The organism is Acinetobacter sp. 148, assembly GCF_031196675.1.
Lineage (GTDB): Bacteria > Pseudomonadota > Gammaproteobacteria > Pseudomonadales > Moraxellaceae > Acinetobacter > Acinetobacter baumannii.
Genome location: NZ_JAVIMT010000005.1, coordinates 1 through 57,671 on the forward strand (window position 1 = coordinate 1; position 57,671 = coordinate 57,671).

The 57,671-nt window shown below is 39.4% G+C and carries 50 protein-coding genes, 1 tRNA gene and 1 riboswitch (1 of these 52 running past the window's edge); of the genes, 27 read left to right on the forward strand and 24 right to left on the reverse strand.

Going from position 1 to position 57,671, the window contains the following annotated elements:
- From RFX69_RS00050 to queA, 3 genes are all read right to left on the reverse strand, one after another.
- Nucleotides 1-1,038: hypothetical protein (locus RFX69_RS00050; RefSeq protein WP_309168450.1), on the reverse strand; the 1,038-nt coding region annotated here is incomplete at its 3' end.
- A 92-nt stretch (nt 1,039-1,130) separates the two neighbouring features.
- On the reverse strand, nt 1,131-2,132 hold the full coding sequence (locus RFX69_RS00055) for a hypothetical protein (protein WP_289332757.1): 1,002 nt from the start codon (nt 2,130-2,132) through the stop codon (nt 1,131-1,133).
- Between the two features lie 85 nt (nt 2,133-2,217).
- The gene (gene queA, locus RFX69_RS00060; RefSeq protein ID WP_289332758.1) at nt 2,218-3,255 is read right to left on the reverse strand and encodes a tRNA preQ1(34) S-adenosylmethionine ribosyltransferase-isomerase QueA; all 1,038 of its coding nucleotides are present in this window, start codon (nt 3,253-3,255) and stop codon (nt 2,218-2,220) included.
- Between the two features lie 181 nt (nt 3,256-3,436).
- Here queA and RFX69_RS00065 point away from each other — a divergent pair.
- The 8 genes from RFX69_RS00065 to RFX69_RS00100 all read left to right on the forward strand — a co-directional run bounded on the left by RFX69_RS00065 (nt 3,437) and on the right by RFX69_RS00100 (nt 12,946).
- Nucleotides 3,437-3,523: transfer RNA gene (locus tag RFX69_RS00065), tRNA-Leu, on the forward strand.
- Nucleotides 3,524-4,057: 534 nt separating this feature from the next.
- On the forward strand, nt 4,058-5,326 hold the full coding sequence (locus RFX69_RS00070) for a sensor histidine kinase KdpD (protein ID WP_271056140.1): 1,269 nt from the start codon (nt 4,058-4,060) through the stop codon (nt 5,324-5,326).
- Nucleotides 5,327-5,394: 68 nt separating this feature from the next.
- A complete protein-coding gene (glnE, locus tag RFX69_RS00075) occupies nt 5,395-8,145 on the forward strand; it encodes a bifunctional [glutamate--ammonia ligase]-adenylyl-L-tyrosine phosphorylase/[glutamate--ammonia-ligase] adenylyltransferase (protein ID WP_000990834.1) in 2,751 nt (916 codons plus the stop codon).
- A gap of 24 nt (nt 8,146-8,169) precedes the next feature.
- Nucleotides 8,170-9,096 carry a branched-chain amino acid transaminase gene (locus tag RFX69_RS00080; RefSeq protein WP_001046506.1) on the forward strand — a complete coding sequence of 309 codons (927 nt, stop codon included), beginning with the start codon at nt 8,170-8,172 and terminating at the stop codon, nt 9,094-9,096.
- 67 nt (nt 9,097-9,163) lie between these two features.
- Nucleotides 9,164-10,051: a mitochondrial fission ELM1 family protein gene (locus tag RFX69_RS00085; RefSeq protein ID WP_125267909.1), complete on the forward strand. Its 888-nt coding sequence runs from the start codon at nt 9,164-9,166 to the stop codon at nt 10,049-10,051.
- A gap of 13 nt (nt 10,052-10,064) precedes the next feature.
- Nucleotides 10,065-10,874: a polysaccharide deacetylase family protein gene (locus RFX69_RS00090; protein WP_000499406.1), complete on the forward strand. Its 810-nt coding sequence runs from the start codon at nt 10,065-10,067 to the stop codon at nt 10,872-10,874.
- A gap of 2 nt (nt 10,875-10,876) precedes the next feature.
- The gene (locus RFX69_RS00095) at nt 10,877-11,860 is read left to right on the forward strand and encodes a glycosyltransferase (RefSeq protein WP_125267908.1); all 984 of its coding nucleotides are present in this window, start codon (nt 10,877-10,879) and stop codon (nt 11,858-11,860) included.
- Between the two features lie 12 nt (nt 11,861-11,872).
- Entirely contained in the window at nt 11,873-12,946 is a 1,074-nt protein-coding gene (locus RFX69_RS00100) for an ELM1/GtrOC1 family putative glycosyltransferase (protein WP_289332759.1), read from the forward strand.
- A gap of 503 nt (nt 12,947-13,449) precedes the next feature.
- On the opposite strand, the gene RFX69_RS00105 is transcribed toward RFX69_RS00100, so the two are convergent.
- The 5 genes from RFX69_RS00105 to RFX69_RS00125 form a co-directional block, all read right to left on the reverse strand.
- Nucleotides 13,450-14,469 (reverse strand): glycosyltransferase, encoded by a 1,020-nt coding sequence (locus RFX69_RS00105; protein WP_125267906.1) that lies wholly within the window; start codon nt 14,467-14,469, stop codon nt 13,450-13,452.
- Nucleotides 14,470-14,504: 35 nt separating this feature from the next.
- Complete coding sequence (locus RFX69_RS00110) at nt 14,505-15,443, reverse strand: glycosyltransferase (protein WP_270900927.1); 939 nt, start codon at nt 15,441-15,443, stop codon at nt 14,505-14,507.
- A complete protein-coding gene (locus tag RFX69_RS00115; RefSeq protein ID WP_001251491.1) occupies nt 15,443-15,661 on the reverse strand; it encodes a hypothetical protein in 219 nt (72 codons plus the stop codon). Before RFX69_RS00115 ends, RFX69_RS00110 begins: the two co-directional genes overlap by 1 nt.
- A 141-nt stretch (nt 15,662-15,802) precedes the next feature.
- Nucleotides 15,803-17,581, reverse strand: coding sequence for an aspartate--tRNA ligase (gene aspS, locus RFX69_RS00120; RefSeq protein ID WP_000986451.1), 1,779 nt, complete (start codon nt 17,579-17,581; stop codon nt 15,803-15,805).
- Nucleotides 17,582-17,751: 170 nt separating this feature from the next.
- Entirely contained in the window at nt 17,752-18,516 is a 765-nt protein-coding gene (locus RFX69_RS00125) for a DUF4184 family protein (RefSeq protein WP_001116939.1), read from the reverse strand.
- A gap of 135 nt (nt 18,517-18,651) precedes the next feature.
- Between RFX69_RS00125 and znuD the strand changes: the two genes are divergently transcribed.
- The 3 genes from znuD to RFX69_RS00140 all read left to right on the forward strand — a co-directional run bounded on the left by znuD (nt 18,652) and on the right by RFX69_RS00140 (nt 23,674).
- Entirely contained in the window at nt 18,652-20,733 is a 2,082-nt protein-coding gene (gene znuD / locus RFX69_RS00130; RefSeq protein ID WP_289332760.1) for a zinc piracy TonB-dependent receptor ZnuD, read from the forward strand.
- Nucleotides 20,734-20,808: 75 nt separating this feature from the next.
- A complete protein-coding gene (locus tag RFX69_RS00135) occupies nt 20,809-22,272 on the forward strand; it encodes a phospholipase D family protein (protein ID WP_199970712.1) in 1,464 nt (487 codons plus the stop codon).
- A gap of 37 nt (nt 22,273-22,309) precedes the next feature.
- A complete protein-coding gene (locus tag RFX69_RS00140) occupies nt 22,310-23,674 on the forward strand; it encodes a hypothetical protein (protein WP_000230456.1) in 1,365 nt (454 codons plus the stop codon).
- A gap of 65 nt (nt 23,675-23,739) precedes the next feature.
- Here the strand turns inward: RFX69_RS00140 and RFX69_RS00145 are convergent, their stop codons facing one another.
- Nucleotides 23,740-24,186 (reverse strand): hypothetical protein, encoded by a 447-nt coding sequence (locus tag RFX69_RS00145; protein ID WP_001290059.1) that lies wholly within the window; start codon nt 24,184-24,186, stop codon nt 23,740-23,742.
- 164 nt (nt 24,187-24,350) lie between these two features.
- Between RFX69_RS00145 and RFX69_RS00150 the strand changes: the two genes are divergently transcribed.
- Complete coding sequence (locus tag RFX69_RS00150; RefSeq protein WP_000743010.1) at nt 24,351-24,734, forward strand: RcnB family protein; 384 nt, start codon at nt 24,351-24,353, stop codon at nt 24,732-24,734.
- A gap of 37 nt (nt 24,735-24,771) precedes the next feature.
- On the opposite strand, the gene RFX69_RS00155 is transcribed toward RFX69_RS00150, so the two are convergent.
- The 4 genes from RFX69_RS00155 to RFX69_RS00170 form a co-directional block, all read right to left on the reverse strand.
- Nucleotides 24,772-25,254 carry a phosphate-starvation-inducible protein PsiE gene (locus RFX69_RS00155; RefSeq protein ID WP_001113293.1) on the reverse strand — a complete coding sequence of 161 codons (483 nt, stop codon included), beginning with the start codon at nt 25,252-25,254 and terminating at the stop codon, nt 24,772-24,774.
- 119 nt (nt 25,255-25,373) lie between these two features.
- The gene (locus RFX69_RS00160) at nt 25,374-27,155 is read right to left on the reverse strand and encodes an acyl-CoA dehydrogenase C-terminal domain-containing protein (protein WP_001123422.1); all 1,782 of its coding nucleotides are present in this window, start codon (nt 27,153-27,155) and stop codon (nt 25,374-25,376) included.
- Between the two features lie 167 nt (nt 27,156-27,322).
- The gene (locus RFX69_RS00165) at nt 27,323-29,125 is read right to left on the reverse strand and encodes an acyl-CoA dehydrogenase C-terminal domain-containing protein (protein ID WP_271056142.1); all 1,803 of its coding nucleotides are present in this window, start codon (nt 29,123-29,125) and stop codon (nt 27,323-27,325) included.
- 289 nt (nt 29,126-29,414) lie between these two features.
- Complete coding sequence (locus RFX69_RS00170) at nt 29,415-29,795, reverse strand: hypothetical protein (RefSeq protein ID WP_271056143.1); 381 nt, start codon at nt 29,793-29,795, stop codon at nt 29,415-29,417.
- A gap of 131 nt (nt 29,796-29,926) precedes the next feature.
- Here RFX69_RS00170 and baeS point away from each other — a divergent pair, with 131 nt between their 5' ends.
- A complete protein-coding gene (gene baeS, locus RFX69_RS00175) occupies nt 29,927-31,585 on the forward strand; it encodes a sensor histidine kinase efflux regulator BaeS (protein WP_005119692.1) in 1,659 nt (552 codons plus the stop codon).
- A 19-nt stretch (nt 31,586-31,604) separates the two neighbouring features.
- The gene (locus RFX69_RS00180; protein WP_000680577.1) at nt 31,605-32,291 is read left to right on the forward strand and encodes a response regulator; all 687 of its coding nucleotides are present in this window, start codon (nt 31,605-31,607) and stop codon (nt 32,289-32,291) included.
- A gap of 63 nt (nt 32,292-32,354) precedes the next feature.
- On the opposite strand, the gene RFX69_RS00185 is transcribed toward RFX69_RS00180, so the two are convergent.
- Nucleotides 32,355-33,797: a YdiU family protein gene (locus RFX69_RS00185; protein WP_001160211.1), complete on the reverse strand. Its 1,443-nt coding sequence runs from the start codon at nt 33,795-33,797 to the stop codon at nt 32,355-32,357.
- A gap of 113 nt (nt 33,798-33,910) precedes the next feature.
- Nucleotides 33,911-35,083, reverse strand: a complete 1,173-nt coding sequence (locus tag RFX69_RS00190) for an acyl-CoA desaturase (RefSeq protein ID WP_000199593.1) — start codon at nt 35,081-35,083, stop codon at nt 33,911-33,913.
- Nucleotides 35,084-35,291: 208 nt separating this feature from the next.
- Between RFX69_RS00190 and RFX69_RS00195 the strand changes: the two genes are divergently transcribed.
- A complete protein-coding gene (locus RFX69_RS00195; RefSeq protein WP_289332761.1) occupies nt 35,292-35,822 on the forward strand; it encodes an META domain-containing protein in 531 nt (176 codons plus the stop codon).
- A 28-nt stretch (nt 35,823-35,850) separates the two neighbouring features.
- Here RFX69_RS00195 and RFX69_RS00200 read toward each other — a convergent pair whose 3' ends face one another.
- The 3 genes from RFX69_RS00200 to RFX69_RS00210 form a co-directional block, all read right to left on the reverse strand.
- Nucleotides 35,851-36,564, reverse strand: a complete 714-nt coding sequence (locus tag RFX69_RS00200; RefSeq protein ID WP_031379422.1) for a glycerophosphodiester phosphodiesterase — start codon at nt 36,562-36,564, stop codon at nt 35,851-35,853.
- A gap of 72 nt (nt 36,565-36,636) precedes the next feature.
- Nucleotides 36,637-37,215 carry a cob(I)yrinic acid a,c-diamide adenosyltransferase gene (locus RFX69_RS00205; RefSeq protein ID WP_000509974.1) on the reverse strand — a complete coding sequence of 193 codons (579 nt, stop codon included), beginning with the start codon at nt 37,213-37,215 and terminating at the stop codon, nt 36,637-36,639.
- A gap of 95 nt (nt 37,216-37,310) precedes the next feature.
- Nucleotides 37,311-39,173: a TonB-dependent siderophore receptor gene (locus tag RFX69_RS00210; RefSeq protein WP_289332762.1), complete on the reverse strand. Its 1,863-nt coding sequence runs from the start codon at nt 39,171-39,173 to the stop codon at nt 37,311-37,313.
- 35 nt (nt 39,174-39,208) lie between these two features.
- Nucleotides 39,209-39,416, reverse strand: a riboswitch (cobalamin riboswitch).
- A 126-nt stretch (nt 39,417-39,542) separates the two neighbouring features.
- Between RFX69_RS00210 and RFX69_RS00215 the strand changes: the two genes are divergently transcribed.
- Genes RFX69_RS00215 through RFX69_RS00230 form a run of 4 tightly spaced genes read left to right on the forward strand, consistent with a single transcriptional unit; the run spans nt 39,543 to nt 42,970 of the window.
- Complete coding sequence (locus tag RFX69_RS00215; protein ID WP_000083551.1) at nt 39,543-40,202, forward strand: phosphoribosylanthranilate isomerase; 660 nt, start codon at nt 39,543-39,545, stop codon at nt 40,200-40,202.
- Nucleotides 40,186-41,415, forward strand: coding sequence for a tryptophan synthase subunit beta (gene trpB / locus RFX69_RS00220; protein WP_289332763.1), 1,230 nt, complete (start codon nt 40,186-40,188; stop codon nt 41,413-41,415). The genes RFX69_RS00215 and trpB overlap by 17 nt, the downstream gene beginning before the upstream one ends.
- A 9-nt stretch (nt 41,416-41,424) precedes the next feature.
- Nucleotides 41,425-41,937: a DUF1543 domain-containing protein gene (locus RFX69_RS00225; protein ID WP_017816317.1), complete on the forward strand. Its 513-nt coding sequence runs from the start codon at nt 41,425-41,427 to the stop codon at nt 41,935-41,937.
- Between the two features lie 37 nt (nt 41,938-41,974).
- Nucleotides 41,975-42,970, forward strand: coding sequence for a DUF2804 domain-containing protein (locus tag RFX69_RS00230; protein ID WP_086377258.1), 996 nt, complete (start codon nt 41,975-41,977; stop codon nt 42,968-42,970).
- Nucleotides 42,971-42,978: 8 nt separating this feature from the next.
- On the opposite strand, the gene RFX69_RS00235 is transcribed toward RFX69_RS00230, so the two are convergent.
- Nucleotides 42,979-43,854, reverse strand: coding sequence for a metal-dependent hydrolase (locus RFX69_RS00235; protein WP_000991230.1), 876 nt, complete (start codon nt 43,852-43,854; stop codon nt 42,979-42,981).
- 120 nt (nt 43,855-43,974) lie between these two features.
- Here RFX69_RS00235 and RFX69_RS00240 point away from each other — a divergent pair, with 120 nt between their 5' ends.
- From RFX69_RS00240 to RFX69_RS00260, 5 genes are all read left to right on the forward strand, one after another.
- Entirely contained in the window at nt 43,975-45,024 is a 1,050-nt protein-coding gene (locus RFX69_RS00240) for an AraC family transcriptional regulator (RefSeq protein WP_001155162.1), read from the forward strand.
- Nucleotides 45,025-45,268: 244 nt separating this feature from the next.
- Nucleotides 45,269-46,072 (forward strand): tryptophan synthase subunit alpha, encoded by an 804-nt coding sequence (gene trpA, locus RFX69_RS00245; RefSeq protein ID WP_000088559.1) that lies wholly within the window; start codon nt 45,269-45,271, stop codon nt 46,070-46,072.
- Nucleotides 46,069-46,965 carry an acetyl-CoA carboxylase, carboxyltransferase subunit beta gene (gene accD, locus RFX69_RS00250; RefSeq protein WP_001071168.1) on the forward strand — a complete coding sequence of 299 codons (897 nt, stop codon included), beginning with the start codon at nt 46,069-46,071 and terminating at the stop codon, nt 46,963-46,965. The genes trpA and accD overlap by 4 nt, the downstream gene beginning before the upstream one ends.
- The gene (folC, locus tag RFX69_RS00255) at nt 46,962-48,248 is read left to right on the forward strand and encodes a bifunctional tetrahydrofolate synthase/dihydrofolate synthase (RefSeq protein WP_114172737.1); all 1,287 of its coding nucleotides are present in this window, start codon (nt 46,962-46,964) and stop codon (nt 48,246-48,248) included. Before accD ends, folC begins: the two co-directional genes overlap by 4 nt.
- Complete coding sequence (locus RFX69_RS00260) at nt 48,239-49,231, forward strand: SPOR domain-containing protein (protein ID WP_289332897.1); 993 nt, start codon at nt 48,239-48,241, stop codon at nt 49,229-49,231. The genes folC and RFX69_RS00260 overlap by 10 nt, the downstream gene beginning before the upstream one ends.
- 18 nt (nt 49,232-49,249) lie before the next feature.
- Here RFX69_RS00260 and RFX69_RS00265 read toward each other — a convergent pair whose 3' ends face one another.
- From RFX69_RS00265 to RFX69_RS00275, 3 genes are all read right to left on the reverse strand, one after another.
- A complete protein-coding gene (locus RFX69_RS00265) occupies nt 49,250-49,828 on the reverse strand; it encodes a dual specificity protein phosphatase family protein (RefSeq protein ID WP_213066901.1) in 579 nt (192 codons plus the stop codon).
- Entirely contained in the window at nt 49,825-50,637 is an 813-nt protein-coding gene (locus tag RFX69_RS00270; protein ID WP_213067420.1) for an MBL fold metallo-hydrolase, read from the reverse strand. The genes RFX69_RS00265 and RFX69_RS00270 overlap by 4 nt, the downstream gene beginning before the upstream one ends.
- Nucleotides 50,638-50,940: 303 nt before the next feature.
- Entirely contained in the window at nt 50,941-51,582 is a 642-nt protein-coding gene (locus RFX69_RS00275) for a peroxiredoxin (protein ID WP_000175334.1), read from the reverse strand.
- 407 nt (nt 51,583-51,989) lie between these two features.
- Here RFX69_RS00275 and secA point away from each other — a divergent pair, with 407 nt between their 5' ends.
- Together secA and RFX69_RS00285 are read left to right on the forward strand one after the other, a co-directional pair.
- Nucleotides 51,990-54,713 (forward strand): preprotein translocase subunit SecA, encoded by a 2,724-nt coding sequence (gene secA / locus RFX69_RS00280; RefSeq protein ID WP_000881343.1) that lies wholly within the window; start codon nt 51,990-51,992, stop codon nt 54,711-54,713.
- Nucleotides 54,714-54,843: 130 nt separating this feature from the next.
- The gene (locus tag RFX69_RS00285) at nt 54,844-55,287 is read left to right on the forward strand and encodes a hypothetical protein (RefSeq protein ID WP_000757175.1); all 444 of its coding nucleotides are present in this window, start codon (nt 54,844-54,846) and stop codon (nt 55,285-55,287) included.
- A gap of 67 nt (nt 55,288-55,354) precedes the next feature.
- On the opposite strand, the gene RFX69_RS00290 is transcribed toward RFX69_RS00285, so the two are convergent.
- Complete coding sequence (locus RFX69_RS00290; protein ID WP_289332898.1) at nt 55,355-56,665, reverse strand: MFS transporter; 1,311 nt, start codon at nt 56,663-56,665, stop codon at nt 55,355-55,357.
- Between the two features lie 134 nt (nt 56,666-56,799).
- Nucleotides 56,800-57,441 carry a hemolysin III family protein gene (locus RFX69_RS00295; protein WP_010590631.1) on the reverse strand — a complete coding sequence of 214 codons (642 nt, stop codon included), beginning with the start codon at nt 57,439-57,441 and terminating at the stop codon, nt 56,800-56,802.
- 126 nt (nt 57,442-57,567) lie between these two features.
- Here RFX69_RS00295 and RFX69_RS00300 point away from each other — a divergent pair, with 126 nt between their 5' ends.
- Nucleotides 57,568-57,671, forward strand: the start of a protein-coding gene (locus RFX69_RS00300) for an SAM-dependent methyltransferase (protein WP_086300377.1). The gene runs 1,108 nt beyond the window's last position; the window shows 104 of its 1,212 coding nt (coding positions 1-104); the start codon lies at nt 57,568-57,570; the stop codon falls past the right edge of the window.

Genomic DNA, 57,671 nt, shown 5'->3' on the forward strand with positions numbered 1-57,671 from the left:
AAAAGTGTCAACACACCCTAAATTAAGCATGAATTGCTGAAATTTTTCATATTGCGGCATAGTCATGGTACGTAAGTGACCACGTAATGCGGGAATATCATGAATTTCACTACGTTTACTGATGGTTTGAAAAAGATCTTGCTCACCGAGATAACATAATATTTGCTCTTCATGATGATAAATTAAATCCCCGCTAAAATGTTGAAAAAAATCATGAAGTTTTAACGTTAGACTTGGACTCATTTCTTTAGCTAACTGGTGCTGGTCGGTTCCGAAAATACTCAGTTCTTGGTTAATGAGAATGTCGCTACTTTGCCATTCGCTTAAGTATGGTTCAAAAAAGCGAGAACGTTGATTACTTACAGCAATACCTAAGGCTGGTATTTGAAAAATAAAAGCGCCCCATAAGTCTTTATGAATCTCTTTTACTATTTTTTTATCGCTGTTCTGGTCTTGAAGAATAGGTAAATTATTTACATAGTGGTATTTAAATAGCAGCACTTGATGATCTGTAATGCCGTCATTCCATGTTACTGAAGCAAACTCGGTAATTTCATTCGCTTCATTGCCTCGGTTAAAAAGTGGAAAGTGTTGTTTTAATTTGCTTAAGACTAAAATGGGTTGGGCTTGTATTGGAAGATAAGCTGGTAACTGCTGAAACTTTAGGCCATAACGTAAAGCAGTCATACGCTGTTCTAAATAATGAATAACTTCAGTTAAAGGTTTTTGCGGTTCATAGAGCAAATAGGCGAGGAAACCAGTTAAAAATGCCCATAATAGACTCCAAATATATTGAATATGAGGATGAAAAAAATATCCAAACAATAGCGTCGTAATACTGCAAATACTTAATAAATACGACAGGGTATTCACAAAACGAAGGTTATGATCTTCACGCCATGGATGTAACGCATTTAAGAGTTCTTGATCTGTTTGTGACTTTTGTCCAGCATCCCAAAGTCGGGCAATATTACGAAAGACCTGTGTATTTTTTTTACGTCTTATATGAAGTGCTTGTTGTGCGGTATCAATTGGCATGAAAGTAATGAGTTGATTATCATAAAGTGCTAACTCTAGATTATCTTTTAAATTGAAAGAGATAAATAGAAATAAGTCTTAAATAATTACTTTTATGACTTCAGTATTTGAGTTTCATCAATGAAATGCTGCAATATATTTGCAAACTGCTCAAATTCTGGCATTGAAAGAGTTTCAAGGCATTCAGCAAGCTCACGTACACTAGTGCCATATAAACTTTGCTGGCGTAAAAGATTTACATTACAGAGCCAACATAATGCAGATGTTTCAGGGTGTATATAGAAATCCCCTGGGAACCCTTCCAACATTTTTTCTAATAATAACAATCGATCAGGGCTTAGAAATTTTACTAAGTCCAATTCATTAATTCCGCTTTGTTGGTATTTTTGATTAAAACGAATATCACTTGATTCCCAAGCTACTCCTAAGCGACAAGCCTTTTTCTGTTGACTTGAAATGCTGACGCCGCGAACTGGAAAATTCTCTAAAATGATGCCGTATAAATTGTAGCTAACATCTTTTAGTTCCCATTTACCTTTTGAATTATAGGCCATCTCTCGATTGAGATAATGGTATCTAAATATTTTATAGGGGTGAGTTGTTTCTCTTACTTGCCACTTGCCGTGTATTGCAGTTAAAACTGAATTTTGTTGATTGCCTAACTTAAACAAAGGAAAGTCTGAAGCAGATGTTCCTTCTTTTGGTAGGTTATCTTCAGTTGCAAATTTGAAATTATATTTATGTTCATAATAATAAGTTTGGATATCTTGAAGTAGGCAAATCAGTTCGGCCGTCGATGCTCTATGATAAAAACCATAAAAAATCGCAAGAATGGCAAAAGGGAAGAAGTAAATCGAGATTAAAAAGCCTAAGGCCATACAAACTAAGGCGAAAATTGTAGCATTCCAAAAAATATAATTTCGAATATCAAGTTGTTGGGGGCCTGTCCAATTCTTTAATGAATAAACAAGAATATCAGGTGGTAATTGCTGATTAAGTAAATTTCTTAATGCCTCAATATTGCTTAAAGTAATTTTGTTATGGGTATTTTGATTGTCAAAAGCACTTTGAATTTTTTGAAAAAGCAGTTTCATAAATTTTATTATTAGTCGAAATTGTAGTTGGGTCAGCTGGGTTAAACCTCGAATTAACTTATAAGATTTAACCCAGCTTTAATCTTTAAACTTCTAATTTATCAATCAGCATTGCATCGCCATAACTAAAGAAGCGATAGCGATCTTTAACGGCATGTTCATAAGCAGCCAAAATATTTTCTCTATTTGACAATGCTGAAACTAACATGAGCAGGGTAGACTCAGGTAAATGGAAGTTAGTAATTAATCGGTCTACGATGCAGAACTCATAACCCGGATAAATAAAGATTTGCGTATCACCAGTCCATGCTGCGATTTTTCCGCCATGCGCTTGAGCTGCACTTTCTAAAGCACGTGTTGCAGTTGTACCGACAGCAATCACTTTATTACCGCGTGCTTTAGTTGCCAAAATTAAATCAATAGTTTCTTGAGGAACATCACACCATTCACTGTGCATGACATGATTCGTAATGTCATCAGTACGTACAGGCATAAAAGTACCTGCACCGACGTGAAGAGTCACAAAGGTTTTCTTAACGCCTTTTTGGTCTAACTTTGCTAACAACTTTTTGTCAAAATGCAAGCTTGCTGTTGGGGCAGCCACACTGGCAATTTTTTCTGGATTATGGAAAACCGTTTGATAGCGTTCAGTATCAATTGCTTCTGCTTCACGATTGAAGTAAGGCGGGATAGGTAAATGACCATATTGCTCAAGTACTGGCAAAATTGGTTGTGAAAACTCAACGACAAATAAGTTTTCGTGACGGCCACGCACAATCACAGGAATATTGTCTTCACCAACAAAAAGCTCAGCCCCTGCTTTAGGTGAGTTGCTCGCTTTAATATGGCAATATGCTGTGGTGTGGTTCAGCATACGCTCAACCAAAATTTCAATCGCCCCACCTGTGGCACGTTTTCCTTTAAGTCGAGCCTTCATGACTTTGGTATCGTTGAGTACCAATAAATCGCCTTCTTCGAACAGATCAATAATATCTGTGAACATATGATCGTGATATTGGCCCTTAGCATCTAAATGCAATAAACGCGAAGCACTACGTGTTTCGAGTGGGTAACGGGCAATAAGTTCATCGGGTAGTTCAAAGGAAAAGTCAGACAGTTGCATATTCAGGAAAAACACCGCAAAAATTGCGCCTAGTATAAACTTTTTCGCTTTTTAATGGCTGTGCTTCTGGTCTAAATCATGAAAAATGTTTAAATGATCTAAAAGTGAACGATAATATTCACTTAGGGTTTGACAAGTTTTGCAAAAGCGCTAATATACGCAACACAAACATACTTCCTCTCCCGAGGTGGTGAAATTGGTAGACGCGGCGGACTCAAAATCCGCTGTCAGAGATGACGTGTCGGTTCGAGTCCGACCCTCGGGACCAAGATTCAGAATCTTATGATTCTACGAAAACCCCTAAGCTAACGGCTTAGGGGTTTTTTGTTGGATATAAAAAAGTTCCTAGACTTTAAGAAATTATGAGCTACTTGCTTTGGTTCCGAGGGTCGGGATCAAATCGCTTATAAATTTAGAGCTATTAAAGTTTTTTTAATTTTTCAATTCAAGCAGACTTTATTTAAATATGAAATGCATTTGATAAAAGCAAAATTTGAGTCGAAGTTAAGGTTTCATATTTATAAGATGATTTAAGCTAATTTTTATCTCTTTTCTAGCTAATTTTGACTTCCTATTTCTTATTACTTACAACTCTTTCTTCCAAAAAAATTGTTGTATTTTTCTAAAGCATACCCACTTTATGTATCTGAAAACCTTTAATTGAAACTTCACATTTCTATTTCGAAAAGAAAGTTGCTCTTTTAATGTACTGTGTTAAAGTTTGTAGTAGATCATAATGATTATAAGTACATTCTTCAAAAGAGCGGTTCCGACCAACAATGACAAAATCTGTGAGGCGGGCATGACACAGCGATTAGAGCTACATCAGGTAGAGCAGTTAACAGCTTGTAAAATATCACTATTACTTGGATTAAATGCCGAGCAGAATTATATTGAGCAATTTTTCCGGTTTAGTCTTCGCCTGTTGAAGTGTCAAAAAGCTTTGCTTACTTTTAATCAGGAACCTTATTTTTGGCATCATTGCCCGGATGGCGTGACTGCAATTTCCTTTAAACCTTCAAGACACCTAAAACAATGTTTTGCTAAACAACAGGTGATTCATCACAATCATCCTTCTTATCAAAATTTAATCAACTATTTAAAAGAGCTAAATATTGAATGTGGGCGTGCCTTAGCTGTCCATTTAGTGCAGCCTGACCAGACATCTATGGGATTTGCAGTTTTCTTCGATGACGATGAAAATTGTTTTGAAGATGATCAAATTCAGTTGCTTCTCGATTACTGTTCTAGTTTTATGCAACAAGTCGAGTTGAAGTTTAATTATGAAGAATTAAATGAACTCTATGAGCAGCAAGTCGCACTGAACTCGAGTAAAACAAAGTTCTTTTCTATTATTTCGCATGACTTGCGGGCGCCGTTTCATGGCTTATTAGGTTTCTCCGAAGTGTTAGCTAAAGAACGTGAAACACTGGATGAATCGAGTATTCAAAACATTGCTGACTATTTATACGACACTTCTCAATCGACCTATAACTTACTTGAAAGTTTGCTGACATGGGCAATGGCCGAAGGTGGTCGCTTTGTTTATCACCCAATTAATTTTAAGCTTAGACAAGTGAGCAATATTGTTTGTGATGTGCTGCATACTTTGGCTTTAAAGAAAAATATTGAATTGGTAAATGCGGTTTCCGAAGATTTAAAAATCTATGCCGATATCAATATGATGACTTCCGTGATCCAAAACTTGGTGTCAAATGCATTGAAATTTACCGATGTTGACGGCTCTGGAAAAGTGTTTATTGAAGCGAAGCAGGTGGGTACAAATGTCGAAATCACTGTACGTGATACAGGGCTTGGCATGACTGAACAGCAAATGGCAAATTTATTCCATCCGCGTATTACAGCAAGCTTTAAAGGCACCGCTGGGGAAAAAGGTGCGGGTTTAGGTTTGAGCTTATGTAAGCGTTTTGTCGAGATTAATCAGGGGAAAATTAGTGTAACTTCCCAAAAAGGAGTGGGAACGACATTTAAAGTTTTATTACCTTCTGCTCAAGAAGTTCCTGAACATCATGTAGAGCAACAAAATACATCTGAAGCAAAATTGGTTTAATCCCTTTTCCTACTACTACTTGAACTGCTATAACTAAAAAGAGAGTCTGAGGAAAAGAGCTTTTTTATATGAATGCGGAGCAGTTACAAAAAACATTGCGTGCCAGCCAATATGCTGAACAAGTTTTAGGGTTACATCAGGCTGTTTTAGAACAAGATTATCAAATAGATCAATTTGCTGCACCGCTCTCAACAGAACAAATTTACCAACTTGTAGACACCACCCTTGACGGAATTGGCGATGAAATAACGTGGATGCGTGCGCTTCGTATACTGCGCAGTCGTTTAATGTTTCGCTGGATCTGGCAAGATGCCAATCAACTGACGGATGTCGTTACACTTACTCGTGAACTTTCAGACTTTGCCGATGCAAGTATTTGTGCCGCAAAGGCTTTTGCTCGTGTTGCATTGGTTGCTAAACATGGCGAACCATTAAGTTATTCAGGCAAAGTTCAAGATTTGATTGTGGTTGCCATGGGTAAGCTTGGGGCACAGGAATTAAATCTATCAAGTGATATCGACCTGATTTTTGCCTTTGATGAGCAAGGCGAAACCAACGGTCGTAAATGTATTGATGTACAGCAGTTCTGTATTTTGTGGGGACAAAAACTTATTTATTTACTTGAACATATCACTGCAGATGGTTTTGTGTTTCGAGTAGACATGCGCTTACGGCCTTGGGGAGATGGCTCAGCATTAGCGATTAGCCATGCAGCTTTAGAAAAATATTTAAGTCAGCATGGCCGTGAATGGGAACGTTACGCATGGATTAAGGCACGCGTAGTTACTGGGGGTAAAGAAGGGCAAGACTTATTAGAAATGACACGTCCTTTTGTATTCCGTCGTTATGTCGATTACACCGCTTTTGCTGCTATGCGCGATATGAAAGCGATGATTGAGCGCGAAGTATTACGTCGGCATATTGAAGATGACATTAAGCTCGGGGCAGGCGGTATACGCGAAATTGAGTTTATTGTTCAGGTGTTCCAGCTTATTTACGGCGGTTCTAAACGTGAGCTGCAAGATCGTCAATGTTTGGTCAGTCTTGAGCATATTGGTGAGGCAGGCTTGTTAGAAAAACAGGCCGTACTAGAGCTTGAAGATGCTTACCTGTTTTTGCGCCGTGTTGAACATGCAATTCAAGCCTTGAATGATCAGCAAACGCAACTATTACCAGAAGAAGCAGATTTACGACAACGCATTATAGATACCTTGGGTTTTACGAGTTGGAATGAATTTATTGATGTTCTTAACGAGAAACGCCAAAAAGTAAAAGTCCAGTTTAAGCAGCTCATTGAAGACACAAGTTCCAATGCAGCTACCGAGAACTTTGGACAGTTAGAGCAGCAGCTAGATGAAGTGTTAGATGATAATGCAAAAAATCTAATTCATGAGTTCTGGCATGGTCATGCACTTAAAAAACTTCCTTCCAATGCGGTGCAGCGTTTAAAAACGTTTTGGCCCCATTTAATTGAAGCCATTTTACAGTCTGAACAACCACAAACTGCATTATTACGTTTAATGCCACTGATTGAATCAGTCATGCGTCGAACCGTCTATTTGGTAATGCTGATTGAAAGTAAAGGGGCATTACAACGCTTAGTAAAAATGGCGACAGTGAGCCCGTGGATTTGTGAAGAGTTAACGCAATATCCGGTATTGCTGGATGAGTTCTTGTCGATGGACTTTGAATTACCAAAACGTAAGGACTTGGAAGACTCATTACGTCAGCAATTACTTCGTATCGAAATTGATCAGGTTGAAGATCAAATGCGGGTACTTCGCCTGTTTAAAAAGAGTAATGTGTTAACGGTCGCTGCAAGTGATGTGTTAGCTGAAAGTCCTCTTATGAAGGTATCTGATGCTTTGACAGATATTGCAGAAGTCAGTGTTAATGCAACTCTTAATTTAGCTTATCAGACCGTAGCAAAGCGTCATGGTTACCCAAAAGATGTCGAAGGAAAACGTTGTTCACTCGATTATAAAGCTTTTGCCGTTATTGGTTATGGCAAGGTGGGTGGTATTGAGCTGGGTTATGGTTCGGACTTAGATCTGGTCTTTATTCACTATCTAGATGAACAAGCCGACACGGATGGTACTAAGTCAATAACTGGTTTTGAGTTTGCTATGCGTGTCGCTCAAAAGTTTATGTCTTTAATGACCACTCAAACGCTTGATGGCCGCGTTTATGAAATTGATACACGTTTAAGACCTTCAGGTGAGGCTGGTTTATTGGTGACAAGCCTGAAAGCCTATGAGCATTATCAGTTGAAAAGTGCATGGCTTTGGGAGCATCAGGCATTAGTTCGTGCACGTTCTATTGCAGGTGATGAAGCGCTTTGCCAAAAATTTGAAATATTTCGCCGCGAGATATTGACTCAATCTAGAGATGAGGCTTATGTTCGTGAGGAAGTGCTGAAAATGCGTCAGAAAATGAAAGACCACTTGGGTTCATCTTCTGAACAAAAAAAACATGGTATTTTTCATTTAAAACAGGACGCAGGTGGTATCGTAGATATCGAATTTATGGCACAGTATGCTGTACTTGCATGGAGCGGGACGAAACCCGATCTCGCCCATTATTCTGATAATGTAAGAATATTAGAAGATGCTGCTAAAGCAGACTGCTTATCCAGTGAAGATGCCACAGCATTAATTCGAGCCTATCTTAGTGAACGTGCCGAAAGCCACCGCTTAGCCCTTGCGAATCAATCCATGCAAGTAAGCGCAGCGGACTGGCGTAGTACCCGTGCGGTCGTTTGCAATTTATGGCAAAGATTAATAGACCCAACCGCCTCGGTTGAGTTGGATAGTGAATGATTTTATAACAATTTGGAGTGTTCCATGAATTTGGCTGATCGTGATGGTTTTATTTGGCAAGATGGACAATTAATTGATTGGCGTGATGCAAAGATTCACGTTTTAACCCATACTTTACACTACAGTATGGGTGTATTTGAGGGTGTTCGTGCTTATGAAACTCCTAAAGGTACTGCAATTTTCCGTCTTCAAGACCACACAAAACGTTTGTTAAATTCAGCAAAAATTTATCAAATGAAAGTGCCGTATGATCAAGCAGCGCTTGAACAGGCACAAATCGATGTTGTTCGTGAAAATAAATTAGCTTCTTGCTATTTACGTCCACTGATCTGGATCGGTTCAGAGAAACTTGGTATTGCAGCAACGAATAACACCATTCATGCCGCTGTTGCAGCATGGGCATGGGGTGCATATCTTGGTGATGAAGCAATGGCGAAAGGTATTCGCGTTAAAACTTCATCATTTACTCACCACCATCCAAACGTGACCATGTGTAAAGCAAAAGCATCTGGTAACTACACGTTGTCAATTCTTGCTCACCAAGAAGTTGCACATTCTGGTTACGATGAAGCAATGCTTATGGACCCACAAGGTTATGTGTGCCAAGGTTCTGGTGAAAACGTATTCTTGATTAAAGATGGCGTTTTACACACTCCAGATATTGCGGGTGGTGCACTTGACGGTATTACACGCCAAACCGTGATGACGATTGCTAAAGATCTTGGTTATGAAGTTGTTGAGCGTCGTATTACGCGTGACGAATTCTATATTGCTGATGAAGCATTCTTCACAGGTACTGCTGCTGAAGTAACACCAATTCGTGAATACGATGACCGTCAAATCGGTGCGGGTTGCCGTGGCCCAATTACCACTGAAATCCAAAAGACTTTCTTTGATGCAGTTCAAGGTAAAAATCCAAAATATGAACACTGGTTAACTTACGTAAAATAAGTTAATCCGTTAACATGAAAAGGCGAACGTTGGTTTCGCCTTTTTATTTTTGGGTTAGGGAGCTTTTATGCATATTGTCTATGTCTCTGATGGTAAAGCAGGGCATCGCTCACAAGCTTTAGGCTTGTTTCAGGCGATGCAAAGACAGCAGGCAAATGCAACTTTTGAAGAAGTCTCTATTAATGACTTGCCTGTTATGTCCTTAATCAAAGCGCTTTTTTCTTCAAAAAAGTCTCTATTTCAACAGACACCCGATTTTATATTTGGTGTTGGAAGTCATACGCATTTTCGTGTCTGGTTGCTCGGTAAAATTTTCAAAAAGGCCAAAACGATTATTTTAATGAAGCCAAATTTACCGACGGTTTGGTTTAATTATGCTGTGATTCCAGAGCACGACGGTATTCCTGCGAATAATCGAGTGATTGTTACGCGTGGGGCATTAAATCCCATTCGTAATGAAAAACGCCATCAAGCTTCTAGAATTTTAATTGCATTAGGTGGTTCGTCAAAACGGCATCAATGGAACCAAGAAAAAGTATTATTAAGCGTGCAAAAGATTGTTGAGAATAATCCGGATGCCGAAATCATTTTAACGACTTCACGTCGAACACCAGCAGAGTTTATTGATATTTTAAGACAACAAAGTTTTGCCCCACATTTACAAATATTTCCGGTTGAGCAAACACCTCAGGGCTGGATTTTTGAAGAAATGCAAAAAGCAGAAGCTGTATGGGTAACAGAAGATAGCGTTTCTATGGTTTTTGAAGCACTTACTGCGGGTTGTCGCGTAGGGGTCATCGCAATCGATCGGTTGAAAGACGATAGAATTACGCACTCGATTGATCAAATGATAGAATCACAACTAATCTCACAGAATACTTGTGTCGTACAGTTACCACAACCTTATGCTTTTAAAGAAGCAGACCGTGTGGCAACATATCTTTTAGCGAAATAATGAGTTTGGCATTGTGTTTTATATCCTGATTTTACTGGTCTTGCTTATTGTGTTATTTAGCTATAAGTATGCGTGGTGGAAGCCAGCAGTGGATTGGAATCGACCACGTGTATTGATGTATCACATGGTACGAGACCATATTAATGGTGCCAAATTTAATAAGCTTCGGGTCAAGCCCGCTGAGTTTGAAAAGCAAGTTGCCTGGATGAAAGCGCAAGGCTTCCATTTTGTAACGATGCACGAATTGCAAGAGAACTGGGGAAAGCACCCTGCCAAAACAGTTGCCATTACCTTTGATGATGGTTATTTAGACAACTTACAAAATGCTTATCCTATTTTAGAAAAATATCAGGCCAAGGCAACCATATATGTGGTGGTTGATCGTCATGATCGTGATTGGTCAACCTATAAAAAAGAACATCATAATAGTGGTGAACTCATGCGTGAAGCTAAGTTGAATGATGCTCAAGTCAAGCAACTGGCAGATAGCGAACTGATTGAAATTGGTTCACATACGTTAACGCATGCTAATTTAAACAAACTGGATGATACGGATTGTTTAAAAGAACTAACTGATTCAAAGCAGTGGCTTGAACAACTGATAGAAAAGCCAGTAACCAGTTTTGCTTACCCATTTGGTATTTACTCAGACCGAGATGTTAAACTGGCGAAACAGTCAGGGTATAGCAATGCAGTGACCACAATCGAAGGCATTGATGATGAACAGCCGGACTTTATGCAACTACAACGTATTAAGATCAGCGGAAAAGATTCATTATTTGCCGTCAAGCTTCGTTTAAAACTTGGTACGCGTGAGGGCTAATCATGAAAATTACGCTTGTGATGGCGAGTGATGAGGAAGGTGGCCTAGAAAAGCATGTACTTGAGCTGGCTGCTGGTTTATCACAAGCACATAAAGTTTCTTTAATTGCACATCAGAAATATCAAAGTCAGGTGGAAAGTTCGGTGAACTTTGTTGCTTTTGATATGAGTGGCAGTCGTTATAACCCGTGGACGAAATATCTGCTTAAAAAAACAATATTGGGGACAGAACCACAAGTGCTACATGCTCATGCTTCTAAAACGGCCAAACTGTTGCAAGGCATGATTGCAGGTTTTAATTTCCCTTGTGTGGTGACTATCCATGGTGCAAAGAAAAAGATTGATTCTTACTTGGCATTTGATCATATCATTTGTGTGAGTAAGCGACTCGCGCAGATTGTGGGGCAGCCGGAAAAACTCAGTGTGGTCTATAATGGTATTTCTTTGAATATGCCTGCTCAATCATTTGTAAAAAATAGAAAATTTATTGCCATTGGACGTTTAAATGAAGTGAAAGGTTTCGATCTTTTACTGGCTGCTTGGCGGAACATTTCACACCAATTAACTATTGTTGGTGATGGTGAAGAACGAGAAAAGTTAGAGCAATTGATTCAAGAGTACCAATTAGCTGATCGGGTTCACTTGTATGGGTATAGTGACAATATTCACCCATTGATTACAGACCATGAGGCTTTGATTGTGTCTTCCTTGCGTGAAGGGGGTCCGTATACACTTGCTGAAAGTTTATTGCTTCAACGTCCTGTGTTAGGGACTGATGTCGGAATGATGGCTGAGTTTATTCCTGTTGAGTTTCTATGTGAACCAAATAATATTGAAGCATTGCAACAAGTGTTTCAAAACTATTTGGATGTGGTAGCCCCTGAAGCAAGTTTTAAAAAGGCTTATGCTCTGGCACAGGAACAACTGACTTTTACAAAAATGATTGATCATACGGTCCAAGTCTATCAATCATTGCTTTCAGCATAGGATGATAGATTAATGGCACAACAAAAACCTTTTATCCTAGCGTTGACCGATGGTAAAGCAGGCCATGAAACTCAAACTCAAGGAATAGTGCAACTACTGAATCAACAGCAAGAGTATCAGGTCGAATGGGTTCAATTAAATCTACCTAAAAAATGGTTGTATCGTGTTCTGAAGTTACTGATCAAGTTTTCAATAAATACAGAGTGGTTACGTTATTTTTTTGATGCCCAAACCCTAAGAGCATTAGAGCAGAAACAGGTTACTTATATTGTATCTGCAGGGGGAAACACTCTACTTGCCAATCTATTACTCAAACAACATTTAGACAAAGATCAGTCTGTGAAAAATTTGGTCGCGAGTTCATTACGGGGGATTCGCGCTAACTTGTTTGATGTGGTATTTACTACTCATGAACAACAAGCTGTTTTGCCTCATTATTTTTACTATCCAATTGCACCGAATAAAATGAGTGCTTTACCTCTAACACGCGAGCAGGCTCGAGAACATTTGAGTATTCAAAATGCTGAGCAAACGATTGCAGTTTTGATTGGTGCTGACACTAAAACAGTAAAAATTGGCGAGGTGGCACAATGGGTAACAGTTTTACAACGGATTCGCCAGCAATATCCTACAGCGCGATTACTACTGACAACATCACGAAGAACATCGGTTACTTTTGAAAAAGAATTGCAGAAACTTGCCGAGCAGTATGGCATTTTTCAGCTCCATGATCAGTTAACATGGGTAGCACAAGGGCAAAGTTGCGATATTAAAGATTATATTAAAGCAGCAGATTGGGTTTTGGTGAGTCCAGATTCTACTTCCATGGTTGCTGAGGCTGTAATGTCAGGAAGCAAATTAGTGGTAGCTTATGATGAATTGGGCTTCCAAGACGGGCATATTGAGGCACAGTTAAGATTCTTAGCTAAACAACACTGGTTGTATTTATTAAATTTAAGACAATACTATAATTTTCCAGAGATTTTAGAAGAATTACAGGTGCAGAATCATACAAAAGAAATAACTAGAAAATTAAAAAATATTTTTGTGCATATCTCGGATTCGGCAGGATTAAAAAATAAATAATTTTCTTTTAATAGATAGTTGTAGACCTCTTTTAATTAGTGATAGCCGTAGTTAGCTTATGGGAATTTTCATTTCACCAAAGTTTTGCTCAGTAGAGTATAGGTCTAATAATTCTTACTGTTGTACATGACAATCTATCATTATTTCAAAGAGCTGTATTGGGAAAATTATATTATATAAGCCATTTTATTTATAAGGTTGAATATTGGGTGTGGCGGTAGATAATTTTAAAGATACAAAAACTTATAGAAAAATAGAGGAAAAAATCTAATTTATAGATTGAAACTATGTTTTGAATCCCAAAAGAATTCTTTTAGGGTATTAGAAAATAATAGCTATTTTTTATAAAACAATTAACTATTACTGATAATAAAGGAAATAATGTTTGTTTATCTAAGATGACCAAGACTTTCACGGGATTAGTCTTTGCAAGAAATTGATCAAATACTATTTTATGATAAAAATCAAATCAATGATAAATTTCAAAAAATAAACTCTTTTTGTTATTTGGATTGTTTGAATAAAGCCTTATATGGAGCAACTAAGCAAATTGATAAAATAAATTGTATAAGTAGTTTTAGAGTATAAATTGGAACAATATACAAAGGTAAAGTCTGAAGCGCTATTATACTAGTTGGAATAATACGTTCATAATAGCGGCGGCGAATAGCCAAAGAAGCATTTTTTCTTAATTCTTTTGATAAACATTTTTGGTTGATTTGATAAGCTTTATTTGCTTTAGGATGCTGTTGAGAATAAATTTTTAAGAAATGTGAAATATTTTGGCGAAATAAAATGACTTGACGTCTAACTTCAAAATGATCTCTTTTCTTTTTTGCTTGAGCAATAACGCTTGTATCATGATAACGAAAATAGTTTAAGCATTCATGAGAAAAGAAAATATCACCTTGAGATACAATTTTCGCCCAGATTTCCCAATCACCGATGAAACGCAATTTTGGATTAGCGCCCCCAACATCAAAATAACTTTGTTTTTTGAAAATAACTCCACTAGCATTAGGAATAGTATTTTGAGCACTTAAAAATCTTTCGATGTACTCAAGGCCAGCCATTTCAAAATCTTTTCCAAATAACTCAGGGTTAACATGGTCTGTAAAATCTTTCCAGGTTCCTGTAACTTCACCGTGTGCATTCATACGGTAAGATTGACTATAGGCAAGAACTAGCTTAGGGTTTTTTTCAAAATGAGGGACTAATTTTTCTAAAAATTGTAAGTCAGCAACATCATCAGACTCTGCAATCCAGATTAGATCGCCCTTTGCTAGATGCATGCCTTTATTCCATTGGCAAAAGGTTGAACCCGAATTTTGTTTATTGATAATGCAATGTGAAACTTTAGGGTGGCTTTTATACTTTTCTAAAATTGCTGCACTATGGTCTGGGGAAAGATCATCTAAAAGAATTAATTCAAATTGCGAATAGCTTTGATTAAGAATGCTCTCAATTCTGTCTTCTAAATATTGCGCGTGGTTATAACTTGGTACAATAACACTAACAAACACGTGAGGGAGACCTATAAAAAGTTAAAATAAAAAATTTAAGTTTGAAACACTAGGTCAACAATAGTCTCTAACCTATTTTTATAAGTATGACTTTGTTGAACTTTATACATGGCTGCTTCAGCGCTGATTATTGGGTCTTTTAACTTCAATTGCAATTCTTGCGGATTCTCAAATGAAATTATTTCATTTTTGATATCAAAAGCATAGTTAAGATCTTCAACATACTCGCTTACCAGAATACAACCACAAGCCGGAGCTTCGAAACAACGCATATTCATACCTTGACGAATGTTTTTCTTGTTAATGACATTCAAGATGTAACGATGCGTTCTGTAGAGTTCGGCAACTTCAGTCAAAGAAATATTGTGAGGGTGAACAATACTGTTTGTTTTGCTGAGTTTATCCCATCCTTTCCCATAGACAGTGATGGGAAGGGGAATCTGTTCAATGAGTTCTTGTCGATCAGGCGACCATGCGCCTACAAATAAAAGACGATCATCCTTTTGTTCATTGCTAGAAAAGAAGACATCTGGGTTATAAGCAAGAGGTAGATAAATGGCGTAATTTAGCCCCATAGCCCTCGCATCTTCGATAAAGCTAGAATCGGTAAAGCAATATAAATCAATGACGTCTTTAGATTTTAATAAGCGTTCATCAAAAAAGTCACCAATCCAATGTGCTTTTTTGCATGGAAAGTCTGCCAAAACTTGCAGTAAATGATCATTAAAATAAAAAAGATCGGCAATGAGAATCAAATCTGGCTGAAACGTTTGCAGTTTCTTTTTGAGTAAATTTGCCGTATATATATCTTTGTTTGGTAATAGCTTTTTTAGAAACCGATCGGTGGTATTGTTATGATTTAAGGCAAAGCCTTGGATTTCATAATCAGGGCTTTGATGGGCAGCAGCAAGAATATTTTCGTACCACTGCAAAATACCGCCGCGTTTACCAATGATGAGCAGTTTCTTTTGCATTACTTTTTATCCGCATTACCTTTGAGCACCATATAAATTAGGGCAACAAAGATAAGTAATGCACCGACTAAACTACTTACACAGAAATAAAGAATACGTTGGTTCGTTGTGAGGTTAAATAGTTCATTCGCAAGGATGTAGCGCATGAAAAACCATTGTGCGAGGGAGAATACAATCACGACTAAAGCATGTCGACGTACATCTGGGCGCATAGCCATAAAGCTGACCTCTTAATTGAAAGCAGCTTATTATGCCACTGACGTGCTTTTTCGCAAAGGATAGCTTATAAAAACCGAATGTTTGTTTGATATTGTTTAATAAAAAACCCTGCAATTGCAGGGTTTTTTATTAAAGAGCAATTAAGCTTCTTTCTTTTGTTGTTCACGTAAGCGGATGCCCAAGTCACGAAGCTGGTTTGCTTCAACAGGAGCCGGTGCTTGAGTAAGTGGACATTCAGCAGTTTTCGTTTTAGGGAACGCAATAACATCACGAATTGAAGTCGCGCCAGTCATAAGCATTACTAAACGGTCAAGACCAAATGCCAAACCACCGTGAGGAGGTGCACCGTAACGAAGCGCATTGAGTAAGAAGCTGAATTTTTCTTCTGCTTCTTCATCGGAAATACCAAGCGCTTCAAAAATCGCTTTTTGCATTTCTAATGTGTAAATACGAAGTGAACCACCACCAACTTCAGTACCGTTCAATACCATGTCGTAAGCAACAGAAAGTGCTTCGCCTGGATTGCTCTTCACGTCTTCTACGCTAGATTTAGGTAATGTGAATGGATGGTGAACAGAAGTCCATTTGCCATCGTCAGTTTCTTCAAACATTGGGAAGTCAACAACCCAAAGTGGAGCCCACTCACAAGTGGCAAGGTTCAAGTCATGACCGATCTTGACACGAAGGGCGCCCATTGCATCATTTACAATTTTAGCTTTGTCCGCACCAAAGAATACGATATCGCCATTTTCAGCACCAACACGTTCAAGCAATTGCATTACGATTGGTTCGATGAATTTAACGATAGGAGATTGAAGGCCTTCAATTCCTTTTTCGATTTCATTGACTTTAATGTACGCTAAGCCTTTTGCACCGTAGATACCGACAAATTTAGTGTATTCGTCAATCTGACTACGTGTTAATGAACCTGCGCCCGGTACACGAAGTGCTGCAATACGGCCTTTAGGGTCTTTAGCTGGACCTGCAAATACTTTGAACTCAACTTCTTGCATTAAGTCTGCAACATCAACGAGTTTTAACGGAATACGCAAGTCTGGTTTGTCAGATGCATAATCACGCATTGCTTCGCTGTATGGCATACGGCGGAATTTTTCAAATTTTACGCCAAGCAAGTCGTTAAATAATTTAACAGTCATGCCTTCCATCAAATCCATAATGTCATCGTCGTTTAAGAACGATGTTTCAATGTCGATTTGAGTAAATTCAGGCTGACGGTCAGCACGTAAGTCTTCATCACGGAAACATTTCGCGATTTGGTAGTAGCGATCAATACCACCAACCATCAACAATTGTTTGAATAATTGTGGTGATTGTGGAAGTGCATAGAAGCTACCATTTTGTACTCGGCTTGGTACTAAATAGTCACGCGCACCTTCAGGGGTTGCACGAGTTAAAATCGGAGTTTCAACGTCTAAGAAACCATGATCGTCTAAATAGTTACGAATCAAGTTGGTTACTTTAGAACGGAAGCGTAAACGCTCTAACATTTCTGGACGACGGATGTCCAAGAAACGATATTTTAAACGGTGTTCTTCAGACACATTAATTGTGTCGTCATTTAATGGGAATGGTGGAGTTTCAGATGCAGCAAGAACTTCGATTTCTTTGCCTAAAACTTCGATTTGACCACTCACCATATTTGGGTTTTCAGTACCTTCATAACGGCGACGAACACGACCTGTAATTTTTAATACATATTCAGAACGTGCTTTATCTGCAGTTGCAAATGCTTCTGGAGTATCTGGGTCAATAACCACTTGAACGAGACCATCACGGTCACGCATATCAAGGAAAATAACACCGCCATGGTCACGGCGACGATGTACCCAACCGCATAATGTAACGGTCTGGTCGATTTGGGCTTCAGTTAAAGAGCCACAGTAATGAGTTCGCATCATGATGAAGATTATCCAAACTATATTGGCTGAAAAGACGGATGCGTAAACCGCGCACCGTCAAAAAAATAAGTTTTCGATTATGCCCTGTTGAATGGCATGCCACAAGAACTAGATCAAAAAACAGCTATAATTTAGCTAAAAATGAGCAATTTGGCAGCAAGTTTAGCTATTTAGCCCATTCTTTGTTGTCGATCTAAAAATAAGAATAATAGACATCCCAAACTAAAAGTACTTAACCAACCTTGCATAAACTCATTAATAGAGCGGCCAGTAAAATAATAGGTATCAGAATGCCAAACCTCATGGGGAATATAACGGGCATAGTCCCAAAATGAAAATAAGCCTAAAAGTGTAGATAAAGCAAATAAACACCAAGCAAAAATTTTAATTTTATAATTTACTTTCCAATGCTGTTTATGGCGCTGATAGTAATGAATACTCATCCAGCCTAAAAAAGGTAATGCCAGAGCAGAAGAACCAAGTTGAAGAAGGCGATGCAATGGATAAGGGCGGCCAAACAAGTGAACAGTTTGCGATAAAAAGTCTTGAAATATAAAAGTTCTAAAGTCTGAGTGGGTAAGCCCATCCCAAATGAGATGTGTTGCTATACCAATGAGTAGAGCAATTATGATTCCAATAAAAAAGCTAAAAAAATGTCTAAAAGAATCTAGTTTTAAATCGTGTTGGATACCAAAAAAACGGTAAACCACAGGTCGGTAAAGTAAATACCAAATGACACAGAATAATAACCCTAATGCAAGATTAGGGTAGAAAAGCCCCTTCCATTGATGAGTCAGCATACCTGATTGCATTGTAAATAAGCGGTAAAGATCGGGCGTCATACTGCCAATTGCTAAGGCGGCAATGGGTAACGTATTTCGGCTCAATTTAGCAAGTGGAGGGGCGATAACTGCATGGGAGATTGTAAAAGGCATTAGAAAAGAAAGCTTCTCACATCATCAAAAAGTTGAGTCTATCGAAACATGTCATTAACGAATGTTTTTTATTGCAAAACAACTGAAATGTTATAATATAACAAAACAAAAGGCGTACGATTAGAGACTCACCTCATGTTGTTCTATAAAAATATTTTGACCTTATCCATTTTGGCTGCCATATCTATACCTGTATTTGCAGCAGAAAATGAAAATATTGAGAAGTTAGAAACTATCCGCATCAAGGCGCACCCCCTTGAGCAAACTTCAAAAGATTTTGCAGTCGCTGATACTGTAGTTGACCAAAAGCATTTGACTGAAGGGGCCGCCACTATTGGGGATGCGCTCAATAGTGAGGTGGGGATTTATGCGAATCAGTTTGGGGCTGGTTCAAGTCGTCCGGTGATTCGTGGCCAAGATGGACCACGTGTTAAAGTTCTTCAAAATTCATCTGAAAATGTGGATGTCTCAACTTTGTCTCCTGATCATGCTGTAACAGTAGATCCAGTTCTCGCAAAACAAGTTGAAGTGATTCGTGGACCCTCTACTTTATTGTTTGGTGCGGGAACTGTTGGTGGTTTAGTCAATGTTATTGATAACAAGATCCCTACACAAATGCCTGAAAATGGTTATGAAGGACAAGTTGGCTTACGTTACAACACTGGAAGTGATGAAAAGCTGGCGAGTGCTGGGATAACTGTAGGGTTGGGAAGCCAAGTTGCATTACGTGTTGAAGGGTTAACACGTGATGCGAATAACTATATTGCACCAAACTATATTCATGAAGGTGAAAAAGAGCGCCGTGTAGACAATACTTTTGCGCAGGGTGACTCGGTTAATGTTGGTTTGTCTTGGATTTATGACCGTGGTTATACGGGTATTTCTTATAGTAATCGTCGAGACCAGTATGGCTTACCCGGGCATAGCCATGAGTACGAAAGTTGTAGCGCTCATCTAGGTGGAAGACCGCATTTGCATTGTGATCCACATGAACATGAGCACGAAGATGGAGAAGAAGCTCACGATCATGAGCATGAAGAACATGAGCATGAACATGGCGGTCCATGGATTGACTTAAAGTCTGAGCGTTATGATTTTAAAACCGAGTTAAACGATCCATTTGCAGGCTTCCAAAAGTTACGTGGCCAAGCGAGCTATACAGATTATCAGCATGATGAGATTGAAGAAGGGGCAATCGCAACTCGATTCCAAAACAAAGGTTATGATGGGCGTATTGAGTTAGTCCATAACCCTATTGCTGATTGGGAAGGGGTAATTGGTACCCAGTTAGGCCAACAAAAACTAAATTTAACTGGTGAAGAAGCATTTATGTCACCAACTACTACCAAAAAGTGGAGTGTTTTTGCTTTAGAACATAAACAATGGAAAGATGTTCATTTTGAACTTTCTGCTCGTGCAGATCAGCAAGAAATCGATGTAGATGATAACTCTAAACAAGATTTTGACGGTTCTGCTTTTTCCTATGCAGGTGCTGCCAACTGGGAGTTTGCGCCAAATTATAAGCTTTCATTTGTAGCATCACACCAAGAGCGTCTGCCTCTTGCTCAAGAGTTGTATGCAAATGGTGCCCATTTTGCTACGAATACTTATGAGTTAGGAAATGATCAACTCAGTAAGGAAAAATCAAATAATGTTGAGTTAGGTTTGCATTTTGATAATGACAAACTCGATTATCATCTTCATGTTTACCATAACTGGTTTGATGACTACATCTATGCGCAAACCCTTGACCGTTATAAAGACTTCCGTTTAGTTCAATACACTCAAGATAAAGCTCGTTTCTATGGTGCAGAGGGTGAAATTGGTTATCAAATTACGCCAATGTACAAGATCAGTGCTTTTGGCGATTACGTGCGCGGTAAGATTGATGCCGAGGGCAATGCTCCACGTATTCCGGCTGGGCGTTTAGGTACTAAAGTTGATGCAGATTTTGGTGACGGTTTTAGTGGTTCTGCTGAGTACTATCATGTCTTTAATCAAGATAAGATTGCGGCTTATGAAACCGAAACAGAAGGCTACAACATGCTCAATTTAGGGGTAGCATACTCTGGACAATATGGTGCAAAAACAGATTATCGCGTTTATTTAAAAGCGAATAATTTGTTAGATGACACGGTTTATCAACATGCGTCGTTCTTATCAAATATCCCGCAAGTTGGACGTAACTTTACCGTCGGTGTAGATTTTAGTTTCTAAGGCTTCAACACGAAACTAAACTTGAAAAATCAAGCCAAAAGACCTAATTTGAAACTATCAAGTTAGGTCTTTTTTATGCGTATTTTTCAGCGAATTCATCAAAAGTTAAATTGGTCAGGACGTCGTTATATGGCGGTCATACTTTGCGTTGTTGCTATTGCATATCTTGCATCGGCAATTTATCACACAGTGAAACCATTGCCGCAAGGAATTAACTTTAGTGGCAAGCTCAGACATGCCGATGTTAAATTTTTAGCCGATAAAACGTATATTGATGCGAATGGGCAACAACAGGTTGATCAGCACATCTTTGATGAAATCTTGAAAATGATTGATGAGGCAAAAACCACAATTGTGGTGGATATGTTCTTATTTAATTCAGAAGTAGGCGATTCAAATCTAAAGCAAAGACCATTGATGCAAGAGCTCACTGATGCACTAATTAGTAAAAAAAGACAAAACCGTCAAATTCAGGTTGTTATGATTACCGACCCGATTAATTCGGTATATGGTGGACTAAGCCCTGAACACTACCGTCAATTACGTCAAGCTGGTGTTGATGTCATCGAAACGAATCTGGCACCTTTACGTGCTTCTAACCCATTCTGGTCGGGGTTTTGGTACATCTGTTGCCAAAATATTGGCAATAATCCAGAGAAAGGTTGGTTACCTAACCCTTTTGGCGATGAAAAAATTACGCTACGTAGTTATTTGAACTTATTTAACTTTAAAGCAAACCACCGTAAAACTGTTGTCGTTGATACCGATGCGGGTTGGAAGTCATTGGTGACTTCAGCAAACCCGCATGATGGTAGTTCGCGCCATTCTAATGTGGCATTGGTGGTAAATGGAGCCACAGCTGCTGATGTACTGCAAACCGAAGCTGCTGTTACGCAAATGTCAGGAAGTAGTTCACCATCACTTATTTTAGGCGATTTTGAAAAAGACGTTAGCAAGCCTCAAGTTCAGGTGTTAACTGAAGGGGCAATTTATGAAGCTGTATTAAAATTAATTAATACGGCTAAACCTAAAGAACATCTTGATTTAAGTATGTTCTATTTGTCTGAACGTAAGATTATTAAAGCTCTAAAAAGTGCCCAAGAGCGTGGTGTTATTGTTCGTGTTTTATTAGATCCAAATAAAGATGCGTTTGGTAGACAAAAGAATGGTATTCCAAACCGTCAGGTAGCGTCAGAATTACATGTTGCCGGCATTCCAATTCGTTGGTGTGATACCCATGGTGAGCAGAACCATAGCAAAATGATCTTGAAATATAATGCTCAACAAGCTGAGTTAATTGTAGGATCTGCCAATTTTACAGCCCGTAATTTAAAAAATTATAACCTTGAAACGGATATGTTGGTTGTAGGCAAAGTTCAAGATCAAGTCTTTAAAGACGCTCAGAATTACTTCAATACTTCGTGGTCGAACCTACAAGGTAGACAGATGAGCGTGGATTATACGAAGTATGCCGATGAGTCTAAAGTGAAGTATTGGATTTATCGTTTTATGGAATGGTCAGGATTATCGACTTTTTAATTGAATACAGTATTTTGATAAAAACGGAAAATGATTAATGGTTGAAACCTTAGAATATGCTTTGGCATTGAGTTATGGTAACCAGAATATTTTGATTGATTCAATTCGGGCAATTGAATCATTAAAAGTATTAGCTACTCAAGAAAACCCACAAGCACTGTTTGAACTTGCTCTGTTTTATGATCACGAGAGGGGGGATTGCATACTGCCTCGTAATATATATTTTCGTGACCAATATCTACTTCATGCGGCACATTTGGGCCATGCTCAAGCCATTATCACATTATTTGATTTATTAAAAAGAAAAAATACGATTTTCGATATAGGGTATTACGACGAAAATTATACTGATCAAATCTTTGGTGAATTACATCAGATTACAGATCAATTAATTGCGCAGGGAAATACTCAAGCGTTACTTATCAAAGCTAAGCATGGAGTTGCTTATCCAGACACTGAAAGTATGCAGTATCTGTATCAGGCCTGGAATCAGGGTGAAAAGCTGAGTGCCAGTTTGTATTTGTCAAGATATGATGATGAAGAATTGAAGCAGCTTGGATTATTTGATGCCACGGCATGGAACGATTATTTTGAGCATGCGCAGCAAGACCTAATGCAGTATCTGGAACAAGCTTTTCAACGAGGCCATATCCAGAAAATTATTGAATTTCTTCGAACTGATGAAGCCAGTTATATATCAGAACAAAACCGAGAACAGTTGTGGCAGTGGCAACAGCAGTTTTATCAACAGCAAGCGACTTTAGGTAGTGCAGATGCATGGCTGCAATTGTCAAGGCTGACAGAAAATTCGTTAAACTATTTAAAAAATGCAGCAGAGTTGAATCATCCAGCCGCAATGTATGCCTATGCCTATGAGTTAGATCAAAAGCCTGATCTCGGTAATGATGAGTTAGATGAAATTGAAAAATATTTTACTATTGCTGCGGAACATAAACATGCACAAGCATTATATGAAAAAGGACGTTATTACATTGAGGATGATCCAGAGCTTGCTAGACAATATTTTCAGCAAGCCAGCGAATTAGGCTGTCTGGACGCGGTTGAATGGATGGTTGCTTTAACTGAGCAGTGTGAACAGGCGCAGTGGGCAGAACTGGCTTTTAAATATGGTAGCATTGACAATAAAGTTGCAGAGGTCTTAATTGTGGCATTGAGAGGTGGTTTTGGAATTCAGGAAAATCATCGACTGGCAGATGAACTGAAATTACGTTTGGAGGCGACCAGTTATTGGGATCAGGTCTTTTCGTTTGCTTTACCTGCTGCTCAACAACACTATGAGAAACAGATACAACCGCAAATGGAAGGGCTTTTTGATGAAATTGCAGAACAGCCTGGTTTTAGAAGCAGGATAGCATCACATATAAAAAACTGGTTTAAATAGATGGGCTTCTCTTTAACTTTTGAAGAAAAATTCTGTGAAGTTAAAGAGAAGAATTATTTACTTTATTAAGGCGCTGGCGGAATCAACTGATCCAAAGCCTTATCATCTAACTTCTCTATTTCACTCAAATCCGTCTTAATTTTCCACTGCGACTCATCATCTACAGGATTCGGCAAACGCGCTTCCAGCCAATCACAAACCACATCTGGAGAAAACTCAGGGTGATTACACTGAATAACCCATGATAAAAAATCTTTTGCTTCGCCATTCATGTAAGGTGGTGGAGATACAGGAAAGAATAAAGTAGGTAAACGCTCATTCGTCGACAGATAATTTAAAACATGCCCGAGTTCTTGAACGGTTTGCCATGCGAGAGGGTGTTCTACATCAATACTGAACTTAAACCACCAAGCGTGTTCGCCATCTGCTCCATGAGCCATGATACGGGCTTCTTGTACACTTGGAACTTTGCAGAAAAATTGATGAAGACGTTCAAAACTGATTTCAGACACAGCAATTGACCTAGCTTGAAAAATGCTAATGGTAGCACAGATACAGATTCTTCATATTTTCTTTATAGTCATTACAAACAATATCAATCAAAGCCATTTTATTCATGGTTTCTCCTTGACTCTCTCTTAATCTAGCTTTAGATCAAGATAAAAAGGAATACTCCATGAAAAAGCCTATTGTTCTCGTACTTTCAACATTAATGTTGGGTATGTCGGCAACTGCGATGGCCGATTCAAATCATCGTTGGGATAACTATCACGGTAAAGAACATAATCGCTATGAACAGCGTCATGATTATCGTTATGACCACCGCAATGATCATAGAGCTCCTGTTTGGTCACATTCTGAGCGTGGCAACCATTATGGCCGATATGTAGCCTTTAAGCGCGGTGATCGTATTCCTGTGGAATACCGTAATAGCCGTTATTATGTCTCAGACTGGCGTGCACATCGCTTATATGCACCACCACGTGGATACCACTGGGTGAAGACTCCTAACCAATACTTATTGGTTGACTCGAAACATCACATTTATCGAGTTCGTTAAATGTAAAATAAAAAATGGCCCGCTTGGGGCCATTTTTTTATGCCAACTCGTCATCTTGCGGTTGGGGTGTTTTTAAAGAAGTAGGTGTTTTTGAATGTTTTTCTTTCATAACAGATGGGTAGTGCCAAGAAGCAAAACGGACAACTAAAATAGAGAGAGCTAAAATAAGAATTGAGCCAGTAATAATGACTTGATCAAGGTCGGCTTTATGGTCATGTTGGATATCAGAAATAAGTAAACGTGTTAGGGCTGTAATGGCGACATAAATAAGAAAGCGTACAGGCATATGATTGGTTTTAAAGTAAATTCCAACCATTGCCCCAAGTTCTAGGTAAATAAATAACAATAAGATGTCATCGATTGATGCATATTTTTTGACGGTCAGAATTTCAAAAACGGTATGAGCAGCAGACCAAGCAATCATACAGCCTATGATAAATAAGGCTAAATAATGAAAAGCCTCAACAGCATAATGTCCAAACCGATCAAGGGTTCTTTCAAACTTTTTGGGATCAGGCATAGTAAAATCTTTTTTGATATGAGAATGTTTAGAAATTAAACAAATTTCGTGCTAATGGAAATAGTAAATACAAAATAAAAAAACGCCTGATTTTTCAGGCGTTTTTATAAAAAATTTAATTAAGCTTGATTTGTAAAGTAATCTTCACTAAAGCCCATAATTAAGTCTGAACCTGCTTTGATTTTAGCAATACGTGCATCAATATCCGGCAAGATACGTTCAACAAAGTATTGAGCCAATGCAAGTTTGTTTTGGTAGAAATCACCAGACTTATCTTTAGCAGCGGCAGCAATTTTTGCAAACATATAAGAGAAGCTGAGTAGACCCACTGCATGTAAGTAATCAACAGCAGCAGAGTTCGGGAACTCTACGTTCTCTGCAGCTTGCTCAATAATAAACTGAGTGATTGCTTCGATTTCAGTTGCAGCATCTAAAGTTGCATCTTTAATGAAGTTCAAATCAGTGTCTAGGTCATTTGCAAAGTCACGAATTTCAGTGATGTATTCAGCAATGAATGCACCGCCACATTTAATGGTTTTACGACCAATTAAATCTTGAGATTGAACGCCGTTAGTTCCTTCGTAGATTTGAGCAATACGAAGATCACGGATACATTGCTCCATACCCCATTCACGAATATAACCGTGACCACCAAATACCATTTGAGCATCTAATGTCGCTTGGAAGGCTGTATCTGTGAGGTAAGCTTTTGCAATTGGGGTTAAAAGCGCAACACGGTCATTGGCTTTTTTCACGGCTTCTGCATCAGTTGAGAATTTAGTGATATCGAGCTGCTGGCCTACATAAACTGCAAAGGCACGAGAAGCTTCATTATTGGCACGTACATTTAACAACATACGACGTACATCGCCGTGGACTAAAATGCTGTCAGCAGGTTTGCTTGGTGATTGAACACCAGCTGCACTACGACCTTGTAAACGGTCAGTCGCGTATTGAGCAGCATTTTGATAAGCAAATTCAGAAGCACCTAAACCTTGAATACCCATTGATAAACGTTCGTAGTTCATCATCACGAACATGGCAGCAAGGCCTTCGTTTTCTTTACCAACGAGGTAACCTTTCGCACCGTCAAAGTTCATCACACAAGTTGCAGATGCTTTGATCCCCATCTTATGTTCAATAGAGCCTGGGCCAACATGGTTGCGGTCACCTAAAGAACCGTCTTCATTTACAAGGTATTTCGGTACGATAAATAACGAGATACCACGTGAACCAGCAGGAGCATCTGGAGTTTTAGCAAGTACCAAGTGAATGATGTTTTCTGCTAAATCGTTGTCACCGCCAGTGATGAAGATTTTAGTACCTGTAATGTTATAAGTACCATCTTCATTGCGCTCGGCTTTAGTTTTGATAATACCTAAGTCAGTACCGGCATGTGGTTCAGTCAAACACATGGTACCTGACCATTCACCTGAATAAATCTTAGGTAAATACGTTTCTTTTTGCTCTTGAGATGCGTAGCTACTTAAAGCCATACCTGCACCTACTGAAAGAAGTGGGTAGAGCATGAAAGATGGGTTGGTCGCGAATAACATTTCATCGGCAAGAACGGTAAGCATTTTTGGCATGCCTTGACCGCCCCATTCTTCATCTGCACCTAAGCCAATCCAACCACCTTCTGCATATTGACGAAATGCATCTTTAAAGCCAGCAGGAGTAAAGACTTCGCCGTTTTCGTAGCGAGCGCCTTCTTCATCACCAGTACGGTTTAATGGATGAGTCACGTTCTGAGCAAATTTAGCCATTTCTTCTAAAATTGCTTCAGCTGTTGCAGCATCTACATGAGCGAGTTTCTCATTAGCCTGCCAAAATTGTTCTGCTTTAAATACATCATTTAAGATGAATTTCATATCAGCTAAAGGAGCATTGTAAATTGGCATAATCGTTCACCTTTTTTGTGCACATCGGCCTGTGCTAGATATCCTGTAAAACGAAATGGATATTGAATTTAAAATCTAAATTTATCATTGATTTTATAAAAAAAGGACCGTCAAAACTGAGCAGTCCTTTTTTGGTTTTTAACATTGCATATCGCAACTAACTATGATTAGAAAGCGAAATGTTCAGCATCTAATGCCATCAATGGGTCTAAACCACCTGCGATAACGTCTACATGAGAGCGTACACGCGGTAAAATTTTCTTGAAGTAGAAGCGAGCAGTAGTTACTTTCGCATTGTAGAAATCAACATCGGTTGTACCCGTAGCTAATTTCTCTTGTGCTACAAGCGCCATACGAGCCCATAGATAAGCTAAAGTAACGTAACCAGAGAAGTAGAGGTAATCTACAGCCGCTGCACCCACTTCATCCGGATTTTGCATTGCACGCATACCGATTTGCATAGTGAGGTCGCCCCATTCTTTGTTCAGCGCAGCAAGTGGCTCAACAAATTCTTTCATGGCAGCATTGTCTTTATTTGCTTCTACAAACTTGTGAACAATCTTAGTGAAATCACGAAGCATTGCACCTTGAGTTTGTAAAACTTTACGGCCTAACAAGTCCAGTGCCTGAATTTCAGTTGTACCTTCATACAAGCAAGCAATACGTGTATCACGTACGATTTGCTCCATGCCATGCTCAGAAATGAAGCCATGACCACCGAACACTTGAACACCGTGCTTAGCAGATTCAGAACCTGTTTCAGTTAAGAATGCTTTTGCAATTGGAGTTAATAAAGACAAGATGTTGTCAGCAAACTTACGCTCTTCTTCAGTTTCGCCTTTTTCAACGATATCTGCATATTGAGCAAGTAAGTAAACAAGTGCACGACCACCTTCAGCAAATGCTTTTTGAGTTAACAGCATGTTACGAACGGCAGGGTGAACGATAATTGGATCTGCTTCTTTTTCTGGAGCTTTAGGACCAGAAAGTGAACGCATAGCTAAACGTTCTTTCGCGTAAGTTAAAGCGCCTTGGAAAGAAGACTCAGATGCAGATAAACCTTGAACCGCAGTACCAATACGTGCTGTGTTCATGAAGGTGAACATACAGTTCAAACCACGGTTTTCAGGGCCAATTAAATAACCTTTTGCTTGGTCAAAGTTAATGACACAAGTCGCGTTACCGTGAATACCCATTTTGTGTTCGATTGAACCACAACGTACGGCATTACGTTCGCCTAGAGTTCCGTCTGCATTGACGTTGAACTTAGGAACGATGAATAACGAAATCCCTTTAGTTCCTTTTGGTGCGCCTGGTAGACGAGCAAGAACGATATGGATAATGTTTTCAGCCATGTCGTGTTCACCAGCAGAGATAAAGATTTTCTCGCCAGAGATTGCATAGCTACCATCTGCATTTGGTTCTGCTTTAGTACGGATAATACCTAAGTCTGAACCTGCATGAGATTCAGTTAAACACATCGTACCTGTCCAAACACCTGAAACAAGATTTGGTAAGTAAGTATTTTTTTGCTCTTCAGAACCGTGATGTTCTAATGTACGTACTGCACCGTGAGACAAACCAGGGTACATACCCCATGCCCAGTTAGAGCTACCTACCATTTCTGAAATTGCGATACCTAAAGAGTTAGGTAAGCCTTGACCACCGTATTGTTCTTCTGCTGATAAAGACGGGAAGCCAAGTTCGATGTATTTTTGATAAGCTTCTTTAAAGCCTGTTGGTGTAGTTACAACACCATCATTCCAAGTACAACCTTCACGGTCGCCAACTTGGTTTAAAGGAGAAAGTTCATTTTCACAGAAGTCTGCCGCAGCTTCTAAATATTGATCAACCAATTCACGGCTTACGTTACCTTGAAAGTCAGGTAATTTTGCATAGTGTTCTTCAGCATTTAATAATTCATGCAAAACGAATTGCATATCACGTAAGGGCGCTTTGTATTGTGGCATATCGGGTTCCTCAATACTGGTGAAACCAGAGTTATAATCCTAATCTACGATAATGTGCCATAAGGCACCTTGAACTATTACATCGTGCAACAACTTGCATAACTGTACAAGCACCTCGGGGCCTTTACTTTGTGACTGCAAAGTCAAGAAAAAAATACTTGAACTATGTAAGTGCTTTGAGTGTAAACACTTTTGATGAAGTTTAGATGAGACAAATAGTCAAAATCGTAAATAGTTATGTATAAACAAAAGGCGCCTTCTGGCGCCTTTTGTTTTACTGTTTTTAGAATTATTTTGCTTGAGTCGCTACTGGAGCAGGGGCATTGACTGGTGGTTGAGGACGTTTTGGCTCAAAGCGGAGGTTACATGTACCTTCAAGTGTTTTATCTCCAACTTGAACATTGACAGTTTGTCCAACAGCTTTACCTTCACATGCTTTTTGAATTTGCTCAAAACGAGCTTTACGCTCTGCACGGTGTTGTTCCCATGCTGCTTTTTGTTCAGGCGTAAATTCACGGTGTTTCATACGATGGTGGTGACCATCACGTGGGCCATTTTGCATCATGCCATGTTCTGGCTTAGGTGGTTGAGTTGTTGATTGACAAGCAGCCAAACTACCCATAGTTACAATTGCTGCACTGAATAATGCAATTTTAGCCGTCATTTTCATGGTTAAAACCCTTTAATGTTTGTTTTAAGATGACTTAAAGATTAGATAATAAAGATGAAGAAACAATGGAGAGTTTTTCTTTTCGTTGTTGGTTACAATGCAAAATATAGAGTAAAAATGAGAGAGTGCTTTTGAACGTTCTACGTGTTCCCATAGCCTTGCGGTTATTTTTAACGGTCTTGCTTACCACGCTGTTAATTGCAACTGCAAGTTTGAGTGTTCTGCACTGGACGATGCAAAAGAACTTTGCCAAATATGTAGCCGATGTTGAAATGCAAAAGCTAGATCGGCTCATTACTAATCTGGGAAATGTATATACCGTTTATCATGATTGGGGGAATGCGATTCAGGCACAAATCTTACAAATTGAAGGAACGGCAGCACCAGATGATTATGACCGTCTTTCCCAGTGGTGGTTACGCCGCCAATATGATATTGCCATTCAGCAGCATTCTTTCGATGAACACACTCTCATTAATATTTCTCCAGATGCGGGAACGGTAAATAAGAACTCTATTTTTAGTGATGAAGAACTACGTACGCTTGAGCAAAACTTACCTTCGGAATATCAACCGTTTGAAGGTTTAAGATTCCCGCTAAGTGCAAACCAGTTTCGTCCAAGCGATGATAAAAACAAATCAAAAAAAGGAAGCCTCAAAGACATTGAGACGCAAAATGGTAAGAAACGTTTTATTGCTTTACCAGACCGGCTGGGCTTAAGTTCTCGTTTATCTTTATATGATGCCAAACACCAGTTCGTAGTGGGGGAACCGCCGTCTTCGGATCAGATGTCTTATCGCCCGATTATGGTCAATAGTCAGGTCGTAGGTTATTTAGGTCTAAAACCAGTTTTAGATAAAGAAGATGCATTAAGTATTAATTTCTTCAGTAATCAAAAGCGCTATTTACTTTTAATTTATGCCTTAACATTACTGTCGAGTTTAGTTGCAGCACTTTTAATGGCAACTTATTTTAAAAAGCCAATTCAGCGTCTATTAAATGCAACAAATGAGTTAACAAAAGGTAATTATCAACACCAAGTTGTGATTAAACGAAATGATGAGTTAGGTGATTTATCTACTCAATTAAATCATTTAGCTGAAATTTTACATCAGCATGAAGAATCACGACGTCAATGGGTTGCAGATACCTCTCATGAATTGAAAACTCCATTGGCTGTTTTGCAAGCGCAGATTGAAGCGATGCAAGACGGTATCCGAAAGGCAACACCTGAACATCTTGATGCCATGATGCGACAAGTTTCGAGTTTAAAGAAATTGACACAAGATCTGGCAGACTTGGCTCAGGCTGATGCTCAACAACTTAAATGTTATTTGAGTTCGGTTAATCCTTGGGAAGTTATACTGCAAGAAGTCGAAAATTTCAGACCTAAACTCGAACAAGCAGGGTTAGAAATTGAGGTGGAAGGCGAAGGTGCTTCTTTACTGTTAGACCGCGATCGATTTAAACAAATTATTGTTAATTTGATTGGTAATAGTATTCGCTATACCGAAACAGGTGGAAAGATTCATATTCATACAAGTCAAACGCCTCAGGAATGGACTTTATATGTCGACGACAGTCCATTTGGTTTAAGTGATGAGCAATTATCGCGTTTAGGTGAACGTTTTTATCGTGTCGATGATTCGCGTACGCGTAGTACAGGTGGAACAGGATTAGGCTTAGCTTTATCTTGTAAAATTGCGCAGGCGCTTGGTGGTACACTCAGTTTTGAACACTCACCATTAGGTGGTTTACGTTGTGTACTAACCTTTAAAAAGCAGAGTTAAATAAAAGGAAAAATGGCCCATGAAACATATTATGTTGGTTGAGGATGAAGTCGAGTTAGCGCATCTGGTGCGTGATTATCTTGAGGCTGCTGGATTCGAAGTAAGCATGTTTCATGATGGTCAGGATGCTTACACGAGCTTTCAACAACGTAAACCTAATTTAATGATTCTGGACTTAATGGTTCCAAGAATGGATGGTTTAACGATTTGCCGTAAGGTACGTGAACAGTCAGATTTACCGATTATTATGGTGACGGCACGTACCGAAGAAATTGATCGTGTCTTGGGTCTAAACATGGGGGCAGATGATTATGTGTGCAAACCTTTTAGTCCAAAAGAACTGGTTGCTCGTGTGCAGGCCGTTTTACGTCGTTTAGAACGTAAGGCTGAGCCAGAGCAAAATGATTCTTTCCGTATTGATAAAGCACAGCAAAGAATTTGGTATCAACAAAAATCTTTAAGTTTAACGCCAACAGAATTTCGCCTACTTGAGTTATTTTTAGAACATGTGGGGCAAGTTTATTCACGTGCACAATTATTAGATCATATTAATCCGGACAGCTTTGATGTTGCCGACCGAGTTATTGATAGCCATATTAAAAACTTGCGTCGAAAAATCACGGAAGTGGCCGAAACTGGTAACCGTCATGAGTGGATTCAAGCTGTTTATGGAGTAGGTTACCGCTTCGAATATCCAGAAGAATAATTGCTTAGAAAAGTTATGCTGTGGATAACCACAATGTTATCCACAGAAAATGTGGATAAAAAATTAAGAAGAACAGCTCACCGCGACATCAGGTACATCGCTTGGTAACGGACCTAAATCTTCCGGTTTTTCCAAATCTGGTTGTCTTGTATAGGGATGGTTGAGTAGCTTAAATAAGCGGTCAACCTCACTAAAATCATCTCGCTCCGCTGCCTCAATAGCTCGCTGTGCCATATGGTTACGTAAGATATAAATTGGATTTACCTGCTGCATGTTTGCATCAAGCTCATCAATATCTTGATATTCACGGATGTTTTGATACTGCGTAAGGAATGCATCAAATTGTCGAATATCAAGGCAGTCATCACGTAAAGCTTTGTATTCTTTATTTTGAAGGCGAATGAAGCTTTGGGTGTAATCGAGCTGCTCCGCTTGCAGAATACGCAAAAAGCTTAAGCCGCATTCAGTACTGTCTTTATGAAAATGAGGAAGCCCCATTTTTTGACATAACCCAGTGGTGTAATGCTCAATAAAAGTCGGCTCAAATTCTTCTAGGCAAGCGGCCAGCGCTTCTTTGAACTGTTCTTTATGCTCAGGTTCGGCAAGTGGAATAAGATTATTTAACCAAGTCCATAAGTTCCAGTGCGCAATACTCGGCTGGTTTTGATAGGTGTAACGCCCTTGGTAATCGGAATGGTTGTTAATCCAATTTGGTCGGAAACGTTCCATAAAACCGTATGGACCAAAATCAAGTGTAGAACCCGTAATATTTAAGTTATCGGTATTCATCACACCATGAGCAAAACCGACCAACTGCCATTTGGCGATCATAATGGCTGTATTTCTAATCACAGCTTTAGCAAAAGCTAAAATAGGTTGCTCTTCTTGTTGGCATTCTGGATAGTGCCATTCAATACATTTTTGAGTGAACTCGGCCAATAGCTCAGGTGCATATTGATTGATCCATTCAAAATGGCCTAAACGGATATGACATTCAGATGTTCTAAGTAACATTGCGCCAGGTTCTAGCTTTTCACGCTGTACACCTTGAGTGGAGCTTGTAAAACCTACTGCGTGACTAGAAGCCACCCCTAAAGCATTTAAAGCATGTCCTGCTAAATATTCACGAATAACAGAGCGTAAAACTGCTCGCCCATCTCCCATACGTGAATAGGGCGTGGGGCCTGCACCTTTTAAATGTAAATCTATAGTTTGGCCTTTTTTATTAAGAATCTGCGCAATGAGTAAGCCACGTCCGTCGCCTAGTTGACCGGCCCATTGCCCAAACTGATGGCCTGCATACACCATAGCCAAAGGCGGGAATTCCGAGAAGGTACGCTGACCACTGCAAATTTCTACCCAAGCCTGTTTTTCTTCATCTGTCCATTGTAACTCTTCGGCTAAAGCTAAATTAAAGTGTCCAGCCTTTGCACCACGAAGCGGAGAAGGTTGCTGGATATGAAAAAGCTTAGGATTGAGCGATGAATAAAGCGGATTAAATTGCATAGGCTGGACTAAATATTTGAGGCAAAATTCACTATACCATAGTTAAAAACAAGCCAAAAAAATAGCACCTGCAAAGTATGACTCTACAGGTGCTATTTCGGGATAAACACGTATTAGTCTGGTACGACGTTTGTGTTCTTTTTAATGTTACGCATTAAAGTTTCTAAACACTCACGGTGATGACTCAAACGATGTTCAAGCAATTGGAAATCAACTTTTAACTTGTGATCCATTTTGTGAATCTTTTCAGCCATTGCTGCTTTCTTTGCTTGTAACTCTTGTTCTTTGAGTTTCGCCCAGTCATTTAAAGTATGTGTAAATGCTTCATACTCTTGAGCAATACGTTGCTTCATTTGACTAATGTCGGCATTTACATCATGACCATAAATAGCCAAGTCTTGTTCAGCATATTTAAACTTCATTGCCAATTCTGCTTTTTTAATATTAAAGCTTGGAATACGACGTAGGTTCTTTGCTAAACCAATCTTAGAGCATGTCCAGATTAGCCATTTTGTTGGATCATATTGCCACCATTTCACACCATTACGATAGTCGTACTGGAAAATATGGTGATAGTTGTGGTAACCCTCGCCCCAAGTTGCAATCGCTAACCAGAAGTTATCACGTGCTGAGTTTTCATCGGTATAAGGACGTTTACCGAACATGTGGCAAAGTGAGTTGATGAAGAATGTAACTTGATGACTAATAATTAAACGTAATAGACCACCAAGAAGTACAACACCCCATAAATCGCCAGTTGCCCAGCCAACCAAACCTAAAATACCAACGTGAACTGCTACGACCATCAAGGCGTAGTATTTATGTTGGAACATCACCAGTTTGTCATTGAGTAAGTCTGGTGCATTTTTAAAATCTGGTTCAGATGGAGAATGATCGCGGATCATCCAACCCATATGGGCATACCAAAAGCCACGTTCAATTGAATATGGATCTTCATCTACATCGTCGACATGACGGTGATGGGTACGGTGACCAGATGCCCAAAACAGAATACTGTTTTGTACAGCAAATGTGCCGCCAATCATTAAAAGAATTTTAAGTGGTAACGACGCTTCATAAGCACGGTGTGCCCAAAGACGATGGTAACCAGCAGTAATCCCCATGCTACTTAAAGCTAAAAGAAAAAATAAGCTTACCCATGCGCTTACACTAAAATCATAATAATACGCATAAATCGGGATTATGATTGCAGCAAGAATTGGTAAACCAATTAAGGTAATGCTAGCGGTCCAGTTAATTGGGGCCTTGAGTGGGGCGGAAGTCATATCCGGCAGCGCTCCTAGAAACCTTGTCATACAAGGTAAAAAGACAAATCGACATAGCAAAACCAATCTTCAAGATATATTGCTATTTTGCACATCATATTAGCACGTGCTTAGTGAGAATCACTAGCATTATTGTACAGATGTATTGAAAGAACCGTAACAGAATTAAACCATGCCTGACAACATTTCAGATAGGAGAAGTTGTGTAATGAAAATACAGCGATTGAGAAAAAAGAATAGCATTGATATTGCAAGGAAATTGCCATTGAAATGTCTTTTCATCGCAATCAGCCTTGTATTGGCAGCATGTCAAAGCACGCCGCAACCAAATAATCACAAAGGCCAAGTAAAACCAACATATCGTGTACAAACGCCAGTCGTGAAAAAGAAAGTAAGTCCTGATGGTATTCAAGATATAGATTGGCAAATTACCCAGATAAATGGTCATAAGGCAAAATTCTTTAACCAGTGGCCGACTCTTTCATTGAACTCTACAGTCAAAACAGTAAATGGTCACACAGGATGTAATCGTGTTTTTGGACGATACGCTTTTGATTTCAGCCAAAAGAAACTTGATATGGAAGTTAACGCAGGTCATTCGAGTTGTGATGGCGCGTTGGCTCAAGAAGCAGAATTGGTCGATTCTTTACAACGTATTAAACGTTTCCAGTTAGTAGGTAATACCTTATATTTACTTGATCAAAGCGGTCAGCGTTTGATTCAGGCCGAGAAAAAATAAAAGGTGGTCAATACCACCTTTTTTATATTTAAAGAGCTTCAAGCATTGTGGTTGGAATATCTGTAATTAAGCCCTGAATATCTAAATCCCGTAGTCTCTTTGCTCTTTCTACATCGTTCACTGTCCAGACACTAATGTTCAAACCAGCTTGATGAGACAATTGAATCATTTCATCTGTTGCAAGTTGATCATGCCAGCCAATATGACAGCACCCATATTGATGAGCAAGTTCAATCGCCGTTGCTCCAACCGGAAGTTCAACTAACAATCCGCGTTTAAATTGAGAGTTGATATCACGTAAAGCGGTTAGAATTTGAAGATCAAAACTTGTGATGGTCACGACTTTCTCGAAACCTTGTAACTCAGTCTCAAGCTTTTGAACTAACTTTTCTGCTAATGCCATATCTCTTACCGCTTTAACTTCAACTTCAATATGATCAAAGTTATCAAGTAAATTTAAAACGCCTGTAAGAGTAGGGGTTGGTTCAGAGGTTGGCCAGTTAGGCCAATTTTGACGATGATCAAATGATAATGCTTGAGCCAATGTTGAGTGCTCTACAATCTGGTCGACACCTGCCGTGCGCAAAAAATTATCATCATGAATAACGACCAACTCTTGATCTTGCAGCTGACGAATATCAAATTCGACACCACGAATACCTAAATTTTTAATGTGCTGAAAACCACCTAATGTATTTTCAGGAGCTTCTCGGCGTGCACCACGATGACCAATAATGCGCATAGATTTCTATTGTCCGTTCTTTTTGATAATGATCTCTTTAAACGTAGAGACCATTCTTAACTTAATCTATTTTTAAATCATCTCATTAATATTTTTTTGCCAAAGGACTTCTTGTCCACCTTCAGCACGCTGTAAAGCACGCGATGCGACAAATAACCAGTCAGATAGACGATTTAAAAGTTGGAGTGCTGTAGCTTGAATATTTTGATCACGAGTTTGCACTGACATGAGAGATCGTTCTGCACGACGACAAACGGCACGGGCTTGATGGGCATAACTGCAAGATAAAGAACCAGAAGGTAGAATAAATTCTTTCAGCATAGGCAAATCTTCATTCATACGGTCAATTTCTTTTTCAAGAAATTCAATACAAACCGGCTGAAGCAAATTGTAATTTGGAATACAAACCTCTCCACCTAAATCAAAAAGCCAATGTTGAATCAGACTCAAGCTTTTGTCCCAATCAGCTTTATTAGCCACTTGGCTAGCTGTAATTTGTGCACGGAGCACACCAATAATGGCGTTTAGTTCATCGACATCACCCAGTGCCGCAATTCTTAGATCATCTTTAGCAACACGAGAGCCATCGCCTAAACCTGTGGTACCTGAATCGCCTGTGCGTGTATAGATTTTGCTTAAACGGTGTCCCATGATGTATATCCTGAACATAAAAAAGGGGATAATGTCGGTCAGAACATTACCCCGAAACTGGAGTTAAGAAAATATTTTTATAATAAAGTTTTCGCTTAGTAGTTTAAGGTCACACCAGCTGATGCAAGGCGGCCACTATTTACGTAATAGATGCCTTTATCATAGGAAGCAGTTTTATATTTCACATCTCCAATATTCTGGATATTGGTAAAAAGCTTAACGTTTGGTGTGGCATTCCAGTAACCATTGAAGTCAACAGTTGTATATCCTGGCGTATCTTGTTTGTAGTCTTTCGCTTTAGATTTTGCAGAAAGTGAAATACTCAGTCCGTAATGTTCATTTTGTAAACCCGTACTTACAGTAAAGCTTTGACGAGGACGTCTTGATAATTCTTGATCTGTTTCATCGTTGATAGCTTTAACATAGTTATAAGATGATTTAATAAATAAGTCATCTCTATTCCAATTTGCATAGACTTCACCACCGCGCATAGATGCCTTGTCGATGTTGATATTTTGATAAACAGGGAATGTATTTATCCAATCGCCATTACATACAGCTATACAGCGTGATTCAATTAGATTGTCTATTTTGGTGTAATAGGCAGAAAGGCCAGTCGAAATATTGTAATTTAACTTCTGATCTATACCGACTTCATAAGAAATACTTTCTTCTGGCTTAAGATTGGGATTGCCACCAGAACCATACATGTCATTTAGTGTTGGTGCTTTGAAGGCTGAACCAATGTTGGCATAAATACTCGTCAATGGTAAAAGTTGATAACGGATTGCACCTTGTGCCACGGTATGTGTTCCGTATTTTTCGTTATCTTCAACACGAACACCGACTTGAGTATTTAAACCATTGTTCTGATATTGATGTTGTACGAAATAGCCTGTGCTATTGACATCTTCATCGTAAGGCGAACCATAAGAGAGTACATCGCCATCAATATTTTGATGAGTTACGCCTGCCAATACATTTTGAGATGAGGTGAATTGCCATTTGCCGTAAACCTCTGCTTCTTTTGTCGTACTATGTACAAAATCCCTTGAACCATTTTGATCAAGTTCATCTTTAAATTGAGATAATCTTGCATTTAGAGAAATATCTGAATTGAGATTTACACGGCCACGAATATTAAGTAATTCATTTTTGAAATCTTGAGAAGTCAATGAACCATCGTAACGAAAAGTATCGTATTGGCTTGTCCCTTCATTTTGTGTGTAGTCAACAGATGCCCCGAAATCTTCTTTTTCTACCCCAACTTTAGTGCTGAAGCCTTTTTGATCATAAGAAGCTTTTTTAATGTCATTACCTTTTAGATCAGTGATACGTGAACCGTCAGACTCTAAACGTTGACCGCGAACTTGCGCATAAAATCCGTTTTCGGCAAGATCTGCGCCTACAATCGATTTATAAGTTTTATTTTCACCAATTTCACCTGTCACAAATGCTGAGGTTTTTTCTGGAGTCTTTGAAATAATTTGTACAACACCACCAATAGCATCAGTACCATAAAGAACTGATGCTGGTCCTTTGAGAATTTCAATTTGTTTAATATCTGTGGTATCAATAAATGCAAGATTTGCTGCACCAGTTGAGGCAGTGTTCAGACGTGCGCCATCACGTAAAATCAAAGCATGCTCAGAATTAGTACCACGAATAAAAATTGAAGATGTTTGCCCTAAGCCACCACTTTGAACCATATTAATAGCTGCATCACTCATTAATAAGTGTGGTAATTCAGCAATAGGTGACTGTTCTACAATTTTAGGTTCAATAATAGAAATTCGAGCCGGAACTTCACTTGCTTTTTCAGCACTTTTTGAAGCAGTGATAACAATTGGGTCAAGCTGAGTTGCATCTGTTGCATCTTCAGCAAAAATAACAGGTGAACACCCCATCGCAATAGCGATAGCCCCTACCAGACGAGTAGGTTGAAAAGATTTAGACATAACATGCTCCATACATTCACCCCACGTGAATGATCGGGTAGATAGATGAAACAAGTAGGTCTCCGGACTTCAGCGCCATAATTCATTTATGGACATATTCACCTTCCCACACTATTGCAGTGGTGTAAGTCGATTTCGACTTAAAAAATATGCTTTACATTGTTACCGTTGCGGGGGCAGTGCCGGACTTTCACCAGCTTCCCTAAAGCATGAATTGCTTACACTTGCTTCCATTTGAACGCAGTATAAAGTGCCGAATTACTTCGTACAATGTCATTTAAAGCAATTCCCTGAGAACTTTTACGCAAGGGGCAAAAATTGCATTACAATGGCGCTTATTTTAAGAAATGGTTGTAGTTTAAGCAGCTCATGAGCCAATCAAACCAAAAACGTACACGAGCAAAAATCTGTGGAATTACTCGCAAGCAAGATGTTCAGGCAGTAGTTGCAGCGGGAGCAGATGCGATAGGCTTTGTTTTTTTTCCTCCGAGTCCAAGAAATGTAACAGTTGAACAGGCAGAAGAATTAGCAAAACTCGTTCCGCCTTATGTACAAATGGTGGGTTTGTTTGTAAACGCGAGTGTTACTGAAATTCAGGATATACTTGATTGTGTTCCCCTAGATGTATTACAACTACATGGCGATGAAACTCCAGAACAATGTCAGGAAATAGCGCGTCATTGTAAACGTCGCTGGTATAAAGCGATTCAGGTTAAACCTGATCTGGATGTAATTGCTGAAATTCAAAAATATCAGGCAGCTGGTGCCAGTGCTGTATTGCTCGATGCATGGCATCCTGAGCTTAAAGGGGGCACAGGACATCAGTTTGACTGGTCTAAATTCCCGAAACTTGATATTCCATTAATCTTGGCAGGTGGTTTAACCCCTGACAATGTCATTGACGCTATTCATACTACCGGTGCTTTTGCAGTAGATGTGAGCGGAGGCGTAGAGTCCGCAAAAGGTATAAAAGACCAACAACTCATTGAACGATTTATGCAAGGAGTCCAACGTGGATCAGCAAAATAATGTGATTGACTATACCCAATTCCCAGATGCAAATGGGCATTTCGGTATCCATGGCGGACGTTTTGTGTCAGAAACTTTAATGGTGGCATTAGAAGATTTGGAAAATCTCTATTCCCGCATGAAAAATGATGAACAGTTTTTGGCAGAATTCGACCGTGACCTCGCCTACTATGTAGGTCGTCCTAGTCCACTTTATTATGCTGAGCGATGGTCAAAAGAGTTAGGTGGTGCGCAAATTTACCTTAAACGTGAAGACTTGAACCATACAGGCTCACACAAGGTAAACAACACGATTGGTCAGGCGTTATTGGCAAAGCTTTCTGGTAAAAAACGTATTATTGCCGAAACTGGTGCAGGCCAGCATGGTGTAGCAACAGCAACAATTGCAGCACGTTTAGGTCTTGAATGTGTTGTTTATATGGGTGCTGAAGACGTTAAGCGTCAAGCGATGAACGTTTACCGTATGCGTTTGTTGGGTGCAACAGTTGTACCTGTGCAAAGTGGCTCTAAAACATTAAAAGATGCCATGAACGAAGCGATGCGTGACTGGGTAACCAACGTTGATACAACATATTATGTGATTGGTACAGTTGCAGGCCCGCATCCTTATCCTCAACTTGTTCGTGACTTCCAGTCAATTATTGGTCGTGAAGCGCGTAAACAGATTTTGGAACAAGCAGGTCGCTTACCAGATGCATTAGTTGCTTGTGTAGGTGGTGGTTCAAATGCTATGGGCTTGTTCTATCCGTTCTTAAACGATGCCAGTGTAAAAATGTATGGTGTTGAAGCCGCTGGTTTTGGTATTGAAACTGGTAAACACTCTGCGCCGTTAAATGCGGGCCATGTGGGTGTATTGCATGGTAACCGTACTTACTTGATGAGTGATGAACAAGGTCAGATTATTGAGACACATAGTATCTCGGCGGGCCTTGATTATCCGGGTGTTGGCCCTGAACATAGCTTCTTGAAAGATATGAAGCGTGTAGAGTACGTGCCGATTAATGATACAGAAGCTCTACAAGGTTTCCGTGACTTAACCAAAATCGAAGGGATCATTCCTGCGCTTGAAAGCTCGCACGCGATGGCGTATGTCTCTAAGCTTGCACCGACGATGTCTAAAGATCAGATTATTATTGCGACTGTTTCAGGCCGTGGCGATAAAGACTTAATGACAGTTGCACGCATTGATGGCGTAGAAATGGTCGAGATGTAAGAGGATACAATGCCAAGCTTGTTTATGGTGATGTTGGGCGGGCGTCATGCACGTGCTAATACAGAAGTTCATGATGTGGTCATGGCTGTAGGAGATACTTTGGAAGAAGTTTATCCTCAACTTAAACAAGCTTGGTTTGGTGAGGCTCAAGGATTACATATTGATGCTTGGGCTAAGCTCTCAGGAGTTAGTTTTCAAGGACAGAACTATCAAATTCATTTTACAGATGCTGCTCCACAACCAGATGATTTAAAGTTATATTTAATTAATCTAGGTGGATATAATGCACGTGAATTCGGTGAACTTCATCGTTATGAGTTTGTGGTGGCACCCAACGCTGTAGTTGCCAAACAATTAGGTAAACAATTTATAGACCGGCAGTGGCAAAAAGCACATACAGACCGGGTCATTGATATTGATGACTGTTTAGCGATAGATTGCGTGGCAGGCCGTTATATTCATTTAATAAAAGGCGATTTTGCTGCAACAATTTGGGAAAATACATATTTGACTGTGGGATAGGTCATTTGAAATCTAATATTCATATGGAAGTGGGTAAATGGATTTAATTCAAGAAAATGGACAGCCTCGTTATGGGCGTTTTGAATCTGTACCGGCCACCATTCATGTCCAACGTTATATTTATAAAACTCCTTATGGTAAAGTCCTAAAAGGCTGGCGCAAACAATTAAAATATAAGAAGTTTAAATTCTGTGGCATTCAACATAAACATTATAGTATTGGTCTGGCCATTGCAGATATTGGTTGGGTTGGACACGGGTTTTTCTATATCTATGATCATGAAACAGGGCAAGTCATTGAGTGGAATGCTATTCAGCCGTTAGGTCATAAGACTTATCTTGATGAACAGCCTTTGTTTAATCAAAGTTATTTTTCTAAATCGCCTTATCAGTTCGATATTCAGCATGCCAATGGTGTGCGATACATTCGGGTGACTAAATATGGTGAAATTTGCCTGAGCGCTCGTATTTTCTGCGCCGGAACAGATATTTTGAGCTTGTGTACCCCAACAGGCATCAATGGTTGGACCTATACCCAAAAGCAGACCACTTTGGCTGTAGAGGGAATGTTCATTAATAAGCAAAATCAAGTTGTACAATTTGATGAAAAGACATTTGCATCGCTAGATGATACTTGCGGATTTTTACGTCCTGAAACAGCTTGGTTCTGGCTCTCATGTAACTTCTGGGATGAACAGGGGCGTCGTATTGGGTTAAATCTGGCCTCGGGTGTTAATGAAAGTTTTGGTAATGAAAACTGCCTATGGATTAACGGAGTTTTATTTCCGCTCACAGACGTTTTATTTGAAAAAGTAAATGATGAACTTTGGCAAATTAGTTCTCTAGATCAAAAACTTAATCTACAAGTGCATATTGGTTGGTGCCGGTATGAAAATATAAACTTAAGAATGATTGGCAGTCAGTTCAATCAATGGCAAGCTAAAATTAGCGGCACGATTGAGCATAAGACAACCGATATAATCTATTGCAAAGAACAATACGGTTTACTAGAGCAACATTATGCAAAATGGTAACAAGCAGGTTATAAACCTGCTTGCCAAAATGCTTCACCCGCTGCAATAGGGTCATTTGTTTTTTCCAAAGTTTCAATCCAAACGGGATACTGACGAATAACAGGATGCTGGCTTGGATGAAAATCTTTTTTAAACCAATCCATATATTGTTTTTTCATAGCTGTTAATGTGCCATTTTTGCCAAAGAACCAAGGTAAACCTTTAAGGTTCATCAAGAGTCTTTCTCTTGGACTAAAGCCATCACATTTCAACATGATATTGGTACGATAAAGCGTAAAACCGAACATGAGTACGGTTGTTAAAACAAGCACAAAGCGACGTGTTGACTCTGGAACTTCTCCCACCTGTCTCATCACATCAAAAGCTACATCGCGGTGTTCCATCTCTTCAATCGCATGCCATGCAAACAAAGCTCGAACATAAGGATGAGCGTTTTCTAAAGTTTTTTTATGGCTATAAAAGGTTTCTGCCATTAACGCTGTTAAATGTTCAGCGGCAGCGGTCATGGCAATATTATATTGTGGTGAACGTTTTGTTAGTTCAAAGCGGAAAATCTTTTTAAGGGTGGTTGTGAACTGGTCAACAGGCATGCCTTGCTCTTTCATGAGCTGATTCATTTTGTCATGTGCAATACCGTGTTGAGCTTCTTGTTTAATAAAATCCGCAACTCGTTTTTGTAGTTCAGGGTCATCAATTTTGTCGCGGAACATGCGCACACATTCAATGAAGTAACGCTCTCCATCTGGAAAGGTTAAGCTGAGTGCATCAAACATACGAGTTAAAAAAGGGTCATTGTTAAACCAAAAGCGAGGTGCTTCGTTTAAATGAAAATCGAGATCTTTACGAACTACTGGTTCGACCTGATAAGAAACATGTGCGTTCATCTTTTATTTCTCGCAACTATAACCTTTTCATTAGTATGTCGCGAGTGGTCGGCTTTGTTTTGACAGTTATCGCCAATTTTTATACAGTTTGCGACAAAATGGCAGTAAAAAGGACGCGCCATGCAAGAATTTACTATCTCAAATGGTTACTTCTACCTTTGGAATACGTATTTAAAAGAAAAGGGAATAGATTGGCAGACACTTAATTTAAGTGAAATTCAAACACGTCAAGTCCAAAATATTTTATCCGCTTCTATAGATGCTCAATCTTCTTTAGACCTTTTTATTGAACTTTTAGAGATAACTGAAACGCGATTACATGTGACTAATTTGGCTTTAGAGATGGCAGCCTGTATTACCCCTGCCAACTTTGGGGTCTTGGGTTATATGGCGTCCAGAAGTGATACCTTAGGTCAAGTGGTGGAGTATATTGCAAAGTTTCATCGTTTGGTCATTGATGGTGCACAGGTTGTCCCTATACAAATTGAACAGGATGCCTCCAAAATTCGCCTATATTGGCCTTTGGTCGATGACAGTAATATTCTACTGAGTGAGCTGACTTTGGCCGCAATGGTACAGCTTGCTAAACAGATCGCCCCTTTACATGAGTTTCTTTTACAGCATGTAGAGTTCGTACACCGAGCACGTGGGGCAGTGGTTCACTATCAACGTTTCTTTCAGTGCAAATTATCATTTGAGCGGCCTTACTATGCATTAACTTTTGCAAGTGAAAGTTTAAATGTTCGCCCTCAACATGCAGACCCAACTTTAGTGCAACTTTTAGTGAAACAAGCTGAAGAAGCTTTAGTTCAGCGGAAAATACATGCCGATTTAGTTCAGCAAATACATTGGATCGTACAGGAATACTTTAAGCATAAGCAGCAAGCGCCCAAAATAGAAGATATTGCCATCGAGCTGAATGTTTCTGTTAGAAGCTTGCAGCGCCAATTACAGGCATTAAACACTTCATTTAAATTAATTTTAGATGCTGAGCGTATGAAACGCTGCGAGATATTGTTAAGCCAAAATGAAAGTCTGACTGCAATTGCCGACCAGTTAGGTTATTCTGATCAGTCTGCACTGGCAAGAGCATATAAAAATTTAACAGGGCAAACATTATTAACTCGAAAAAAGCAATTACAACTCATCCAGAAAAATGCAACGAAATAGAATTTTGGATGCTTTTTTGCTCAATTTGTAAATCAATAATGGCCCAAAAATAGGAAGCTTTGATCATTGAGAAAAGTTTCAAAATATTGATAAATGTACGCCATGGGTTGTATGAATCATACAATCGAATATCGCCATAACGTTAGACCTGTTCAATGAACAAAAAATAGCGTTAAAATGCGGTGTTCTTGTATTTCTACAAACAACTCCTCAATTTTAAATAATTCAAGGAAAGCACAACCCTATGTCACGTCTTGCCACCCGTTTTGAAAAGCTGCAGTCCCAACAACGTAAAGCGCTTGTATCTTATGTCATGGCGGGTGATCCACAGCCACAAGTAACGGTGCCGTTACTTCATAAAATGGTTGCGGCAGGAGTAGACGTCATTGAGCTTGGTTTACCATTTTCAGACCCGATGGCTGATGGTCCGGTAATTGCACTTGCTGCTGAACGCGCACTTGCGGCTGGGACGAACACCTTAGATGCGCTGAACATGGTAAAAGAGTTTCGTGAGCAGGATCAGGAAACACCTGTAGTTTTAATGGGTTATCTTAATCCTGTTGAAGTGATTGGTTACGAGAAGTTTGTTTCTTATGCGAAACAATGTGGTGTAGATGGCTTATTACTTGTGGACTTACCACCGGAAGAGTCAAAAGAATTTGGTGCAATCTTGAAACAACATGATATGGACCAGATTTTCTTACTTGCACCAACTTCAACTGATCAACGTATTCAACACGTAGCGAATCAGGCAAGCGGGTTTATCTACTATGTTTCACTCAAAGGTGTAACAGGTGCAGCGACTTTGGATACTTCTGAAGCGGCTGCACGTATTGAAAAAATCAAAGGTATGACTAACGTTCCAGTGGGCGTTGGTTTCGGAATTAGTGATGCTGCTTCAGCGAAAGCGATGGGTAGTGTTGCAGATGCCGTGATTGTAGGTAGTGCTTTCGTTAAATCTTTTGCAACGTTGGCAGCTGATGAAGCTGTTGAACAGACGGTGAATAAAGTCAAGGAGCTTCGAGCAGCGCTCGATGAGTTAGTATGAATCAAGAAGTGAAATCAGGGAAAGTTCTTAGCCCTTCGACGCCATGGACACAGCGTCCAGTTCCAGGTATTGAAGTTGCAGATGAGCAACAGACTCTCAAAGCAACATTTACTGAGCCAACTATTGAGTGCCCTGAATGTCATGCTTTAGTGACACGTACAGCAATATCTTTTAATGCGTATGTATGTCCACAGTGTGACGAACACTTACGAATGAAAGCTCGCGATCGCTTAAACTGGTTCTTCGACAATGTTGTGGCTGAATTAGGTCAAGAGTTTAGCGCGAAAGACCCATTAAAGTTTGTTGATAGCAAACCGTATCCAGATCGTATGCGTGAAGCGCAAACTAAAACTGGTGAAACGGAAGCTTTAATCGCCATGCAAGGTAACTTAAATGGCGTAGATATGATTGCATGTGCTTTTGAGTTTGACTTTATGGGCGGCTCAATGGGTACTGTAGTAGGTGACCGTTTTGTTAAGGCAGCTGAACTTGCAATTGAAAAACGTCAGCCATTAATCTGCTTTGCAGCTTCTGGTGGTGCACGTATGCAAGAAGGTATGTTGTCACTTATGCAAATGGCACGTACTTCTGCTGCAATTCAAAAATTAAAAGATGCAGGCTTACCTTATATCGTGGTGTTAACACATCCGGTATATGGCGGTGTAACAGCTTCTTTAGCAATGTTGGGTGATATCCATATTGCAGAACCTAAAGCAATGATTGGCTTTGCCGGTAAGCGTGTGATTGAACAAACTGTACGTGAAACACTAGAAGAACCGTTCCAACGTGCAGAATATCTGCTTGATCATGGTGTGGTCGATCAGATTGTTCATCGTCATGCTTTACGTGATACTGTATCTCGTCTTGTATCAAAATTGATGAACTTACCTTGAAACAACAAGCTCCACTTTCAACAGACTCTTTAGATACATGGCTCAATTATTGGAGCCATGTTCACGTTACAGGGATCGATCTTGGTCTGGAACGTGTTATTCCCGTAGCAGAAAAATTAGGCGTGACTAAACCCAACGCTAAAGTTTTTACCGTTGCTGGAACAAACGGGAAAGGTTCAACCACAACAACGCTTGCGTCTATATTAAAAGCACAAGGTTACAAAGTTGGGTTGTATCAATCACCGCATATCTATCGTTTTAACGAGCGAGTCAAATTAGGTGGAGTTGAAGTTGATGACCAAAGCCTGATTGATGCTTTTGTACAAGTTGATCAGGCTCGTCGCGAGTGTGATTTAAGCCTATCTTTTTTTGAAGCAACCACTTTGGCTGCTTTTGTTATTTTTAAACAGCAACAATGCGATGTATGGGTTCTTGAAGTCGGTTTAGGTGGGCGTCTTGATGTTGTTAACGTCATTGACCCTGATATCGCCGTGATTACCAATATTGGTCTTGACCATACAGATTGGTTAGGCGATACCATCGAAAAAATTGCTTTTGAAAAAGCAGGTATTATCCGACCTCATATTCCTGTCATTTTTGCAGGTGAGCAATCTTTGCCTCAAGCGATTCAAGATAAGGCAAATAGCTCACAAGCCACACTATACGCGATTAATAGAGATTATTTTTATAAAATCGCCGATGATGGAAAACATTGGTATTTTGCAAGTGAAGGAACCACTTTAAGGTTGCCGCTTGGTATACTTGCAATCGAGAATATTGCAGGAGCAGTTGCGGCCGTATTAAATAGCGGACTTGAAATCTCGCAACTAGCGCTAGAGGAGGGCATTACAAATGCCCGCTTGGCTGGACGCTTCGAAGTGCGCGAAGTTAATGGAAAAACCATTATTTTTGATGCCGGACACAATCCTCATGGTGTTGAATTTTTGTTAAAGCAATTGCGAAATTTCTTAGAATACAATAAACAGTACACAGAAGTTGTCGCAGTATTTTCAATGCTGGCAGATAAAGATATAAAATCAGTAGTCGATTTGTTGAAACCTACTGTTTTACATTGGAAAATTGCTGAGTTGAATGTGCCGCGTGCTGCACCGATTCAGCAATTGAATGACGCCCTGCAAGGCCAGACAATACAACAATTTGGCAATATCAAAGAGGCTTTTAAATCAGCGCTTGAGCAAACAAATAACAATCAGCTGATTTTAGCCTGTGGTTCGTTTCATACTTTAGAAGCGATTTGGGAGTATTTGGAAGAATGTCAATGAATAACAAACAACGCTGGATGGGTGGCGTTGTTTTATTAGGTGGTGGTGTTTTATTGGCAGCATTACTTCTAAAAGGAAATGAAGAAATAAAACAGGTAGATGTTCAACCCCAAACTTCAACATCACCGAAATTACAAGCTAAACCAAAGCAATCAGCACAAGAAGGGCAGATGGTACAGCTACAGCCACTTGCAGTTGATGTTGAAACAGAAAAACGTCTTCTTGAAGAACAGCGCCGTTCTCGTGAAAAAGCTGTAGCAGAACAAGAGGCTCGTGCTGCCGAATTCTTGGCAATGCAACAACAGGCAGAAGCGGATGCAGCTCGTAAAGCTGCTGCTGAATATGCCGCGATTAATGCCCGCCGAGCTGCTGCACAAGAAAGTTCCGATAATATTCCTCCTGAAGTCGCGGGTAGTGAGAATAAGGCAAAAGGACAGCAAACTGATACAAAAAAGTCAGTAGATCCGGCTAAAGCGGATGCAGATAAAAAAGCTGCTGAAGCGAAACGCTTAGCTGAGGCGGATAAGAAAACGGCTGAGGCAAAACGTCAGGCAGAAGCGGATAAGAAAGCAGCAGAGGCGAAGCGCCAAGCAGAAGCGGACAAAAAGGCTGCTGAAGCTAAACGTCAAGCAGAAGCAGACAAGAAAGCAGCTGAAGCGAAACGTAAGGCAGAGGCCGAGAAAAAAGCTGAAGCAGAGAAAGCACGTGAGTTGCTTGAAAATGGTGATAAAAAATGGATGGTACAGGTTGCATTGGCTGCTAACCAAGCAAATGCAGATGCTGTAGTCTCTAAATTACGTGCAAAAGGCTATAAGGTCACGACGAGTCCAACCAGTAAAGGTATCCGTATTATGGTTGGTCCTGCAAAAGATAGAGATACGGCAGATACTACACGTAAGAAAATTACTTCTGACGCCAGTTTAAATATGAAGTCAGCTTGGGTGATTGACTGGGTGCCTTTAGATCAGCGTAAGTCAGATTAATTTTATTCTGAAATCTAATTAAGATGGATTCGATAGTTGCTGTTGAATCCATTTTACATTTTCAGGGGTAAATAAACGGTCAATATTCTTCCAAATAATATGATAACCATAACCCCCTTGTTTCATTTCTTTCACTGCATCATCAATTGCCCAGTTTTCAAAAATAATTCGATACATGGCGACGCTCGCCCCTGTACGGTCTGAACCATGATAGCAATGTAGTAAAACACGTTGATTATTTTGCTTGGCAAGCTGGATTTGCTGCATAACTTCTAATAAATCTTGTCGATCAATTGCCCAGGTATTAATCGGAATATGGACAAGATTAAAGTTTTCATTTTTAAAGACTAAATCATCTGATGCTTTGGCTCTTAAGTTAATAATAGTCCCAATTTGATGGTGTTTTAATTCGGGAATCATTGCTGCATCGGGCTGTTCACTCCGGAAAACCTCATTGCTAATTTGATAAAAATTATGAGTTTGAGAAACTAAGGTTCCCCAATCGTGAGGTCTGTGCTCATGGGCAATACTTTCGTGTTGCATACATCCTTGAAGGCTTAAACAGACCGCAAATGCAATAAGTGAAAAATTTTTCATGTTTGGTACCGCCGAAGCTCATGGGGGTCATGTGCGCAAATGATTTCAATCGTTGACTCATGTTGAGCCAGATGCTGTAATTTTTTTAGGTTAATAAGACGCTTTTCATTGTCTTCTGCAAATGTCTTTTCTAAAAGGCTAAGAGATCTTAATTTATTTGCTGGATTTAGCTCTAGGTGTGAGTAGTAAGCATCTCCACAAAATAATAACCATTGATTTTGTTGTTTTATCGCAATACCACAATGTCCGGCAGAATGGCCCAATAGTGGCACCATTAAAATTTCATCTTGAAATAGGGGGAAACCTTTTACTTTTTCAAGGTTAAACCATTTTTCACCTTGTTGATACTCAACAAAGTTCCAGTACCGATGTTGTTTATATTGATTAGTTCTATAACGAAGCTTACCTTTAAAATTAGGCAGTTGCGCAGCATTGTATTCAGTGGCTAGCACATGGACAGTGGCGTGGGGAAAGTCTGAAATTCCGCCTGCATGGTCAAAGTCGAGGTGAGTCACAAAAATGTGCTGTATATCTTTAGGATGGAAACCCAGTTTCTGAATTTGTTGGATAGCACTGAACTCAAGATTCGGTTCAATTTTCCCCAACCGTTTGACTAAAGAACCAAGGCGCTGTTGCATGTGTAGATAATCTTGTAGGCCAAATCCGGTATCAATCAGTACAAGGCCTCGATCAGTTTCTACCAAAAGACAATGACAAACAATTTCAGCTTTCCAGCCTCTCTGCCCAAATAAAGGTGCACATACAGGGCACATACTGCCGCATTTTAAATGATGAATTTTATGGATCATGATTTTTGTTTTTTGCACAAACTCTTGGGAAGTTATAACTGATCTCAACAGTAAAAACCATGTGTATTCATTAATGTAAAAAAAGCCATCGGGTGAGATGGCTTTTGAGATGGAAATATTTGCTCAGTTACGTGAACTGGCTGATTTAGAATTTTTTAATATTTGCCTACGCACTTTGCTTGTCTTGCAGGGAACTTTTCAGACGCTTGCCTACGCGCTTTGCTTGTCTTGTAGTCAACTTTTCAGATGCTTGCCTACGCACTGCGTTTGTCTTGCGCTTCGATTAAAGCCTTGTTAAAGGCTTTAATCTTGCTCAGGCTGTGGTGTAAGGCGTAAATAAGGTTTCACCGCAGTATAACCTTTAGGGAAGCGTTGTTTAATTTCCTCTTCATCTTTTAAAGAAGGGACAATGACCACATCTTCACCTTGTTGCCAGTTTGCTGGTGTAGCCACTTTATGCTTATCGGTTAATTGTAATGAGTCAACAACACGTAAGACTTCATTAAAATTACGACCAGTCGAAGCAGGGTAGGTGATGATTAGACGAACTTTTTTATTTGGGTCAATAATCACTAAAGAACGAACAGTAAGGGTTTCACTGGCATTCGGATGAATAAAACCGTATAGCTCAGATACTTTGCGGTCTTTGTCAGCAATAATTGGAAAATTGACTGTTGTATTTTGAGTTTCATTAATGTCATTAATCCAGCCTTTGTGCGACTCAACATCATCTACAGATAAAGCAATTGCTTTAACATTACGTTTTTCAAATTCATCTTTTAGTTTTGCTGTATAACCCAATTCAGTTGTACATACGGGCGTATAGTCGGCCGGGTGTGAAAATAAAATGCCCCAACTATCACCTAGAAAATCATAAAAATTAATAGTGCCTTCGCTTGATTCTTGTTGAAAATCAGGGGCTGTGTCGCCTAATCGTAATGTCATGATAAATCCTCAATTGCTTAAAATTTGTTATATGTTGAAATGACTATGCCGCAATTTATTTATTATTAAAATTATTGTTTTTATATTTTATTATGAACTTTTTATATAAGTGTAAATATATATGACCAAAACATATGAATTTATGGGCTGAATCAATGTAACTTTAAGATAAATTTGCTAAATTAGATTTCTCGGAAGTTGTGCTCAATAGATGAGCATTAATGTCGAGTTTTTAGGTGCCAGATGCTTTAAAGGGGCTTAGAAAATGGGTAAAACCATTTGTCTAATGATCAGATTTTTTTTATGGGTTTTGTGCAAACCCCTTGTACTTCAAATTTCTGACACCATAATAAACGACTGAGAAAAAATTTATTCATTTGACCAAGCAAGATTTAGAGAGTTTATCCATGTTGGCAAGTCTGATCGGAGGTATCTTCGGTACAAAAAATGAGCGTGAACTCAAACGCATGCGCAAAATTGTTGAGCAAATCAATGCGCTCGAGCCGACGATATCAGCTTTAAGCGATGCAGACTTATCTGCAAAAACTCCAGAATTCAAACAACGTTATAACAATGGCGAAAGTTTAGATAAGTTACTCCCTGAGGCGTTTGCAGTTTGTCGTGAGGCAGCAAAACGTGTAATGGGCATGCGCCACTACGATGTCCAGTTAATTGGTGGTATTACCTTACATGAAGGCAAAATTGCCGAAATGCGTACCGGTGAAGGTAAAACCCTTATGGGTACTTTAGCGTGTTACTTAAATGCATTAAGTGGTGAAGGCGTTCATGTCATTACTGTAAACGATTACTTGGCACAACGTGATGCTGAGTTAAACCGCCCTTTATTTGAATTTTTAGGTCTAAGCATTGGTACAATTTATTCAATGCAAGAACCAGCAGAAAAAGCAGCTGCCTATCTAGCTGATATTACCTATGGTACCAATAACGAATTTGGTTTTGACTACTTGCGTGACAACATGGTGTTTTCTTTAGCAGAAAAGAAACAACGTGGTTTGCACTATGCCATTATCGATGAAGTCGACTCAATCTTGATTGATGAGGCGCGTACGCCATTAATTATTTCTGGTCAAAGTGAAGATTCTTCACACCTCTATACTGCCATCAATACTATTCCACCAAAATTACGCCCGCAAAAAGAAGAAAAAGTTGCCGATGGCGGACATTTCTGGATTGATGAAAAGCAGCGTTCAGTTGAAATGACTGAAATTGGTTATGAAACTGTAGAACAAGAACTTATTCAAATGGGTTTGTTAGCGGAAGGCGAAAGCTTATATTCAGCTACAAATCTAAACCTCGTTCACCATGTTTCTGCGGCTATTCGTGCGCACTTCCTATTCCAACGCGACGTTCACTATATTATTCATGACGGTGAAGTCATTATTGTTGATGAGCATACTGGCCGTACCATGCCGGGCCGTCGTTGGTCAGAAGGCTTACACCAAGCAGTTGAAGCGAAAGAAGGTTTGGCTATTCAACCTGAAAACCAGACTTTAGCAACAACTACTTTCCAGAACTATTTCCGTCTTTATAAAAAGCTTTCAGGTATGACAGGTACTGCCGATACTGAAGCTGCGGAAATGAAAGAAATTTATGGTCTGGACGTCGTTATTATTCCGACACACCGACCTATGATTCGTAATGACCAGAACGATTTAATCTATTTAAACCGTAATGGTAAATATAACGCGATTATTCAAGAAATTATGAATATTCGTCAGCAGGGTGTTGCACCGATTCTTATTGGTACGGCAACGATTGAAGCCAGTGAAATTCTATCGTCTAAATTGAAGCAAGCTGGTATTCATCATGAAGTTTTGAACGCAAAACAACATGAGCGTGAAGCAGACATTATTGCTCAGGCAGGTAGCCCGAATGCAGTAACAATCGCAACAAACATGGCCGGTCGTGGTACAGATATTATCCTTGGGGGTAACTGGAAAGCGAAACTTGCCAAACTTGAAAATCCTACCCCTGAAGATGAAGCGCGTCTAAAAGCGCAATGGGAACAGGACCATGAAGATGTATTGCAAGCAGGTGGCTTGCACATTATTGGTTCTGAACGCCATGAATCACGCCGTATTGACAACCAGTTACGTGGTCGTGCGGGCCGTCAGGGTGACCCTGGCGTTTCTCGTTTCTATTTATCTCTTGAAGATGACCTCATGCGTATTTTCGCAGGCGACCGTGTTGTTGCCATGATGCGTGCAATGGGGCTTAAAGAAGATGAAGCGATTGAACACAAAATGGTAAGCCGTTCTATCGAAAATGCGCAGCGTAAAGTTGAAGCACGTAACTTCGATATTCGTAAAAACTTACTTAAATATGATGATGTGAATAATGAACAACGTAAGATCATTTATTCACAACGCGACGAAATCTTAGCTGAAAATACTTTACAAGAATACGTTGAAGAAATGCATCGTGAAGTAATGCAGGCGATGATTGCTAACTTTATTCCACCAGAGTCAATCCATGACCAATGGGATGTGGAAGGCTTAGAAAATGCTTTACGTATTGATTTGGGTATTGAGCTACCAGTTCAAGAATGGCTAGAACAAGATCGACGTCTTGATGAAGAAGGCTTGGTTGAACGCATCAGTGATGAAGTGATTGCGCGTTATCGTCAGCGCCGTGCACAAATGGGCGATGAATCTGCAGCAATGCTTGAGCGTCATTTCGTTTTAAATTCTCTTGATCGCCATTGGAAAGATCATTTGGCTGCAATGGATTATTTACGTCAAGGTATCCACTTACGTGGCTATGCGCAAAAAAATCCTGAGCAGGAATATAAGAAAGAAGCATTTAACTTGTTCGTGAACATGCTGGGTGTAATTAAAACCGATGTTGTAACTGATCTGTCTCGCGTACATATCCCAACACCAGAAGAGCTTGCAGAAATGGAAGCTCAACAGCAGCAACAAGCAGAAGCAATGAAGCTTTCTTTTGAACATGATGATGTGGATGGATTAACAGGTGAAGTGACCGCTTCTCAAGAAGCACTTAATGAGTCGGCTACTGAACAACAAACGTTCCCTGTACCTGAAAGTCGTAATGCTCCATGTCCATGTGGTTCTGGTTTGAAATATAAACAGTGTCACGGCAAAATTTAATTTGTGTTATAAAAAAAGCAGAACGATTGTTCTGCTTTTTTTTCGTTTGTAGTAAGCCTGTGAATAATGTTTGCAGTTTTAAGCATTAAATGCTATTTACTTCTCATCCAGAGTGTATGTTGGAAAGACAATGAAAAAAGTATTACAACCTTTATTTTTAACTGTTCTTGCTGTGCCAAGTTTTGTTTTCGCAGCAGAAACAGCTTCAGCCCCTCAAACCACAACGGTTGATAAAGTACTTGCGGCAAAAGGCCCAACTTCGGCTCAGGCTGTAGTGAAACAAGAAAATACGACGGTGATTAGCCCTCGTACAGGTATTCGTTACACATTGGGTAACACGGGTAATCGCCCAATCATTTTACAAACTGCTGCGATCGCTCCAGCAAACTCTGCAAATATTAACCGTATTGTTGCAAGTAACCCAGCTCTATCTCCAAAGAGCCAAGAAAAAGCAAAAGTTGCATTAATTGGTGAAGCGGCTGTTGCTGGTGCGGCAGCAGTTGCAGCGAATAATGTAACTGCCCCAGCTGTACCAAACAGTGTTACACCTGCAAATCCTGCATCATTGAACTAAGTGCTATATATAAAAAAAGCCGGTCAATTTTGAACCGGCTTTTTTATATCAGGGTGTTTGAAAATATTTAAATCTGATTATTTACATCTACATTTTTTGTTTCGCGTATTAATAAAAACGCGATTAATGATAAAAGTGATGCTGCTGTAAGATAATAACCAACTGCATATAAACCATATGTTTCAGCAAGTTTAGTTGCAATAAGCGGTGCAAAAGAAGCACCAAAAATACCAGCCAAGTTAAACGTTAAAGCTGAACCCGTATAACGTACTGGGGTTGGGAAAATTTCTGAAAGGACAGTACCAATTGGACCATAGGTCAAGCCCATAATTGCTAAGCCAGTACACAAGAACAAAAATACAATGAGTGTGTTTCCAGACTCTAACATACTAGAGAAAAACAGTCCGAAAATTGCAGCAGCAATACATACACCAATAGAAGTAGCTTTACGGCCAAATTTTTCTGCAAAAATGGCAGAAAGAGGGATAAATGCTGCAAAGCAAAGGGTTGCAAACAGTTGAAGTTCTAAGAACTCACCACGCGCATAGCCTAGTTTGGTTGTTCCCCAGTTAAGTGCGAATACTGTAGTTAAATAAAACACAACGAAGGTACAGATTGCTGCAATTGTACCGAGAATAAGTTTGCCCGTGTGTTTGGTCACCACTTCTTTAAATGGAATATTAACTTCTTTTTGCTTATCTAAAACCTTTTGGAAAGCAGGGGTCTCATGAAGTTTTAAACGAATGTATAAGCCAACAATAACCAAGACAGCACTTGCAATAAAAGGAATACGCCAGCCCCATTGCATGAATGCTTGTTCAGGAATAGCAGCACTTAGAAGTAAAAATGAACCAGTTGCTAAAATAAAACCGATAGGTGCGCCAAGTTGAGGGAACATGCCATACCATGCACGTTTGCCTTCAGGTGCATTTTCTGTAGCAAGTAAAACAGCACCACTCCATTCACCACCTAAGCCTAAGCCTTGTCCTAAACGGCATAAGGCGAGCAATAAAGGCGCGACAATTCCAATCTGAGCATAGGTTGGTAATAAGCCAATACATACGGTTGAGATACCCATAGTGAGTAATGCTGCCACCAATGTTGCTTTACGACCTATACGATCTCCTAAATGCCCAAATAGTGCTGCACCGATAGGACGGGCAATAAAGGCGATTGCAAAAGTTGCAAGTGATTGTAAGACTGCGGCACTACCACTACTGGCAGGGAAAAATAGATGTGGAAAAATGATAACGGCAGCAGTTGCATAGATATAAAAGTCGAAGAACTCAATGGTTGTACCGACTAAACTTGCAAACAAAACCCGTGTTTTCGAATTGGTGGCTACTACAGGAGCAGCAGTCGCAGAGGTTGACTCCATATAAGTCCTTATATCAGTTAAAATTTATTTTTAATTTACTATTCTCTTTAAAGGCATATTTTTCTTAAAAGAATAGCGTGAAAGAACATCATCCATGACTCTTTCAGGATCACTGAATATGAGTGAAAAATGGACTAAACAACGTACCAATAGATAGCAAGAAAGTGTGCACCTGCACCTAAAAGCACAAAAATATGCCATATCGCATGGGTATATCTTACCTTTTTTAACGCGTAAAACAATGCTCCAACGGTGTAAGCTAAACCTCCAGTAATCAATAACATCAAAGTATCTTTGCTTAAATAGGTTCGCATATCATCCATTACAAAAACGGCAAGCCAACCCATAAGAACATAAGCAAGTAGCGAAATTTTCTGAAAACGGTGAATAAAAACTAACTTGAAAAGTGTACCAATTGCAGCAATGCTCCAGAGCGCAATAAGTAAAATATGAGCTTTTTGTGTAGGTATAGCAATACTTAAGAACGGGGTATATGTTCCAGCAATTAAATAATAAATAGCCGTGTGATCGAGTTTTTTATACCAGTAACGTAAATTTTGTGTTTGTGCAAAATGATAGAGAGTCGAACTAGTAAACACGAGAATTAAGCTAAAAGCATATACCCATAAACCTACCCACTGGGCAGTGGAAAGATAAGATCCTTTTATAATTAAAAAGACAGAGGCAACTACTGCCATAACCACACCAGCGCCATGGCTGTAGGCATTAAAAAGTTCTTCTTTTGGGTCGTAGGTTTCTAACACCGATTTACTCATAAGTTTATTTTTTGATTAAAAATACAAATGTATAGAAATACAAAACAGTCGTAAAGTTATTTTATTTTTAATCCTATACCCTTTAAACTTTCACTTTATATGAGTCACCATTTTTTAGGTATATCAGTGTCGGTTTTCTCCTTTGAGCAAGAACAGCAATTCTTTCATGAAATCAAACAAATGCTTAATCAGCAGACTTTTGAACGTTTGATTTTGAGCCAATATAAAGG

Bases quoted from the DNA above. Each gene is read 5' to 3' on its own strand.
- RFX69_RS00285 (WP_000757175.1), top strand. From the start codon at position 54,844: ATGAAAAAAGTATTACAACCTTTATTTTTAACTGTTCTTGCTGTGCCA.
- secA (WP_000881343.1), top strand. From the start codon at position 51,990: ATGTTGGCAAGTCTGATCGGAGGTATCTTCGGTACAAAAAATGAGCGT.
- RFX69_RS00270 (WP_213067420.1), bottom strand. From the start codon at position 50,637: ATGATCCATAAAATTCATCATTTAAAATGCGGCAGTATGTGCCCTGTA.
- RFX69_RS00275 (WP_000175334.1), bottom strand. From the start codon at position 51,582: ATGACATTACGATTAGGCGACACAGCCCCTGATTTTCAACAAGAATCA.
- RFX69_RS00055 (WP_289332757.1), bottom strand. From the start codon at position 2,132: ATGAAACTGCTTTTTCAAAAAATTCAAAGTGCTTTTGACAATCAAAAT.
- RFX69_RS00160 (WP_001123422.1), bottom strand. From the start codon at position 27,155: ATGCCAATTTACAATGCTCCTTTAGCTGATATGAAATTCATCTTAAAT.
- RFX69_RS00085 (WP_125267909.1), top strand. From the start codon at position 9,164: ATGCATATTGTCTATGTCTCTGATGGTAAAGCAGGGCATCGCTCACAA.
- RFX69_RS00215 (WP_000083551.1), top strand. From the start codon at position 39,543: ATGAGCCAATCAAACCAAAAACGTACACGAGCAAAAATCTGTGGAATT.
- RFX69_RS00235 (WP_000991230.1), bottom strand. From the start codon at position 43,854: ATGAACGCACATGTTTCTTATCAGGTCGAACCAGTAGTTCGTAAAGAT.
- RFX69_RS00185 (WP_001160211.1), bottom strand. From the start codon at position 33,797: ATGCAATTTAATCCGCTTTATTCATCGCTCAATCCTAAGCTTTTTCAT.
- RFX69_RS00225 (WP_017816317.1), top strand. From the start codon at position 41,425: ATGCCAAGCTTGTTTATGGTGATGTTGGGCGGGCGTCATGCACGTGCT.
- znuD (WP_289332760.1), top strand. From the start codon at position 18,652: ATGTTGTTCTATAAAAATATTTTGACCTTATCCATTTTGGCTGCCATA.
- RFX69_RS00115 (WP_001251491.1), bottom strand. From the start codon at position 15,661: ATGGCTATGCGCCCAGATGTACGTCGACATGCTTTAGTCGTGATTGTA.
- RFX69_RS00195 (WP_289332761.1), top strand. From the start codon at position 35,292: ATGAAAATACAGCGATTGAGAAAAAAGAATAGCATTGATATTGCAAGG.
- RFX69_RS00230 (WP_086377258.1), top strand. From the start codon at position 41,975: ATGGATTTAATTCAAGAAAATGGACAGCCTCGTTATGGGCGTTTTGAA.
- RFX69_RS00070 (WP_271056140.1), top strand. From the start codon at position 4,058: ATGACACAGCGATTAGAGCTACATCAGGTAGAGCAGTTAACAGCTTGT.
- RFX69_RS00110 (WP_270900927.1), bottom strand. From the start codon at position 15,443: ATGCAAAAGAAACTGCTCATCATTGGTAAACGCGGCGGTATTTTGCAG.
- RFX69_RS00260 (WP_289332897.1), top strand. From the start codon at position 48,239: ATGTCAATGAATAACAAACAACGCTGGATGGGTGGCGTTGTTTTATTA.
- RFX69_RS00265 (WP_213066901.1), bottom strand. From the start codon at position 49,828: ATGAAAAATTTTTCACTTATTGCATTTGCGGTCTGTTTAAGCCTTCAA.
- accD (WP_001071168.1), top strand. From the start codon at position 46,069: ATGAATCAAGAAGTGAAATCAGGGAAAGTTCTTAGCCCTTCGACGCCA.
- aspS (WP_000986451.1), bottom strand. From the start codon at position 17,581: ATGATGCGAACTCATTACTGTGGCTCTTTAACTGAAGCCCAAATCGAC.
- glnE (WP_000990834.1), top strand. From the start codon at position 5,395: ATGAATGCGGAGCAGTTACAAAAAACATTGCGTGCCAGCCAATATGCT.
- RFX69_RS00210 (WP_289332762.1), bottom strand. From the start codon at position 39,173: ATGTCTAAATCTTTTCAACCTACTCGTCTGGTAGGGGCTATCGCTATT.
- RFX69_RS00295 (WP_010590631.1), bottom strand. From the start codon at position 57,441: ATGAGTAAATCGGTGTTAGAAACCTACGACCCAAAAGAAGAACTTTTT.
- RFX69_RS00135 (WP_199970712.1), top strand. From the start codon at position 20,809: ATGCGTATTTTTCAGCGAATTCATCAAAAGTTAAATTGGTCAGGACGT.
- RFX69_RS00155 (WP_001113293.1), bottom strand. From the start codon at position 25,254: ATGCCTGATCCCAAAAAGTTTGAAAGAACCCTTGATCGGTTTGGACAT.
- RFX69_RS00170 (WP_271056143.1), bottom strand. From the start codon at position 29,795: ATGAAAATGACGGCTAAAATTGCATTATTCAGTGCAGCAATTGTAACT.
- queA (WP_289332758.1), bottom strand. From the start codon at position 3,255: ATGCAACTGTCTGACTTTTCCTTTGAACTACCCGATGAACTTATTGCC.
- RFX69_RS00290 (WP_289332898.1), bottom strand. From the start codon at position 56,665: ATGGAGTCAACCTCTGCGACTGCTGCTCCTGTAGTAGCCACCAATTCG.
- RFX69_RS00205 (WP_000509974.1), bottom strand. From the start codon at position 37,215: ATGGGACACCGTTTAAGCAAAATCTATACACGCACAGGCGATTCAGGT.
- RFX69_RS00240 (WP_001155162.1), top strand. From the start codon at position 43,975: ATGCAAGAATTTACTATCTCAAATGGTTACTTCTACCTTTGGAATACG.
- RFX69_RS00190 (WP_000199593.1), bottom strand. From the start codon at position 35,083: ATGACTTCCGCCCCACTCAAGGCCCCAATTAACTGGACCGCTAGCATT.
- RFX69_RS00080 (WP_001046506.1), top strand. From the start codon at position 8,170: ATGAATTTGGCTGATCGTGATGGTTTTATTTGGCAAGATGGACAATTA.
- RFX69_RS00125 (WP_001116939.1), bottom strand. From the start codon at position 18,516: ATGCCTTTTACAATCTCCCATGCAGTTATCGCCCCTCCACTTGCTAAA.
- RFX69_RS00095 (WP_125267908.1), top strand. From the start codon at position 10,877: ATGAAAATTACGCTTGTGATGGCGAGTGATGAGGAAGGTGGCCTAGAA.
- RFX69_RS00180 (WP_000680577.1), top strand. From the start codon at position 31,605: ATGAAACATATTATGTTGGTTGAGGATGAAGTCGAGTTAGCGCATCTG.
- trpA (WP_000088559.1), top strand. From the start codon at position 45,269: ATGTCACGTCTTGCCACCCGTTTTGAAAAGCTGCAGTCCCAACAACGT.
- RFX69_RS00200 (WP_031379422.1), bottom strand. From the start codon at position 36,564: ATGCGCATTATTGGTCATCGTGGTGCACGCCGAGAAGCTCCTGAAAAT.
- RFX69_RS00150 (WP_000743010.1), top strand. From the start codon at position 24,351: ATGAAAAAGCCTATTGTTCTCGTACTTTCAACATTAATGTTGGGTATG.
- RFX69_RS00165 (WP_271056142.1), bottom strand. From the start codon at position 29,125: ATGCCACAATACAAAGCGCCCTTACGTGATATGCAATTCGTTTTGCAT.
- RFX69_RS00100 (WP_289332759.1), top strand. From the start codon at position 11,873: ATGGCACAACAAAAACCTTTTATCCTAGCGTTGACCGATGGTAAAGCA.
- RFX69_RS00140 (WP_000230456.1), top strand. From the start codon at position 22,310: ATGGTTGAAACCTTAGAATATGCTTTGGCATTGAGTTATGGTAACCAG.